This is a genomic window from Acidovorax sp. 59, assembly GCF_002754175.1.
Classification (GTDB): Bacteria; Pseudomonadota; Gammaproteobacteria; order Burkholderiales; family Burkholderiaceae_C; genus Acidovorax; species Acidovorax delafieldii.
Genome location: NZ_PEET01000001.1, coordinates 3,016,366 through 3,073,601 on the forward strand (window position 1 = coordinate 3,016,366; position 57,236 = coordinate 3,073,601).

At 63.3% G+C, this 57,236-nt stretch carries 49 protein-coding genes (1 of these 49 running past the window's edge); 20 read left to right on the forward strand and 29 right to left on the reverse strand.

Annotation, left to right across the window (positions count from 1 at the left end; translation table 11 throughout):
• The first annotated feature begins 17 nt into the window (after window positions 1–17).
• A complete protein-coding gene (locus CLU87_RS13715) occupies window positions 18–551 on the forward strand; it encodes a hypothetical protein (RefSeq protein ID WP_099730783.1) in 534 nt (177 codons plus the stop codon).
• A 16-nt stretch (window positions 552–567) separates the two neighbouring features.
• Here the strand turns inward: CLU87_RS13715 and CLU87_RS13720 are convergent, their stop codons facing one another.
• The 3 genes from CLU87_RS13720 to CLU87_RS13730 all read right to left on the reverse strand — a co-directional run bounded on the left by CLU87_RS13720 (window position 568) and on the right by CLU87_RS13730 (window position 3,203).
• Window positions 568–1,734, reverse strand: coding sequence for a class I SAM-dependent methyltransferase (locus CLU87_RS13720; protein ID WP_099730784.1), 1,167 nt, complete (start codon window positions 1,732–1,734; stop codon window positions 568–570).
• A 174-nt stretch (window positions 1,735–1,908) separates the two neighbouring features.
• Entirely contained in the window at window positions 1,909–2,430 is a 522-nt protein-coding gene (locus tag CLU87_RS13725) for a GNAT family N-acetyltransferase (RefSeq protein ID WP_056065189.1), read from the reverse strand.
• 167 nt (window positions 2,431–2,597) lie between these two features.
• Window positions 2,598–3,203 carry a hypothetical protein gene (locus CLU87_RS13730; RefSeq protein ID WP_099730785.1) on the reverse strand — a complete coding sequence of 202 codons (606 nt, stop codon included), beginning with the start codon at window positions 3,201–3,203 and terminating at the stop codon, window positions 2,598–2,600.
• A 163-nt stretch (window positions 3,204–3,366) separates the two neighbouring features.
• Between CLU87_RS13730 and CLU87_RS13735 the strand changes: the two genes are divergently transcribed.
• Complete coding sequence (locus tag CLU87_RS13735; RefSeq protein WP_099730786.1) at window positions 3,367–4,002, forward strand: response regulator transcription factor; 636 nt, start codon at window positions 3,367–3,369, stop codon at window positions 4,000–4,002.
• A complete protein-coding gene (locus CLU87_RS13740) occupies window positions 3,989–5,887 on the forward strand; it encodes a hybrid sensor histidine kinase/response regulator (protein WP_099730787.1) in 1,899 nt (632 codons plus the stop codon). Before CLU87_RS13735 ends, CLU87_RS13740 begins: the two co-directional genes overlap by 14 nt.
• Here CLU87_RS13740 and CLU87_RS13745 read toward each other — a convergent pair.
• From CLU87_RS13745 to pilV, 9 genes are all read right to left on the reverse strand, one after another.
• A complete protein-coding gene (locus CLU87_RS13745) occupies window positions 5,859–7,298 on the reverse strand; it encodes a coniferyl aldehyde dehydrogenase (protein ID WP_099730788.1) in 1,440 nt (479 codons plus the stop codon). The genes CLU87_RS13740 and CLU87_RS13745 overlap by 29 nt on opposite strands.
• A gap of 147 nt (window positions 7,299–7,445) precedes the next feature.
• Window positions 7,446–7,799 carry a hypothetical protein gene (locus tag CLU87_RS13750; protein ID WP_099730789.1) on the reverse strand — a complete coding sequence of 118 codons (354 nt, stop codon included), beginning with the start codon at window positions 7,797–7,799 and terminating at the stop codon, window positions 7,446–7,448.
• A gap of 75 nt (window positions 7,800–7,874) precedes the next feature.
• Window positions 7,875–10,481 carry an ATP-dependent chaperone ClpB gene (clpB, locus tag CLU87_RS13755; protein ID WP_099730790.1) on the reverse strand — a complete coding sequence of 869 codons (2,607 nt, stop codon included), beginning with the start codon at window positions 10,479–10,481 and terminating at the stop codon, window positions 7,875–7,877.
• A gap of 237 nt (window positions 10,482–10,718) precedes the next feature.
• The gene (locus CLU87_RS13760) at window positions 10,719–11,282 is read right to left on the reverse strand and encodes a GspH/FimT family pseudopilin (RefSeq protein WP_233193784.1); all 564 of its coding nucleotides are present in this window, start codon (window positions 11,280–11,282) and stop codon (window positions 10,719–10,721) included.
• Window positions 11,283–11,284: 2 nt separating this feature from the next.
• Window positions 11,285–11,800 (reverse strand): type IV pilin protein, encoded by a 516-nt coding sequence (locus CLU87_RS13765; RefSeq protein ID WP_099730792.1) that lies wholly within the window; start codon window positions 11,798–11,800, stop codon window positions 11,285–11,287.
• Complete coding sequence (locus tag CLU87_RS13770) at window positions 11,797–15,993, reverse strand: pilus assembly protein (RefSeq protein ID WP_099732181.1); 4,197 nt, start codon at window positions 15,991–15,993, stop codon at window positions 11,797–11,799. The genes CLU87_RS13765 and CLU87_RS13770 overlap by 4 nt, the downstream gene beginning before the upstream one ends.
• 14 nt (window positions 15,994–16,007) lie before the next feature.
• Window positions 16,008–16,652: a PilX N-terminal domain-containing pilus assembly protein gene (locus CLU87_RS13775; protein ID WP_099730793.1), complete on the reverse strand. Its 645-nt coding sequence runs from the start codon at window positions 16,650–16,652 to the stop codon at window positions 16,008–16,010.
• A gap of 1 nt (window position 16,653) precedes the next feature.
• The gene (locus CLU87_RS13780; protein ID WP_099730794.1) at window positions 16,654–17,703 is read right to left on the reverse strand and encodes a PilW family protein; all 1,050 of its coding nucleotides are present in this window, start codon (window positions 17,701–17,703) and stop codon (window positions 16,654–16,656) included.
• Window positions 17,700–18,350: a type IV pilus modification protein PilV gene (gene pilV / locus CLU87_RS13785; RefSeq protein ID WP_099730795.1), complete on the reverse strand. Its 651-nt coding sequence runs from the start codon at window positions 18,348–18,350 to the stop codon at window positions 17,700–17,702. The genes CLU87_RS13780 and pilV overlap by 4 nt, the downstream gene beginning before the upstream one ends.
• 235 nt (window positions 18,351–18,585) lie before the next feature.
• Between pilV and CLU87_RS13790 the strand changes: the two genes are divergently transcribed.
• Window positions 18,586–18,966 (forward strand): hypothetical protein, encoded by a 381-nt coding sequence (locus CLU87_RS13790; protein WP_099732182.1) that lies wholly within the window; start codon window positions 18,586–18,588, stop codon window positions 18,964–18,966.
• A 78-nt stretch (window positions 18,967–19,044) separates the two neighbouring features.
• On the opposite strand, the gene CLU87_RS13795 is transcribed toward CLU87_RS13790, so the two are convergent.
• From CLU87_RS13795 to CLU87_RS13835, 9 genes are all read right to left on the reverse strand, one after another.
• Window positions 19,045–20,163 carry an acyltransferase gene (locus CLU87_RS13795; protein ID WP_099730796.1) on the reverse strand — a complete coding sequence of 373 codons (1,119 nt, stop codon included), beginning with the start codon at window positions 20,161–20,163 and terminating at the stop codon, window positions 19,045–19,047.
• Between the two features lie 240 nt (window positions 20,164–20,403).
• Window positions 20,404–21,534 (reverse strand): ABC transporter substrate-binding protein, encoded by a 1,131-nt coding sequence (locus CLU87_RS13800; protein ID WP_099730797.1) that lies wholly within the window; start codon window positions 21,532–21,534, stop codon window positions 20,404–20,406.
• Window positions 21,535–21,816: 282 nt separating this feature from the next.
• Window positions 21,817–22,770: a nitronate monooxygenase family protein gene (locus CLU87_RS13805; RefSeq protein WP_099730798.1), complete on the reverse strand. Its 954-nt coding sequence runs from the start codon at window positions 22,768–22,770 to the stop codon at window positions 21,817–21,819.
• Between the two features lie 134 nt (window positions 22,771–22,904).
• The gene (locus CLU87_RS13810; RefSeq protein ID WP_099730799.1) at window positions 22,905–24,695 is read right to left on the reverse strand and encodes an acyl-CoA dehydrogenase; all 1,791 of its coding nucleotides are present in this window, start codon (window positions 24,693–24,695) and stop codon (window positions 22,905–22,907) included.
• Between the two features lie 76 nt (window positions 24,696–24,771).
• Window positions 24,772–25,704 carry an electron transfer flavoprotein subunit alpha/FixB family protein gene (locus CLU87_RS13815; RefSeq protein WP_099730800.1) on the reverse strand — a complete coding sequence of 311 codons (933 nt, stop codon included), beginning with the start codon at window positions 25,702–25,704 and terminating at the stop codon, window positions 24,772–24,774.
• The gene (locus tag CLU87_RS13820; RefSeq protein ID WP_099730801.1) at window positions 25,705–26,454 is read right to left on the reverse strand and encodes an electron transfer flavoprotein subunit beta/FixA family protein; all 750 of its coding nucleotides are present in this window, start codon (window positions 26,452–26,454) and stop codon (window positions 25,705–25,707) included. It lies immediately after the preceding gene.
• A gap of 225 nt (window positions 26,455–26,679) precedes the next feature.
• Window positions 26,680–28,008, reverse strand: a complete 1,329-nt coding sequence (locus CLU87_RS13825; RefSeq protein WP_056058390.1) for a mechanosensitive ion channel family protein — start codon at window positions 28,006–28,008, stop codon at window positions 26,680–26,682.
• 11 nt (window positions 28,009–28,019) lie between these two features.
• Window positions 28,020–28,811: an enoyl-CoA hydratase gene (locus tag CLU87_RS13830; RefSeq protein WP_099730802.1), complete on the reverse strand. Its 792-nt coding sequence runs from the start codon at window positions 28,809–28,811 to the stop codon at window positions 28,020–28,022.
• Window positions 28,812–28,952: 141 nt separating this feature from the next.
• Window positions 28,953–29,858, reverse strand: a complete 906-nt coding sequence (locus CLU87_RS13835; protein ID WP_056058384.1) for a histone deacetylase family protein — start codon at window positions 29,856–29,858, stop codon at window positions 28,953–28,955.
• A 101-nt stretch (window positions 29,859–29,959) separates the two neighbouring features.
• Between CLU87_RS13835 and CLU87_RS13840 the strand changes: the two genes are divergently transcribed.
• From CLU87_RS13840 to CLU87_RS13865, 6 genes are all read left to right on the forward strand, one after another.
• Window positions 29,960–30,880 (forward strand): MoxR family ATPase, encoded by a 921-nt coding sequence (locus tag CLU87_RS13840; RefSeq protein ID WP_056058381.1) that lies wholly within the window; start codon window positions 29,960–29,962, stop codon window positions 30,878–30,880.
• A 3-nt stretch (window positions 30,881–30,883) separates the two neighbouring features.
• The gene (locus CLU87_RS13845; protein ID WP_056058379.1) at window positions 30,884–31,927 is read left to right on the forward strand and encodes a DUF58 domain-containing protein; all 1,044 of its coding nucleotides are present in this window, start codon (window positions 30,884–30,886) and stop codon (window positions 31,925–31,927) included.
• 125 nt (window positions 31,928–32,052) lie between these two features.
• Complete coding sequence (locus tag CLU87_RS13850) at window positions 32,053–34,092, forward strand: DUF3488 and transglutaminase-like domain-containing protein (RefSeq protein ID WP_099730803.1); 2,040 nt, start codon at window positions 32,053–32,055, stop codon at window positions 34,090–34,092.
• A 140-nt stretch (window positions 34,093–34,232) separates the two neighbouring features.
• Entirely contained in the window at window positions 34,233–35,345 is a 1,113-nt protein-coding gene (gene mltB, locus CLU87_RS13855) for a lytic murein transglycosylase B (RefSeq protein ID WP_099730804.1), read from the forward strand.
• Between the two features lie 175 nt (window positions 35,346–35,520).
• Entirely contained in the window at window positions 35,521–36,513 is a 993-nt protein-coding gene (locus CLU87_RS13860) for an ABC transporter ATP-binding protein (RefSeq protein ID WP_099730805.1), read from the forward strand.
• 5 nt (window positions 36,514–36,518) lie between these two features.
• Window positions 36,519–37,280 carry an ABC transporter permease gene (locus CLU87_RS13865; protein ID WP_056744038.1) on the forward strand — a complete coding sequence of 254 codons (762 nt, stop codon included), beginning with the start codon at window positions 36,519–36,521 and terminating at the stop codon, window positions 37,278–37,280.
• A gap of 60 nt (window positions 37,281–37,340) precedes the next feature.
• Here CLU87_RS13865 and CLU87_RS13870 read toward each other — a convergent pair whose 3' ends face one another.
• Window positions 37,341–38,684 carry a branched-chain amino acid ABC transporter substrate-binding protein gene (locus CLU87_RS13870; protein ID WP_099730806.1) on the reverse strand — a complete coding sequence of 448 codons (1,344 nt, stop codon included), beginning with the start codon at window positions 38,682–38,684 and terminating at the stop codon, window positions 37,341–37,343.
• A 92-nt stretch (window positions 38,685–38,776) separates the two neighbouring features.
• On the opposite strand from CLU87_RS13870, the gene CLU87_RS13875 reads away from it, so the two are divergent.
• Window positions 38,777–39,166 (forward strand): Hsp20/alpha crystallin family protein, encoded by a 390-nt coding sequence (locus CLU87_RS13875; RefSeq protein ID WP_099730807.1) that lies wholly within the window; start codon window positions 38,777–38,779, stop codon window positions 39,164–39,166.
• Between the two features lie 156 nt (window positions 39,167–39,322).
• On the opposite strand, the gene CLU87_RS13880 is transcribed toward CLU87_RS13875, so the two are convergent.
• From CLU87_RS13880 to CLU87_RS13900, 5 genes are all read right to left on the reverse strand, one after another.
• Window positions 39,323–40,528: an ABC transporter permease gene (locus CLU87_RS13880; RefSeq protein WP_099730808.1), complete on the reverse strand. Its 1,206-nt coding sequence runs from the start codon at window positions 40,526–40,528 to the stop codon at window positions 39,323–39,325.
• The gene (locus CLU87_RS13885; RefSeq protein WP_099730809.1) at window positions 40,528–41,304 is read right to left on the reverse strand and encodes an ABC transporter ATP-binding protein; all 777 of its coding nucleotides are present in this window, start codon (window positions 41,302–41,304) and stop codon (window positions 40,528–40,530) included. Before CLU87_RS13885 ends, CLU87_RS13880 begins: the two co-directional genes overlap by 1 nt.
• Window positions 41,301–42,689 (reverse strand): efflux RND transporter periplasmic adaptor subunit, encoded by a 1,389-nt coding sequence (locus tag CLU87_RS13890; RefSeq protein WP_099730810.1) that lies wholly within the window; start codon window positions 42,687–42,689, stop codon window positions 41,301–41,303. The genes CLU87_RS13885 and CLU87_RS13890 overlap by 4 nt, the downstream gene beginning before the upstream one ends.
• Before the next feature lie 67 nt (window positions 42,690–42,756).
• Window positions 42,757–44,115: an efflux transporter outer membrane subunit gene (locus tag CLU87_RS13895; RefSeq protein ID WP_099732183.1), complete on the reverse strand. Its 1,359-nt coding sequence runs from the start codon at window positions 44,113–44,115 to the stop codon at window positions 42,757–42,759.
• Between the two features lie 296 nt (window positions 44,116–44,411).
• Window positions 44,412–45,407 (reverse strand): helix-turn-helix domain-containing protein, encoded by a 996-nt coding sequence (locus CLU87_RS13900; protein ID WP_099730811.1) that lies wholly within the window; start codon window positions 45,405–45,407, stop codon window positions 44,412–44,414.
• 219 nt (window positions 45,408–45,626) lie between these two features.
• Here CLU87_RS13900 and CLU87_RS13905 point away from each other — a divergent pair, with 219 nt between their 5' ends.
• From CLU87_RS13905 to CLU87_RS13930, 6 genes are read left to right on the forward strand one after another with little or no spacing between them, the layout of a single operon-like run.
• Entirely contained in the window at window positions 45,627–46,835 is a 1,209-nt protein-coding gene (locus tag CLU87_RS13905; RefSeq protein WP_099730812.1) for an amino acid ABC transporter substrate-binding protein, read from the forward strand.
• 4 nt (window positions 46,836–46,839) lie between these two features.
• Entirely contained in the window at window positions 46,840–47,718 is an 879-nt protein-coding gene (locus CLU87_RS13910) for a branched-chain amino acid ABC transporter permease (RefSeq protein ID WP_099730813.1), read from the forward strand.
• Window positions 47,715–48,647, forward strand: a complete 933-nt coding sequence (locus CLU87_RS13915) for a branched-chain amino acid ABC transporter permease (protein WP_099730814.1) — start codon at window positions 47,715–47,717, stop codon at window positions 48,645–48,647. The genes CLU87_RS13910 and CLU87_RS13915 overlap by 4 nt, the downstream gene beginning before the upstream one ends.
• Entirely contained in the window at window positions 48,640–49,401 is a 762-nt protein-coding gene (locus CLU87_RS13920; RefSeq protein WP_099730815.1) for an ABC transporter ATP-binding protein, read from the forward strand. Before CLU87_RS13915 ends, CLU87_RS13920 begins: the two co-directional genes overlap by 8 nt.
• Window positions 49,398–50,108: an ABC transporter ATP-binding protein gene (locus CLU87_RS13925; RefSeq protein WP_099730816.1), complete on the forward strand. Its 711-nt coding sequence runs from the start codon at window positions 49,398–49,400 to the stop codon at window positions 50,106–50,108. Before CLU87_RS13920 ends, CLU87_RS13925 begins: the two co-directional genes overlap by 4 nt.
• A gap of 49 nt (window positions 50,109–50,157) precedes the next feature.
• Window positions 50,158–51,609 (forward strand): aldehyde dehydrogenase, encoded by a 1,452-nt coding sequence (locus CLU87_RS13930; RefSeq protein ID WP_099730817.1) that lies wholly within the window; start codon window positions 50,158–50,160, stop codon window positions 51,607–51,609.
• A gap of 63 nt (window positions 51,610–51,672) precedes the next feature.
• Here CLU87_RS13930 and tsaD read toward each other — a convergent pair whose 3' ends face one another.
• Window positions 51,673–52,713, reverse strand: a complete 1,041-nt coding sequence (gene tsaD, locus CLU87_RS13935; RefSeq protein WP_099730818.1) for a tRNA (adenosine(37)-N6)-threonylcarbamoyltransferase complex transferase subunit TsaD — start codon at window positions 52,711–52,713, stop codon at window positions 51,673–51,675.
• Between the two features lie 44 nt (window positions 52,714–52,757).
• Entirely contained in the window at window positions 52,758–53,918 is a 1,161-nt protein-coding gene (locus CLU87_RS13940; protein WP_099730819.1) for a branched-chain amino acid ABC transporter substrate-binding protein, read from the reverse strand.
• Between the two features lie 257 nt (window positions 53,919–54,175).
• Between CLU87_RS13940 and CLU87_RS13945 the strand changes: the two genes are divergently transcribed.
• The 3 genes from CLU87_RS13945 to ntrB form a co-directional block, all read left to right on the forward strand.
• Window positions 54,176–54,802 (forward strand): ANTAR domain-containing response regulator, encoded by a 627-nt coding sequence (locus tag CLU87_RS13945; RefSeq protein WP_099730820.1) that lies wholly within the window; start codon window positions 54,176–54,178, stop codon window positions 54,800–54,802.
• Window positions 54,803–55,320: 518 nt separating this feature from the next.
• The gene (locus tag CLU87_RS13950) at window positions 55,321–56,565 is read left to right on the forward strand and encodes a CmpA/NrtA family ABC transporter substrate-binding protein (protein WP_056743994.1); all 1,245 of its coding nucleotides are present in this window, start codon (window positions 55,321–55,323) and stop codon (window positions 56,563–56,565) included.
• A gap of 63 nt (window positions 56,566–56,628) precedes the next feature.
• Window positions 56,629–57,236, forward strand: the 5' portion of a protein-coding gene (gene ntrB / locus CLU87_RS13955; RefSeq protein ID WP_099730821.1) for a nitrate ABC transporter permease. Its footprint extends 355 nt past the window's final position; only the first 608 of its 963 coding nucleotides appear in the window; its start codon is at window positions 56,629–56,631; its stop codon lies off the right edge, out of view.

Sequence of the window (57,236 nt, forward strand, 5' to 3'; positions counted from 1 at the left end):
CGCCACGGAGACACCCCATGCTGCTGCAAAAAACCGACAAAGCCCGCCTGGAACTCTCGCCTGGTGTGCGCACCCTGAGCCTGCGCGAACGCTCCCTGCTCCTGCTGGCCGACGGCAAACCGCTGTCAGACCTGCAAGCCATGTACAACGGCATTGGCGCGCAGATTGTCGAGAACCTGATGCGCCAGGGCTACCTGACCGGTCCGGCAGACCTGCCGCCCACGCCGGAGCCCACCGCCCCCTCCATCGAGCGCCCGGCACCGGGTGAGTCCCTGCGGTCGCTGGCCGGTGCGCGCATGTACCTGTTTGACACCTGCGAGCGCCTGTTTGCGCGCCGCGACCCCGTGCTGGCACAGCATTTCCGCGAGGCGCTGCGCGCCGCCAAGGACCGCACCAGCATGCTGGACGTGGGCGAAGCCATGTTTGAAGAAGTGGCACTCGCTGCAGGCGCCGAGCGTGCCGCCAGCCTGCGTGAGCGGCTGGACCAGCTACTGCCAGCCAGCCCGGTGGCTGCAAACTTTGCCACTACGCAGCCTGCGCTGCTGGATTGAGCCGGTCTGTGCGGGTTCAGGCCGCAGCCAACCGCCACAGAGACGTGACCTCGGCCGCACGCGCAGCGTGCAGCGCATCCTGCGCGTCGGCAGCCTTGGCATGCACCGGCTTCACATCGTGGCGGCCACGCACCACCAGGCCCGCCTCGGCAATCCAGGCCAGCAGATGTTCGCGCGGGCGCAGGCCCAGGTGTTCGGCCAGGTCCGACAGGATCAGCCAGCCCTCGCCGCCGGGCTCCAGGTGTGCCGCCAAACCTGCCAGAAAGCCCTTGAGCATGCGGCTGCCTTCGTCGTACACGGCGTGTTCGATGGGCGAGTTGGCGCGCGCCGGCACCCAGGGGGGGTTGCACACCACCAGCGGCGCCCGGCCCGGTGGAAACAGGTCCGCTTGCTGCAACTCGACACGGTCGAGCAGCTGCAGGCGCTGCAGGTTCTCGCGCGCACAGGCCAGTGCCCTGGGGTCCTGGTCGGTGGCCACCAAGCGCTGCACGCCACGGCGCGCGAGCACGGCCGACAACACCCCCGTGCCCACGCCAATATCAAACGCCAGGGCCTTGCTGGGCAAAGGTGCTGCTGCCACCAGCCCCACGTATTCGCCACGCACCGGCGAGAACACACCATAGTGCGGGTGAATGCGGTTGAGCGGCGGGGCACCCAGCGCAGGGATTTCGACCCCTTTCTTGCGCCATTCATGCGCGCCCACCAGCCCCAGCAGCTCGCGCAGCGTGGCCACCGAGCGCTCGCCGGTCGCAGGCCCCCAGGCCTCTGTGCAGGCCTGGCGCCAGTCGGGCGCGCGACGCAGCGCAATGCTGTAGTCCCCCTCCAGCGGAATCAGCACCGACGCCAGCACCCGCGCGCGCTGCGCTTGTGCCTGGCGGTGCAGGTGAAACGCTTCGGCCGCCGTGGCCGCCGCCAGTTTCTGAGACGCCTTTGCAGCCGCCTTGCGGGGCTTTTTGTCGGCCCGGCGCATCAGCGCTTGCAGCAGGTGCCGCGCGTTCTGGAAATCACCCTGCCACAGCAACCCCGTCCCCTCACAGGCCATGCGGTAAGCCGTGTCGGCGGCCAGCGTGTCGTCAGCCCCCTCTACCCGGCGCGGTGCTGAGGCGCCACTCTCGGAGCGCCACAGGGCTTGCTGGGGCTGGCCTTGGTGGGTCCAGTGGATGGTGGAAGGATTTGTTGGCATCAGAGTCTGACAGTGCCGCGCACAGTCCGTAGTATGGGAAACAGGCGCGCGGCAGGCCGGGCATGCCGAGCAAGGGCCGCCCCGCAGCGAAGGCATCGTCCCCCTGCCCGCGCAGCGCAGCGAAGCCAGAGCGGAGGGAACGAGCGCAGCGACGCAGGGGGGTGTCGTCGCACTTTATGCGTTGATCGGGCGCTTCAGGCGCACTTCTTCGATCTTCACGCCGCCGATCACGGCGGTCTTGGCAGTGGACAGCTCGCGCTTGAAGCCGGCCAGCTCATGAAAGCGCAGCGCGCGTTCATTGCGCAGCGGCACCCAGGCGGTGACGTTGGTGCAGCCTTCTTCTTGCAGGCCATCACGAGCAGCGTCCCACAGGGCCAGGCCTACGCCCTGGTTCCAATGGGTGGGAGCCGCGTAGATGGCCCAGATTTCACCAGTGGTGGGGCGGGACTTTTCATCGCGCGAGCGGTCGTAGCCGACAAAGCCGACGATCTTCTCGCCATCGACCGCCACCTGGACCTGGGGCTCGCAATATTCAATGGCCTCGCGCCAGTAGGCCTGGCGCTTTTCGACCGACATGGATTTCAACTGCTCGTCTGGCACCAGTCCTTTGTAAGCCTCTTGGGCAGAGACAGTGTGGATCTGGGCGATGGCTTTGGCATCGCGAAGCGTAGCGGGACGAACCTGGATACTTGACATGAAAAAACCGAACGAAAACGGGGAATGAAAAAACAAAAGGACCGGCATTGTCGCCGCAAACGGTTTTTCCACCCTGACAGGCGGGTAGCGCAGCCCTGTCGGTCACGCCTCCCTGCCTCGCTTTTCGCCCCCCACGCCCCGCATGCGCAGGGGCCCGCAGCCGACCCTCAGGCCATGACCATGGCGCCCGACAAGGCGCTCCCCGCAGCCGCAGTGGCCGCTGCCGCTGCGCGCTGCACCATCGCGCGCTTGTTGCGGGGGCGGGGCACATGCACTGCCGGTGGGGCGCCGTTGATGGCCGCGAGGCTGAGCACCAGGGTGACGGTGCGCGAACCGCCATCGCGGTCTTCGCTGGCATACGCACGGTAGCTGCCGTTGCCCTGGCCATGGCTGCGCTGCACCGTATGGAACGCCACCCGCGCCCCCGTCACCCGGTGGCCGCCAAAGGGCAGCACCCGGAGGCGCGCGTCGCGGTCCAGTGCCAGGCCCAGGTTGCCCGGCCGGTTGATCAGGTCGGTGCGGATGCCACGCCAGGTCTGCCCAGCGTCGGCCGAGAACTGCCAGGTGCCAGCCTGGGCGTCCAGGTGCTCGATCACCACGCCGGCTGCCGCCAGCATGTCGGGGCAGTGCTCCTGCACGATGAGCGCCACGCTGTTGCCCCCCAGGCCCGTGCCCGCATGGGCTGCGCCAGGGTTGGCCGCGGGTCGTCGTTCGCTGTGGTGCAGGCCTGCTTCGGAGGTGCTGGCGCCATGGGTGTGTGCATTGATCGTCATGGGAACCCTTTGAAAACGGAGAGTGGTTACGAAGGTTTGCGCATTGGTGCGCACCCAAAGTGCTTTTCAATGCTTGACGGAAAGTCTAGAAAGTGCACATCCGTGCGTCCATCGCACAAATGGACTAGCCCGCAACACCCGGTTGTGCGCAATACTTGCCTGTATGACTGCCCGTCTTTTGCTTGTGGATGACCACACCCTGTTCCGCACGGGGCTACGCCTGATCGTGCAGGACCACCCCAGCGTGGGCAGCATTGCCGAGGCCGGATCGATCGCCGATGCCTGCGCGCTGCAGCAGGCGGAGATCGACCTGGTCCTGCTGGACATCCAGTTGCCCGGCATGAGCGGGCTGGACGGCCTGCGACTGTTGCGACAGGCGTGCCCCCGGGCGCGCATCGTTCTGGTGTCGGCCAGCGTGGCACCCGATGCCATCCACGAAGCGCGCGCGCGCGGGGCCGATGGCTTTTTGCCCAAGTCCGCCAGCGCCGAGGACATCCTGGAGGCCATCAGCTGCGCACTGTCAGGCCAGCCGTGTTTTCCGATCAACAGCGGCAACAGCGCCACGGTGCGGGGGCCCGACACGCCATCCCTCACGGCACGGCAGCTGGATGTGCTGTCGCTGCTGTGCACGGGCAGGCCCAACAAGGTGATCGCCCGCGACCTGGGGCTGAGCGAGAACACGGTGCGTGTGCATGTGGCGGCCATCTTTGCGCAGCTGGGCGTCAACAGCCGCAGCGCTGCGCTGCTGGCGGCCCAGCGCCTGGGCCTGTCCACCCCGCAGCTTCATGACCCCCTCTGAAACCAGTCCGCTGCCCCTCGAACCGGTGATACCACCCACACGCTGGGGCTGGCCGGTGTGGGAGCGCGACGAGGTCCTGCGCGAACAGGTAGCCCTGCTGCGACAGAACTTTCCGATGACGCTGCTGGCATCGCTGGCCACGGCCCTGGGCACGCTCTGGGTCATGGCCCGCGTGGCAGACACGCAGGCCATCACCGTATGGCTGGTCTCGCACACGCTGGTGGTGGCCGGGGTGTACCTCACGCTGCGCAGCATTGCACCGTTTGTGGACCCGGCGCCGCAGGCCGCGCGCAAGCTCATCGCCTGCATGGCGGCCATGGGCCTGAGCTGGGGCAGCCTGGGCTATGTGGTGCTGTACTGGGGCAACTCCGACAGCGTCATCTACGCCATCGGCATCATCAGCACCGTCTCGTCGGGAGCGCTCGGGCTCGGCGCGCCACTGTACCGGGCCTACGTCACCTACCTCACCAGCGCCATCGGCGGCGTGATGCTGTCAGTGGCGTTGGCGGGCGGGCCCGTGATGTGGCCTGCGCTGTTCCTGACCGGGGTGTATTACGCGCTGACCTGCCTGCAGGCACGCACGGCCGACCGTGCCACAAGGCGCAGCATTGCGCTCAAGCTGGAAAACGAACGCCTGGTCAGCCAGCTGCGGGCCGAGTCGCAGCGGGCCCTGGCGGCCCAAGAAGCCGCCGAGCAGGCCGACCGCGACAAATCCCGCTTTCTGGCGGCTGCCAGCCATGACCTGCGCCAGCCCTTGCATGCCATGGGTCTGTTTCTGGAATCGCTGCACCGCAGCCCGCTCAATGACCACCAGCGCACCGTACTGAAACATGCGCATGCCGCATCAGGCGCTGCGGCCGAGATGCTCACCACCCTGCTCGACTACTCCCGGCTGGAGGCCGGCGTGGTCAAGGTGCGGCCAGCCGCGTTTGCGGTGCAGCCCCTGCTCACTGCGCTGGAGCAGGAGTTTGGCGTGCAGGCCGACACGGCCGGCCTGGTGTACCGCACCCGCGAGACCTCTGCCGCCGCGTTTGCCGACCGCTCCCTGGTCGGCCTGGTGATGCACAACTTCATCTCCAACGCCTTGCGCTACACCGCCCAGGGCGGTGTACTGATTGCCTGCCGCACGCGCGGAAAGCGGCTGGCGCTGGAGGTGTGGGACACCGGGGCGGGTATCCCCGAGCACCAGTGGGAACACATCTTCAAGGAGTTCCACCAGCTCGGCAACCCGGAGCGCGACCGCCGCAAGGGCCTGGGCCTGGGCCTGGCCATCGTGCAGCGCCTGGCGCGTGAAATGCGGACCTCCGTGGAGTTGCGCTCGCAGCCTGGCAAGGGGTCTGTCTTCAGGCTGTGGCTTGACCGCTGGCAGGGAGCGCTGGAGGACGATGCCACCACACCCCAGGACGGCCGCAGCCTGGTAGGCCTGAAGGTGCTGGCCATCGACGATGACGAGGCCGTGCGCCTGGGCATGCAGTCATTGCTGCAAAGCTGGGGCTGCCAGTGCATGACGGCAGAATCCAGCGCAGACGCCCTGGAAGTCCTGGAGGACGTGACGCCCGACATCATCATCACCGACTTCCGTCTGCGCCATGAAGAAACCGGCAAACAGGTACTGCAGGCGCTGCGAGCCTACCTGGGAACCAACGTGCCCGCGATCATCATGACGGGTGACACCTCGCCCCAGCGCCTGCGCGACGCGCAGTCCACCTCCGCGTTGCTACTGCACAAGCCGGTGTCCACCGGCCAGCTGCGCGATGCGATGGTGCAGCTCATCACCCAACCGCCGCTGCCTGCTGCCAGGGTGGACGACGAACCGGAAGACGGTCAGACAGCACCCGGGCAACTCACACAAAGCACTACAACCAGCGGCGCAGCAGCCCCATGACCTGGTCGAACTTTGCCCCATAGGGCGGATAGAACAGCGAGCCCATGGCCCAGCGCGACTGCACCAGCACCGACTTCTGGTGGCAGAAGCGCAGAAATCCCTGCTCGCCGTGGTAAGCGCCCCAGCCACTGTCGCCCACACCGCCAAACGGCAGGTTGTCGTGCGCAATGTGCATCAGCGTGTCGTTCACCGTCACCCCGCCGCTGACGGTGCGGCGCAACACGTCGTCGCGCACGGCCTCGCTCTGGCCAAACCAATAAAGCGCCAACGGGCGGGGCCCGCTGTTGATGTGGGCAATGGCATCGTCCAGCCGCTCGTACAAGATCACGGGCAGGATGGGACCAAAAATTTCCTCCTGCATGAGCTGCATTTGCGAGGTGGCACCAAACACCAGCGTGGGCAGCATCTGGCGGCTTGCACCGTCGCCCAGCGTTCCCACGGTGGGCACCACAGGTTTGCCGTCGGTAGGGTCGATCGTGTGCACCTCTGCCCCTTGTGTTTGCGCCTGCTGCAGCATCGTGCGCAAACGGGCATGGTGGCGGGGCGTGATGATGGAGGCGTAGTCGGCGTTGCCCTCGATGGTGGGGAACAGGCGCGCCACTGCGGCCCGGTAAGCCTGCGCAAATTCGCCCTCACGGCCGCGCGGCAGCAGCACGTAGTCGGGGGCAATACAGGTTTGCCCCGCATTGAGCAGTTTGCCGTGCGCAATCTTGACGGCCGCGTCCGCCATGTCGCAATGGCCGTCGATGATGCAGGGCGACTTGCCGCCCAGCTCCAGCGTGGTCGGTGTCAGGTTCTGCGCTGCCGCCTGCGCCACCTTGCGGCCCACCGCCGTGGAGCCTGTGAACACCAGATGATCGAAAGGCAACGAGGCAAAGAATGCGGACAGGTTGGCGTCTCCCTGCACCACACAGAATTCGTCGGGGGCAAAGAACTGCGCCACCAGTAGCGCCAATTGGGCCGAGGTATGGGGCGTCAACTCGCTGGGCTTGAGCATCACGCGGTTGCCCGCAGCCAGCGCGGTGATGGCAGGTGCCAGGGCCAGTTGCACCGGGTAATTCCACGGTGCAATCACCCCCACCACCCCCATGGGCTGGCGCTGGATGAAGGCGTGGGCCGGCTGAAGGTGAATCGGCGTATGCACCTTTCGGGGCTTGACCCACTTTGCCAAGTGGCGCAGCGTGTGCGACAGCAAGGTGCGCAGCACCAAGAAGTCTGCCACCTCCGTGAGGCGGGGTGACCGCATGCCAAAGTCGGCCTGCACGGCCGCCGCCAGCACAGGCCCATTCTCATCGAGCAACTTGCGCAAGCGCAGCAAACGCTCTCGCCGCACGAGCAGCGGCACGTCCACGTGCGCACGGCTGGCCTGGAACTGAAGATCGAAATGTGCGCGGATATCGGCTGGTGTCATGGACGGATGATAGGAGACACCCCCGATGGGCGCGTCACAAAAAGGCAGGCGCCCTAGGGTTGACGCCCGTAGGCTTACGCTCGTACCACGGGGCTCTCATGCAATGGGGTTGGTGGCAGCCAAAGTGCAGCGGCCGCCACTGCCACGTCAACGCACTTCGCGTGCTTCTACGTCAGTGACCTGTGCCGCCCCCGGCAGGATGCCGCCACGGCGCGATGCGGCGGCGTCTTCACTGGCGCCTTCAGGCGCACTATTGCCTCGGCGGCCAGCAGACCACCGCTGCGTAGACCGAAAGACCGTGCTGAAGCCTGTGCGTGGGTCCACACCCATCACCCACGGCGTCACCGGTCGTCCTGTCAGGCGCGCCCAGCCTGCACGCAGCACCCACACCAGCGCAAGCAACATGGCTGCGACCAAAAGGCTGGCAAACAGGACCAAGCCCATGGCAATGACGACCAGACGCAACAGAAAGCTCACGACACCCGCAACAAAATCATTCAAACGACACCTCTCCTTCACAACTTGGGATGCAGATTGCGGTGCTGAATCACACCGCAACCGCTTCCCGAGCCCACATCACTCTTGCGGGGCGACTCCGAACTGGAACACGCCAGGCTCCAGAACAGGGTTGACGGTGACCGGAATCACACTCTTGGGTGGGAATCGCCCTTCCAGCAACAGCTTGGACAGCGGATTCTCTATGCGCTGCTGAATCGCCCGCTTGAGCGGCCGTGCGCCAAACACGGGGTCGAACCCCACCTTGGCCAATTCTGCCAAGGCAGCGTCGGACACCTGCAACTCCAAATCCATCTTCGCCAACCGGGATTGCAACAGCTGCAGCTGGATCTTGGCGATCGAGGCAATGTGCTGGGCATCCAGCGCATGGAACACCACGGTCTCATCAATGCGATTCAGGAACTCAGGCCGGAAGTGGTTCTTGAGTTCACCCCAGACGGCTTCCTTGATGTCTTCCGAATCCTGCCCCACCATGGCCTGGATCAGATGCGAGCCGATGTTGCTCGTCATCACGATCACCGTGCTCTTAAAGTCCACGGTGCGGCCCTGGCCGTCGGTTAGGCGGCCGTCGTCCAGCACCTGCAGCAACACGTTGAAGACGTCGGGGTGGGCCTTCTCCACCTCGTCGAGCAGCAGCACGCTGTAGGGCTTGCGGCGCACGGCCTCGGTCAGGTAGCCACCCTCCTCGTAGCCCACATAGCCGGGCGGCGCACCGATCAGACGGGCCACCGAGTGTTTCTCCATGAACTCGCTCATGTCGACGCGGATCAGGTGGTCTTCGCTATCAAACAGGAAGCCCGCGAGCGCCTTGCACAGCTCGGTCTTGCCCACGCCCGTGGGGCCGAGGAACAGGAACGATCCAGTGGGCCGATTGGGGTCACTCAGCCCCGAGCGCGAACGACGAATCGCATTGGCCACTGCGGCAATCGCCTCTTGCTGGCCCACCACACGCTCGTGCAGCTTGGACTCCATCTGCAGGAGCTTGTCTTTTTCGCCCTGCATCATCTTGGCCACGGGAATGCCCGTAGCGCGGCTCACCACTTCAGCGATTTCCTCAGCGCCCACCTGCGTGCGCAGCAGGCGGCGCGTGGCGGGCGCGCCGTCCTTGCCAGCCTCTTGCGCTTGGGCTTCCTTCAGCTGCTTTTCCAACTCAGGCAGCTTGCCGTATTGCAACTCGGCCACCTTGTTGAAGTCGCCTTTGCGAGTGAATTCCTCGATCTGAAACTTGAGCTTGTCGATGGCCTCGCGCACATGAGCGCTACCTTGCGCCTGGGCCTTTTCAGACTGCCAGATCTCGTCGTAGTCGGCGATTTCCTTTTGCAGCTTGGTGATCTCTTCCTCGATGAGCGCAAAGCGTTTTTGTGAGGACTCGTCCTTCTCGCGGCGCACCGCTTCGCGCTCGATCTGCAGCTGAATCAGGCGGCGGTCGAGCTTATCCATCACCTCAGGCTTGGAGTCCATCTCGATCTTGATCTTGGACGCGGCCTCATCGATCAAGTCGATCGCCTTGTCAGGCAGGAAGCGGTCCGTGATGTAGCGATTGCTCAGCTCGGCCGCAGCGACGATCGCTGGGTCGGTAATGTCCACGCCGTGATGGACCTCATACTTCTCCTGTAAGCCGCGGAGGATAGCAATGGTCGCCTCCACGGTGGGCTCGCCGACCAGGATCTTCTGGAAGCGCCGCTCCAGTGCTGCATCCTTTTCGATGTACTTGCGGTATTCGTCGAGTGTGGTGGCCCCCACGCAGTGCAGCTCACCACGCGCCAGCGCGGGCTTGAGCATGTTGCCCGCGTCCATCGCGCCCTCGCCCTTGCCCGCGCCTACCATGGTGTGCAGCTCGTCGATAAAGACGATGGTCTGGCCTTCGTCCTTGGCCAGTTCGTTGAGCACGCTTTTCAGGCGCTCTTCAAACTCGCCCCGGAACTTGGCACCCGCAAGCAGCGCGGCCATATCGAGGCTGAGCACGCGCTTGCCCTTGAGGCTCTCGGGTACTTCGCCCGCCACAATGCGCTGGGCCAGGCCTTCTACGATGGCGGTCTTGCCCACGCCGGGTTCGCCGATCAGCACGGGGTTGTTCTTGGTGCGGCGCTGCAACACCTGGATGGCACGGCGGATTTCGTCGTCGCGGCCAATCACGGGGTCCAGCTTGCCAAGGCGAGCGCGCTCGGTGAGATCCAGGCAGTACTTGGCCAGAGCACCACGCTGGCCTTCGGCCTCTGCGCTGTCCATCTTCTGACCGCCGCGCACGGCGTCGATGGCGGCCTCCAGGCTCTTGCGCGTGAGGCCGTTGTCCTTGGCGATCTTGGCGGCTTCGCCCTTGCTGTCGATCACGGCGAGCAAAAACAGCTCGCTGGCGATGAACTGGTCACCGCGCTTGATCGCCTCTTTCTCGGTGGCCTGGAGCACACGCCCCAACTCAGGGCCGCCTTGTACCTGGTCGTTGCCTTGCACCTGGGGCAGGCGCTTAACCGCCGCCTCGGCCCCCGCCAGCAGGCCGGGCACATTGGCGCCCGCACGCTGCAGCAACGCCTTCGGGCCGTCGTCCTGTTGCAGCATGGCCTGCAGCACATGTACTGGCTCGATGTAGGCGTGGTCATTGCCTAGTGCAATGCTCTGTGCATCGCTCAGGGCTTCCTGGAATTTGGTGGTGAATTTGTCGAGACGCATGGTCTATGTCCTCCGAATTGCACTGAACTTGAGGCGGGGCTACCCGATTTCAAGCAGTGATTGCGAGAGAACGTCGACCTGTATCCAGGGAAAAGTTGGTGATCCTACATGTTTGAGGGTACCCACAACTCATAACCGGGACCAGTCGAATATTCGATCAGAGATACCTAAAATTTAGCAAATCAGTTTACCGAATGAGTCACTTGCACTTGCCTCACCCCACTTTCCACGAATTTTTTATTGAGTTGCTGAACTAGTACAGCTTGAATCAGTGCTTGGTTTGCATGTCCGCACTCTGCCAGTCCGTGCTACAACAATACGCCTAGTCTCCTCAAGGGCACTTGAGCTCGACGTGTCTGTTCTAGCTATGGTCAAGCTCAAGGCCACTGGTGCGGCACTGTTATCTACAGAGAAACCCGAGTTATCAAATTTAATGTAAGGTGCAGAACCAGCAGCAGTATTATTACCTGTGATATTGAAGTAGCTCTTGGGAGCATCTTGAGCTTGAATCGCCGTGTCAGTGCCTTGTGTATATGAGCCGTCGCGATTCATGTCAACATACACTATCCACCCACTGTTCCAGCCAGAACCTTGGGGAATGACAAAGGCATTTCTTCCAGTTTTCATAGCCTCACCTTTTGCTGTATTCACTGCCGCCAAAAGTGAGTTCGCTAACGACGTAAGTTCTGAATTGCGTTGATATTGCACAAAGCTCGGCACAGCAAGGCCTGCCAAGATAGCAGCTATAGCTATAGTGACAATCAACTCAATAAGCGTGAATCCGCCATTACGAATTTTCATTATCATGGCCAGCAAAGCTTAGGATCCGTCGAAGCCGCAGTTCCAGTACAAGTTTTGGCACCAGTAGTAGTCATCTGCAAAGAACCAACTTTTGGATCGGCCTTGACGGGGGTTGCTACGACTCTGACGCAGTCTCCAATTGACAAAGTTCCTGCACCAGCAGGGCACGCATCTGCACTTAATATGTAATGGGAGTTGGCCAAGGTATCGCCCGAGAATGTCTTGAATGGAACTGAGGCTGCAGTAACGCCTCCGCAGGCAGCGCCAGGTGAAGTCGCAGTAGCGGCACCCGTAGATGAATTTGTCGTAAATCCAAGATAGCAATTCTGTTGCGTTATGTAACGCTCTTGCTGTTGAAGCAGTTGTGCGACTGCAGCCCTACCTTGGGCTCTACGCCCCTTAAGAATCGAGTCCGTGTAAGCGGGATAAGCGACGGCAGCTAAAATTCCAATAATTGCCACAACAATCATGAGTTCAATTAGCGTGAACCCCGTTGAATATTTTTCATCATTACTCATGGCGCACTCTTCATATCCTGATAATTAAAAATTTGCCGCCAATTCAAACGTCCAATTGTTTCTTTAGTCGTGACAGGCGGAGCACTGGTGTCGATACCACTCTGCGTTTGCGTGAAACGGCGAAGCGTGGTCGTACGCAAGCGTCTTCCGGTACTGTCAGAAGGCGTCACAACCATTTCCGAATCATTCGATAACAGGACCGGGGGTCCAAGTAAGCCGAGGCTTGAAGGCACATAAGACGCAGAGCCGTTATTAATACTCAAAAAGTATTGATTACCACTACCGAGAGTATTAGAACATGATCCCGCTCCAGCAGCAGTCGAGCCAGGAATTTTGGAATTTACCGCAGCATTTAAAGTACCCAGGTCAAGTGCGGCTTGATCAATTCTTTCCCCTGAAACAGGCAAATCAAAATACCAGCCAGCACGGCTTGTGGTGTCAGAATTCGCGGACGGCCTACCCCATTTGAAAGCGCTTACGGTAATTACTTTGGTGGTTGTATTAACAACACCTCCCTGTAGTCGTCCTCGGCCCGTAATCACGCTCAAGCTCGCAGGTGAATTATCAGCAGCAGTCGATCCATTATCATAAACTGCGTATAAAGTTTGAGCAGTCGTCGAAATATTATCTCCAGACTCAAGATACTTCCCAGTTCCAAAAACTATGTAAAACGACTCAACCCCACCCACTATAGGCCCCGCAAATGCAGTCGGTGCTGCAAAAATAGGTTGAACCTTCGGCGACGCATCGCCCGTGCGCGCAAGGTATAACGGATAAGGAATGGGACTCCCCGCGCTACCTTTATCAAAATAAGACAACTTATCCATACTCCAATCAGCTGGAACCTTGCCGGAAAATTTAAGTCTCCAAAGAGCTCCATGGAGATCGCCCATGTAAATATCAGTCATCTCGCCCTGAGTCCCATACAAAGCGCTGAAGTTAGCCAAACCTGTAGCATTTGAATCAGCGACCGACGAATCCGTAGGCACAGATATCTTGAAATAATTTGCACCTAATGACCAGGCAACACCAGCAGGCTTATCCAATGCCAACAAGAATAGTGCAGGACGGCCTGTAGCGCTAAATCGATTATCAGCATCAGGGACATAGTTGTTTACCCCGCTTCCGACAGCGGCGAACCAGCGATAGGTTACCGTAGCACTCGTTCCACTAGTTTTTATTTTCAATATCTTCGGAGCACCGACAACCTGACCCATGTCCGCATCATCTGCGCGAGTAAACTCCCACATTACATTGGAGGCGCCGAAATTGACAGGATCGGATATATCCAGTGCAAATACTCCGGAGCCCCCACCACCGGTGCCAGATACGAGCACTGTCTTCCAATCAGTACTCGCACCGGTACTAGCCACCTGCGCCTCTGAAATCACTGATGGTGCATCAACATAATTCTGATGATTGTTCGAAAATGCAGGATCGGCCAATGCTGGCAAATTACGACCCACCCAACTCGGAATATACGCAAACAATTCGTCGCCCGTTGCCGCATTGAATGCATGGAGCATACCGTCATTGCCCCCCGCAAAAACAGCAGCAGGACGGGAATCGTAAGCAGCACGAAATGCTGCATATCCTGTACCCGTGTGAGCTTTAGAAGGCGCACCAGAATATGAGATATTAGAATTGACGATATCACCCAGCAATGAACTCCTAACCCTAAATGGAGCACCTTCCTTGGTCCGATCGCCGCGCAGATAAGCAAGTCGATCTGCACCCAACCCATCAGGGGCCGCCGCCGGACTCGGCTTATTCAACATATCCTGCAGCGCCCCATCGATTGCCGTCCAAGTAAAAGTCGTGGCGGTAGTGCTAGACGTTGCTCCTGAACGGCCCACGAAAATTTTACGATTACTAGCAGGTGAAATCCTGTTGTCCAGGCGCTGCGCAGCACTCCACAGCTGGGTTGAGACGGTGAGGTTATTGCTGGCGTCTTGCGTGATGGGCTCAGCAACGACATCGCCGCTCCAATTGCTAGTGTCAAACTTTGCGGAATAGGATACCGAATTGGAGGTAACCTTGGCTCCGGTACTCAAACCACCACCAGCCACGCTACGCGAACTAGTGGATGCGCGACTGAAAATTTCATCAAAAGCAGATAGTACGCCTCGTGCATTGCTCTGCAAATAATAAGTGCTGGCTTCGCCAATACCCCCTGCAGCACCGTTGGGCCCTAGCCGAATTGGATCACGCCAGACATCGTTGTCGTTAGTTCCATCTTGCCTTTTAAATGGATTACCAAAAGTATTAAATGGTTTTTTCCCTGGATTACTTGGATCGGACTGAAAGCCACCATATTTAGCCACCATGAACAGCTCATTCAAATTCCTTCGAGTATTATCATTAAGCTGATCACCAAACTCGTTAACATCAAATGAAAATGTTTTTACTCGTAATCCTGGCCGTTGTTTCCCCCCGCTCCCAGCCTCTCCCGTCCAGTTGCTACCACGAATATCATGCGTGTGCGCCCAGTATGCTAATCCGATCATCTTGTCTGATGGCATGCTGCTGTTTGTAGCATTTGGATTTCCCGTATTGCGACTCACGCCCTGACCATCTAGGTAGCTTACTACAGTACCTTTCTCAAAATTGTTTACGATACTAAGCCAAGAAGCGATATCCGGAACATTGTTTGCAGCACTTAAACTCGGATATCGAGCCGATCCGCTGCTGTCGATATTCACATCCCCAATGACCACGATGTTACTTTTTAAGCAGGAGTAGTCGGCGCTCGGAGTGCGCCCCCCACCATAAGGATCGCTCCAACTAGTGTAGACCGGGAACCCGTCTTTCATTGCCGTGGTAATGGATCCGATTGCCGCAGGGCTAGGCTGCAGGCCCTGCAAGTAACGCAATGTTTCATAATAAAGTTCACCAAGGGGGTCGTAATATTTGTAAAGCCCCTGAGTAGCCCCAGTTCTTCCGAATTTATTAAGATAATTGATAACACCACTATTTCCGAATTCTACGTCCGAATCAGGATTCTTAATAAATTCGCCGGTATTCAAATTCCACTCAGCGTTAGGATTACCACCACTGGCCGTGTTATCCTGCCCATTAATATTATATGTTTTTGAGCCCACATATTTCATTGGTGCCCGAAGGACACCGCCAAATGTAGCGCCAGCAGCGCTGTTATTCTTACTCTGCGGCATATAACCGAATGCCGCAAGACGCAGCTGATCGCTATACTTTTGTATGGCCCCTACAGGCTTGTAGTTTCCAGCAGGATATTGCTTGCACAGCTTATAATCCCTGCTATCAAGCAAGTCCCCTGCGCCATTTTTATCGCACACTTGTACACGCGCGAAAAAATAACCATCGGTGTTTAATATGCTGGATCCGCTAGAGCCCAACGTATAGCTGCTTGCACTGGCCTTAGTAGTCCCTTGCTTAGAACCAGCACGAAAGTATATTTTATTGCTATCGTTTGCGATGGCAATATTATTTGTTCCAGCCGCACTACGCATTGACTGGGGGATAGCGCCCCAAAAATCATTAGCCCCACTTTTACCAGCTCGCGTCAAATTCTTAGACGGAAAATTGGTGCCATTCCAGAAATTGGTTGAAACTGAGGCATCAGGCAGAACTGCACGCTGTAAAATAGTAAGCGAGGATGTATCGATATAACGATCTCCGCCTGAAAGCGCCAAACGCAGCATATCAACAGCAGAACTAGAAGCCCAGTTCAAAAAATTACCACTGAAGTTTTCACCGGCACATTTTCTATTGGTTGCTGCACCACTGCGGTCAAAACGCTTGTAATCAGATAGTGTCAAGCCTGATGGACGAGTTTCGGTAGGCGCATTATTGTAGGCGTAACATGATTCCGCATCATAATATCCGAGATATTCATTCTCATAACTGTACGCGCTGTCATCAGAGGATCCGGGAGTCTGAACGTATTGGGCTCCGACAGTAGGGAATTCTACTGAAAGCGCCAACGCAATCGTTGGCTTATCGACCACTAAAGCAGCGTAGAGGGGCTCGGCTGCAAGCACAACAGGGGGTATTGCAGGGGGCGCCCCAGCACCTGTTGCAACAAAAGAGATTGCAATAGAGACCGGCACCAGAACCCACAACGCATATGAAACGCGCTTTTGAGCCAGCTCATTCCAAAGCTTTTTAGCCAATAAGCCATTGCTGCCCGTGAGACTTTGAGAGAGTTTTGGCATATCAATTTCTTCGCTCAATTTCTATAGATTATTTGAAGCACGCCCTGTGTTTCTGCATTAGGACCAAACCCCATTGAGGTAATCCGGTATACGTAGGAGGGGCCCGATCCAGCTGAAGGATCTGTGGTCCTATAGGATTTGACTCCATAACGATCCAAAATAGGCTCAATGACGTACCGTGGTGGCCGGGCGGGCTGCGTGCCCTTAACACCAGATGGGAAATCTCGTCCAGTGTAAGTGCCTAACTCGACAGCCTTTGCACCCGAGCCTGAAGTTGTAAAATCAACTATCAACCAAGCTGGCTTTCCTGTCTCTTTCAGAGAACACAGCCCGATGCTCTGCCCAGAGTCTCCACAATTGTCAATAAACTTTGCAAGATCCACATCACCGCGCTTAAAAATTGTATTTCTTTTGTTCGCAGAGGAAGCAGGAAGCCCTTCAATATCAAATTCAGCATCGATTAGTCCGGCCTCCGCACCCTGCCATGCCACTTGCATATCTCTTTCATTTCGGGTGCCTCGCTCCGCCATCATTGCTATCTGTATTCCACCTACACCAAGCACGGAGGCTACAATCAGGATCAGCATCACAACGATCAAGGACAAACCCCTCTCGTGTGCAAAATCTCGACACCTCGCTGCTGAATGAATTGCCATCATATTAATACTCACCCTGAAAGTTGCGCAAATGAATGGTGAAGGTGAGCGTCTGCCGTAATCGACCATCGACCGCAGGTGTGTATTCAGTCCCAGGGTCTACAGTATTATTAGCAAAACCAGACCCTAATGCTCCACCTGTGGCTCCTTTGGTTACACCTAATGGGTAAAAGGTCTGCGTCACCCGGTCAATCGCGGACCCAGGCGCGCCTCGGAGTACCACACCGATTCGAATGCTACGAACCCGTTGCCAGTTAGCAAATGTAGCAGCATCATTACCAGAAACTGTTAGCTGATCAGCTCTCAAATATCGTTCAGGAATGGAGTCTGCCGAAGAAGACGGAATGGGAACTGTAGTATTTCCTGGACCAATACCATCAACCCCGTAGAGAATTTGAAAATTCTCCACACCAGAAATAATCGGCTGTACGTCATAGGGAGCAGCCCCAGTATCCGATCGAGAGCAAAGGAGGGCCGGCTCCCCGTCTACGCCAGTGCCAACATGCAGAATACTCACTAACTTGTCGTCGAGCCCTGTAGGGACCGCCGGTGAAGCAACACCAGCACAGTCAATCATCGTCCCGTCAGAGGTAGTAGCATCTGGATTCGCTGAGCTTGTCTGGTGACGAAGAACAAGAATATCGCTTCCATAGCCCAACTGCCCTGAGGTGCGGGTGGTGCCAGCATCCCACGTAGTAGTAGATGTGCGAGAAGCGTTGTTTAGTCCAAAAACGTTTGGCGGGGGAGTGCTAGTCCCATATGCCTGATTGGCTTTTTGGGTCGTATCCGTTGCAAATCTTGGATCTCTGTAACCTGTCTGCACGCCAAGTCGCTGGGTCAAGCTTTGCAAATATCTGCCGTTGTCCCGCAATTGCGAAGAAGCGTCTACTGCAGTAAACCCTTGGCGGGAAATCAGCAAAGAAGCAGCAGCAGCGAGCGCAACCAAGAGCCCCAGACTCATTGCCACCATAAGTTCAATTAGCGTGACGCCACATTGACCATGAGCCTTAGACTGCGGCGTATACAGTGGATGGAACTGCATGGACTTCTTCATAGTGCGTTTCCACTCGTCACAGGAAATACGACATAAGGGCGACTACCGCTGTCGCTCGCCCTCTCAAGCGCAGCACTACCAGTTTGACTCTTGTCCGTTGATGAGCGCGTCCAGCCGATTTTGATGAACACGATTTCATCAGCACCAGTCGCATTACACGTCCATTGGGGGAGGCCATTGGCGTCGAATGGAGCTCCATCGAAACAGACAGTGACTCTTGCGTCCGGTAGTTCAGCAGCTACACGAGCTAACCAATCCGTCATTTCTGCACTCGCTACATCCAGTGTGGAAGTGCAACCTGTGGATGCATTGGCAACTCTCATGCAAAAGCTTGGCGTCGCCATGGTCATTGAAGTTACCAAGTAAGGATTGGCAGCTGCCGTGGTTTTCACAGCAATCTCTTTATTTCCACGCATCATTTCAGCAAGCTCACGCGCAAACACCACAGCCTGGGATTGGAGTTTCGCATCACGATTGGCCTGAATGGCAAACGCCTGCATGCCTACCGTGCCTAACATACCAAAGGCGAGAATCACAATTGCAACCAAGACCTCCACAAGCGTGAAGCCCCGCTCGATGCTGCGAACATCCGCATCTTGACCGAATACTTGGACGCAATTGAGCGCAAATGTAGATCGATGTTTCATAACCCTATCTTACGGAGCCCCCAAAGTTTGGAGTAGTCAGGAACGCACCGTTTGGGCCCTCGAATTGACCGCTAAGCGCCAAAGAGCGTTGCGCGCTCTGTTTAGCGCACTTTGCAGCGACCGGTTGCGCAGAACTGCGCGCACCGCAACGCATCGGTGCTTACAGCCCCAAATTGTCTAGTTCGGATCAGCGCGTTTGCTACCGCTCGCTGCAGCGGAGACAATGTCGCCCACGATGGCCTCTCCGCAACGCCCTGAAAGCCTGAACACAGCTGGCGAATTTGACCCTGACTCAACCTTGGCATTCCAGCGCCGCATGGAGCGAGCGCCGGAGTGGTTTTGTTCTTTTCTAGCGGGCAACAGTAGAGAAAAGAGCCGCTTGCGCCGCGAGATGGCCACCATGAAAGGCTCGGTGGTCTGGCTGGTGCAGCAGCGCCGCCAGGGCACCTGGAGTGCCGAGGAACGTGCCCACCTGCGGGATGTGATGCGGTCTGCCTCTTCGGTCAGCCCTTATCTTTTTATTTGGGTGATCCCCGGCTCGATGCTGCTGCTGCCCTTCATGGCGTGGTTTCTGGACAAGCAACGCAAACGGCGGGAACGCAAGCTTTTGCGATAGCACTGCACTGGGCTGAAGGATATAGCGCGCTCAAAAAAACAGCCCAGTCGGCCTGCCCCTGCGGTCTCAGCCTAGGGGCTATGCCCAGTTGCTGGTAATGACCACCAGCATACCCGCCCCCACCAGCCCCAGCTGCCAGCGCAAGGCCGTTGACCACGATGGCACATGACGCTCCACTCGCAGATACAACAGACGCCCAGCTGCCAGCGACAGCCCAAACGCCAGGAGCATGCCCACGGCGTTCAGCGCTGGTGATGTAGGCCAGAGGTGGCTGACCACCGCGTTCACGAGCAAGCACACGGCAAAGTGCACCAGAAACACCGAGTACGACATCTGGCCGAGCTTTACGAGCGGCGACACACCGGGAAAGCTGCGCATGCGCGCAGAGCGCATCGCCACCACCAGGCACAAGGCCGTGACCGCAGCCACGGCAATGCGTGCCCGGAAATCCACCGCCAGCGCTGCCCCCACCAGCAGCGCCATGAGGCAGACCCATGCCTGCGCCTGCGGCGCCCGCACCGCCCAGTAGGCCAGCATGCCCAGGCCGTAGGCACCAAAAAAGTACAGCGCCCACATGTCCAACCCCGCGATGCGGTTGAAAACCCATAGCGAGGCAGCAGCCACCAACAGCACCAGCCCCTGCGACAAGGCCGCTGCATGGTGCTGTACCCAGCGCACAGGCAGCGCGCGTACACCGGCCAGCATCAGCACAGTCAGCGCAAAGAGTTGAAAGTCGATGGCCACGTACCACACGCCAGCCGACAAAGCACCTTCACCCACGATGTCCTGCAGCAGCAAAGCGTTCGCCAACAGTTGTGACAAGGTGGGTTGGTCGGGCACAGAGTGGTGCTCCATCCAAGGCCGCACGAGGGCGGCGACCACCACCGCCAGCATCAACGCCACGGCATAAGGCACCACAAGCCGCACGAAGCGTTTGGCAATGGCGGTGCCCGCATGATCGAAACGAGCGAAGCCCTGGGGCGCAAGGCTCGCAGCAGCCAGGTACCCACCCAACACCAGAAACACCTGCACCGCCATGCGCCCATAGTCATATAGCCACGCTATGAGTGATGGAGCCAAGGGATGGGCGATGTCGGACATCGGGCCATAAAAGGCCAAGTGGTGCCACACGATGGTGGCGCAAGCCATGCCCTTGATCATGTCGATCGAGGGTGTGCGGGATGTGGACGAGGACATAGGGCGAGGTGTTGAATCCCTGCGGGCAGTGCGCCGCTGGATATCCGGATTCCCTCCGCGCTCATTCGCCTTTTGCGCAAAGCAGCAAGACGAACTGGACCGAGGATGGAACAACAAAACCCGCTATTGTCCTCCGTTAGAGGATTTTTTGCACAGCTGCACTATCTCCCGCTGGTCTGCCATCACCTGCAGCGGGCTCGATGAACGAGAGTCCGCCCATCGCGCGAAGCGTGGAGACCCTCAGTAACGCAGACTGCCTTCCGCGTCCACGATAGCCAGCTCCACATAGGTCGATCCATTGTGGTTGCGCGGCGAATACTTCACGCTGAAACGACCAAAAGCAATTTCACCAGCTTCTTCCATCGTTTTGGAGAACGACTCGGTAGTCAGGTTGCGCCCCGCGCGGCGTAGCCCTTCCACCAGCAAGCGTGCGTGGACAAAACCTTCAAACTGTGAAGCCGAGGGCTGAGCGCCGGGCGACTTGGCACGCAGCAGGCTCAGATATTCGGCCACCACCGGGATGGTGGTGTTGCGCAGCGAAGGCATGATCTGCGCCAGGATGATGCCCCGCGCCTTGTCCCTGAGTTCGCGCTGGATCACGTCCATGCTGGCCACCGAGAACCCGTAGTAGGCAGGCCGCGCTGCCGTGGCCTGCACGGCCTTGATGTAGCTGGTGAAGGTGGTGCCGCCCGTGGCCACGATCACAGCCTGGGGCTGGACTTTCTCGGTCGCTTGCGCGGCTGCGGCAAAGTCGGGCTGCTTTGGGTCTACCTTGATCTCGGCCAGGAAGGGAAGCTTCTCCTCTTCCGATGCTTTCTTGAGCTCGCCCGCCAGTGTCTTGCCCAGGCCATCGTCCTGAAAGAACACGGCTACACGGGTGATGCCTTGCTGGCGCAACTGCGACACGATCTTGCTGGCCTCGTTCGCATAACCCGCACGCACATGGAACACATGGGGATTGAACGCCTCACGAAACACCGAGGCGCCCGTGACGGGGCCAAACAACAGGGTGCGTTGCTCCTTGATCAGCGGCAGGATCGCAGCCGTCTGCGCCGTGCCGGTGCTGTGGAAGATCATGAACACTTTGTCGTTTTCCAGCAGCTGGCGGGTGTTCTCGACGGCCTTTTGCGGGTCGAAAGCATCGTCGAGCGTGGTGTACCGGATCATGCGGCCATGCACCCCGCCCTGCGCGTTCACCGCGTCGAACAGCAGTCGCGAGCCCTCCCCGTACTGTGCCGTCTGCTGCCCCAGCGGCCCCGACAGCACCACCGAGGCACCCAGCCGGATTTCATCGGCCGTCACGCCTTCATTGCGGGCATGAACCAGGGTGGCGGCGCATACGGCCAGCAGGCACACAAAAGCACGGAACATCGGGCATCTCCCTCGCAACATGGTGACAGGGCCGGCGAACGTGGCACCGGCATTCATTGATTATTTTTCATCACCATTATCGGTAGGGGACTTCTCCTCCTCACGCGGGTTTCCCCTCGGGTGCGTCACCGCAAAGACACCGCTAGAACACATCCCACAAAGACATTCGCCCGCTATGTGTGGATACACATGGCGGGCGAAACAAACGGCGGGGTGAGGGAAGAGGGACGGCCGAATGCCCCCAGAGACACAAAGCCACCGCCCCTCACACAGAGCGCAGATTCAGAGCTTGAGACGGGCGCGGGCCGCCTCGTATTCACCGCGCAGCTTGGCGACCAGTTCGGCGGTGCTGGTCACGGCGTTGATGGAGCCGATGCCCTGGCCGCAGCCCCAGATATCTTTCCATGCCTTCTTGGCGTCGCCGCCAAAGTTCATCTTGCTGGGGTCGGACTCGGGCAGGTTGTCCGGGTCCATGCCGGCCGCACGGATCGAGGGCGCCAGGTAGTTGCCATGCACGCCCGTGAACAGGTTGCTATAGACGATGTCGTCCGAATTGCCGTCCACGATGGCTTGCTTGTAGGCCTCGCTGGCGCGGGCCTCATGGGTGGCGATGAAGGCCGAACCGATGTAGCCAAAGTCTGCCCCCATGGCCTGTGCAGCCAGCACCGCGCCGCCACTGGCAATAGAGCCGCTGAGCGCCAGCGGGCCGTCGAACCACTGGCGGATTTCCTGGATCAGCGCAAACGGGCTCTTGGTGCCAGCATGACCACCAGCACCGGCCGCCACGGCGATCAGGCCGTCAGCGCCCTTCTCAATCGCCTTGTGCGCGAACTTGTTGTTGATGATGTCGTGCAGCACCACGCCGCCCCAGGCATGCACGGCCTGGTTCACGTCCTCGCGCGCACCCAGGCTGGTGATGATGATCGGCACCTTGTACTTGGCGCACACCTGCATGTCGTGCTCCAGCCGGTCGTTGCTCTTGTGCACGATCTGGTTGATGGCAAACGGCGCAGCAGGCTTGTCGGGGTTCGCCTTGTTGTAGGCCGCCAAGGTCTCGGTGATCTCGGCCAGCCACTCGTCCAGCAGTTCGGCAGGGCGGGCATTGAGCGCGGGCATGGAGCCCACCACACCGGCCTTGCACTGCTCGATCACGAGCTTGGGGTTGCTGATGATGAACAGCGGCGAACCGATGACGGGCAGCGACAGGTTTTGCAACACGGGAGGCAGTTTGGACATGGCAACAACTTCCAGAACAAGAATAGGGATGGAATAGGCCGGATGCGCTAGTGAATCATGCGTCCGTAGCTATCATTTTTATATCAAGGCCCCTGCCCCGCAGGTGGCCTGTCTCCTCACGGCACGCCAGTCCTTCAGAAGGCTTCCAGCGCCAGCTCGGTCACGCTGGCCGCGCCTTCCACAATGCTGTCGCGCAGGCCCGGAGCCTTCACCAGGATGTGGTCGGCATAGAACTGGGCCGTGGTTATTTTTGCGCGCATGAAGGCTTCGTCCTGTCCCTTGTGCAACAGGTCTTGGGCCACCAGCAGGCTGCGTGCCAGCTGCCAGCCCGCCACCACATTGCCCGCCAGCATCAGGTAGGGCACGCTGCCCGCAAACACGGCGTTGGGCTGGGCCTTGGTGCCACCGGCTACAAAGTCGATCACGTCGAGCAGCGCCTTGCGCGCCGCCGTCAGGCGTTTGGCCACGGCCAGCGCAGCAGGCGTGCCGCTGGCCAGCAGGTCGGCCTCGGTCTTCTCGATCTGCGCGGCGATGCCCTTGGCCACCTGGCCGCCATCGCGCGCCGTCTTGCGGCCCACCAAATCATTGGCCTGGATGGCGGTGGTGCCTTCGTAGATGGTCAGGATCTTGGCGTCGCGGTAGTACTGGGCCGCGCCGGTTTCTTCGATGAAGCCCATGCCACCATGCACCTGCACGCCCAGGCTGGTCACTTCCAGGCTCGTCTCGGTGCTGTAGCCCTTGACCAGGGGCACCATGAATTCATAGAACGCCTGGTTCTGCTTGCGCGTGTCGGCATCGGGGTGGTGGTGTGCGGCATCAAACGCCGCAGCCGCCACCGTGGCCATGGCGCGGCAACCCTCGACGGTGGCGCGCATGGTCATGAGCATGCGCTTGACGTCAGGGTGGTGAATGATGGCGGCGCTGGCGTTGATGCTGCCGTCCACGGGGCGGCTCTGCACGCGGTCTTTCGCGTACTGCACAGCCTTTTGGTAGGCGCGCTCGGAGATCGCGATGCCCTGCATGCCCACGGCGTAGCGGGCCGCATTCATCATGATGAACATGTATTCGAGGCCCCGGTTCTCCTGGCCCACCAGGTAGCCCACCGCGCCGCCGTGGTCGCCAAACTGCAGCACGGCCGTGGGCGATGCCTTGATGCCCAGCTTGTGCTCGATGCTCACGCAATGCGCGTCATTCCGCGCGCCCAGGCTTCCGTCCTTGTTGACCATGAACTTGGGCACCACGAACAGGCTGATGCCCTTGACGCCCTCCGGCGCGCCCTGCACGCGGGCCAGCACCAGGTGGATGATGTTTTCGGCCATGTCGTGCTCACCGTAGGTGATGAAGATCTTGGTGCCGAAAATCTTGTAGGTGCCGTCGGGCTGGGGTTCTGCACGCGTGCGCACCAGGGCCAGGTCCGAGCCCGCCTGGGGTTCGGTCAGGTTCATGGTGCCAGTCCACTCGCCGGTCACCAGCTTTTCGAGGTAGGTGGCCTTGAGTTCATCGCTGCCTGCTGTCAGCAGCGCCTCGATGGCGCCGTCGGTCAGCAGCGGGCACAGCGCAAAGCTCATGTTGGCGCTGTTGGTCATCTCGATGCAGGCCGCGCCGATGGTCTTGGGCAGGCCCTGGCCGCCAAAGTCGGCGGGGTGCTGCAGGCCTTGCCAGCCGCCTTCGCCATATTGGCGGAAGGCTTCCTTGAAGCCGGGGGTGGTGGTGACCACGCCGTCTTTCCAGCTCGACGGGTTCTTGTCGCCTTCCCAGTTGAGCGGCGACAGCACCCCTTCGTTGAACTTGGCACACTCTTCCAGCACGGCGGCGGCCGTGTCCAGCCCGGCATCTTCAAAACCGGGGATTTGCGCGATCTGTTCAATGTTGGCCAGGTGCTCGATGGCGAACAGCATGTCCTTGACGGGGGCGGTGTAGCTCATGGGTGTCTCCGGGAAAGCGAAATTTCGTCAAAAAAAAGGCATCGCGAGCGATGCCTTTGTGTGCACAGGGGCGTTCTTACAGGGCCTTGACCAGTTCAGGCACAGCCGTGAACAGATCCGCTTCCAGCCCGTAGTCGGCCACGCTGAAGATCGGCGCCTCAGGGTCCTTGTTGATCGCCACGATCACCTTGGAGTCCTTCATGCCCGCCAAGTGCTGGATAGCACCCGAGATACCGGCGGCCACATACAGCTGCGGTGCCACGATCTTGCCCGTCTGGCCCACTTGCCAGTCGTTCGGTGCGTAGCCTGCGTCCACCGCTGCGCGGCTGGCACCCAGGGCGGCGCCCAGCTTGTCGGCCAGGGGCGTCATGACTTCGTCGAACTTTTCCTTGCTGCCCAGCGCACGACCACCGGAGACGATGATCTTGGCAGCGGTCAGCTCGGGGCGGTCGCTCTTGGCGATTTCGCTGCCCACGAAGCTGCTCTTGCCTGCGTCGGCCGTGGCGGCGGCGATTTCAACTTGTGCGCTGCCACCGGTGGCGGCTGCGGCGTCAAAGCCGGTGGTGCGCACGGTGATGATCTTGACGGCATCTTGGCTTTGCACGGTGGCAATGGCGTTGCCGGCGTAGATGGGGCGCTCAAACGTATCGGCTGCGATCACCTTGGTGATGTCGCTGATCTGGGCCACATCGAGCTTGGCCGCCACGCGGGGGGCCACGTTCTTGCCGCCAGCAGTCGCCGGGAACAGGATGTGGCTGTAGTTGGATGCGATGGCGAGCACTTGCGCGGCCACGTTTTCTGCCAGGCCGTGTTCCAGGCCAGGGGCGTCGGCGTGGATGACCTTGGCAACACCGGCTATTTTGGAGGCGGCCTGTGCAGCAGCTCCGGCGTTGTGGCCGGCCACCAGCACGTGCACGTCGCCGCCGCAGGCCACTGCGGCCGTGACGGTGTTCAGCGTGGCGCCCTTGATGGACGCGTTGTCGTGTTCAGCAATAACGAGTACCGACATTTAGATCACCTTCGCTTCGTTCTTGAGTTTTTCGACCAGGGCGGCCACGTCGGCCACCTTGATGCCAGCGCCGCGCTTGGCGGGCTCGGTCACCTTGAGGGTCTTCAGGCGCGGGGCCACGTCCACACCGAGGTCTTCGGGCTTGACGGTATCGAGCTGCTTTTTCTTGGCCTTCATGATGTTGGGCAAGGTGACGTAGCGGGGCTCGTTCAGGCGCAGGTCGGTGGTGATGACGGCGGGCAGCGTCAGGGCCAGGGTTTCCAGGCCGCCGTCCACTTCGCGGGTCACGCTGACCTTGTCTGCAGCCAGTTCAACCTTGCTGGCGAACGTGGCCTGGGGCAGGTCGGCCAGGGCCGCCAGCATCTGGCCGGTCTGGTTGGCGTCGTCGTCGATGGCTTGTTTGCCCAGGATGATGAGCGAGGGTTGCTCTTTGTCCACCAGGGCCTTCAAGATCTTGGCGACGGCCAGGGGCTGCAGTTCGACGTCGGTTTCCACCAGGATGGCGCGGTCGGCACCAATGGCCATGGCCGTGCGCAGGGTTTCCTGGCACTGGGCCACGCCGCAGGAGACTGCGATGACTTCGGTCACCAGGCCTTTTTCTTTCAGGCGCACGGCCTCTTCAACGGCGATTTCGTCAAAGGGGTTCATGCTCATCTTCACGTTGGCGATGTCCACACCCGTGTTGTCCGACTTCACGCGGACCTTCACGTTGTAGTCCACCACGCGCTTGACAGGGACCAAGACCTTCATTGCTGCGGCTCCTAGAGAGTTGGTTGAATTGACGTTTACGTAAACTAGAACATTCTATGTCGCACTGCAGCGAAAGCGCTACGGAGCCACCACACAGACTGCACAATCACAAAAAAGAACGATCGTGCTTTTTGTGAATTATAGGCGAGTGAACCCGGACAGTGTCTAGAGTTTGCTGTCGCCTGCGCTACCGGGCACCCGCCGAGGTATCGCCCTGCAACCGGATCAGCCCGCCGAAGCCGGTGCTGGCGCGGGAGCCCCGCCCGGCGACATCGCTGCAGGGACTGCGCCATCGACCTGCACATGCATGACCCGCTGGGGGTAAGGGATTTCGATCTGGTGGGCCCGCAGCGCACTCAGGATGGCCCGGTTGATGTCCGAGCGCAGTCCCAGGGATCCGTTTTCAGGGTCTGCAATCCAGAAGCCCACGGTGAACTCCAGCCCATCGGCCCCGAAGGCCGACAGCGCGGCGCTGGGGGCGGGGTCGCGCAGCACGCGCGGGCTGACCAGGGCGGCATCGGTGAGCAACTGGGCCACCTGGTCCACATCGCTCTCATAGGCCACGCTGACCACGGTGGACATCCACACGCGCGGGTCTGACAGCGACAGGTTTTCCACCCGCTGGGTGATTAAGAGTTCGTTGGGCACGATGGATTCGCGCCCCGAGGGCGAGCGTATGACGGTGTAGCGGGCATTGATTTGCGTGATGCGCCCCTCGAACGTATCGAGCTTGACGTTGTCGCCGATGCGCATGCTGCGCTCGGCCAGGATCACAAAACCGCTCACATAGTTGGCGGCCAGCTTCTGCAGGCCAAAGCCAATGCCCACGCCGACCGCACCGCCCAGCACCGACAGCGCAGTCAGGTCGATGCCCACCGACGACAAGGCCACCAGCAAGCCCACAAACACCAGCAGCGCCCGCACCGCGTTGCTCACCGCCTTGCGCAGCGACAGCTCGGCGCCCGTGGCCGAGCGCAGCAGCCGCGACTCGATGGCCGCCGAGATCCACAGGGCAATCAGCAGCACTGCCGCTGCGGTGACCGCCCCTTCGATGATGGTGCGCACCGACAGCGTCGCCCCGCCCACTTTCCAGTGGATCTGGTCCAGCTCGTCCAGCACCAGCGGCAGCAGCCCGGTGACCCACAGCACCATGCCCAGCCACGCCATCCAGGAGATGGAGCGCTCGATGGGCCGCACCCAGGCAGCGTCCGGGTAGGCCACCTGCAGCACCTTCACGCCAATGCGAATGACCACCAGCGCCACCAGCACCGGGATCGCAATCTTGAAAGCCGCCAGCGCCACCCAGTGGTGCAGCAGGGTGCGCGCGATGTAGGCCAGACTCAGCAGCACCAGCGGAAACAGCGCGCCATCCACGATCCGCACACCAAACAGGATGGAGCGCGGGTCGCCCCGGCGCAGGCCGCGCTGCAGCAGCGCCACCAGCCCCCAGGCCAGGCCCACGCAGACTGCCAAAACAGCCAGCTCCACCAGCACCGTGGGGCTGAGAAAGGCCTGCACCCACAGGCCCACGTCGTCGAGCATCGGCTTGTCCATCGTGCGGCGCCTCAACGCTTCCAGGCGGGCTGGCGTTTTTCGGCAAACGCACGGGCGCCCTCCTGGGCGGCCGAGTCCATCATGTTGGTGGCCATGGTCTGGCCTGCCAGCTGGTAGGCGGCATCAATGCCCAGCTCGCGCTGCTGGTACACCAGCGCCTTGCCCATGGCCACGGCCACACGGGGCGTTTGCAGGATGGATTGCACCAGTTGCTCGACCTCGGCATCCAGCGCATCGGCGGGCACCACCCGGTTCACCAGCCCTTGCGCGAGTGCAGTGGGCGCATCCATGAAGTCGCCGGTGAGCAGCATTTCCATCGCCCGCTTGGCGGGCACATTGCGCACCAGCGGCACGCTCGGCGTTGCGCAGAACAGGCCGTAGTGGATGCCACTGGTGGCAAAACTCGCGCTGTCGGCCGCTACTGCCAGGTCACACTGCGCCACCAGCTGGCAGCCTGCGGCCGTCGCCATGCCCTGAACCCTGGCGATCACGGGTACTGGCAGCTTGTGGATGGTCAGCATCATGCGGCTGCATTGCGCAAACAGCTTTTGGTAGTACGCCAGGTCCGGGTTCGCCGCCATGTCCTTGAGGTTGTGCCCGGCACAGAAGGCCTTGCCTGCTGCGGCCAGCACCACCACGCGCACAGATTCGTCGCGGCCCGCTTCGTCCAGCGCCTGTTGCAGGGCTGTCAGCATTTCAGAGCCCAACGCATTGAAGCGTGCAGGGTCGTTCAAAGTGAGGGTGATCACACCGCGCGTATCACGGGTGATCAGCAGCAGCTCGTCAGAATTTGGAATCGTCATGTTGTTTCTCCTGTGCACAGCAATGCGAGGGGCGTTTGAAACAGGCGCGCATGAGGCCAGTGCCACCGTGGAGCTGGCTCCGCCAGGCCACGGGTGGCGCCCCCCTCAGGGGGGGAGACGCCGCAGGCGGCTCAGGGGGAGTCAAAGATCGGCCAGGACCCGCAAATGCGCCTCCACACTGCGCGCCAGCGGCCCCATCACGTAGCCACCCTCCAGGCACGACACGATGCGGCCCTTCGAGTAGCGCCGGGCCACGTCCTTCACGCGCTGGGTTATCCAGGTGTAGTCCTGCTCGGTCAGGCCCAACTGGCCCATGTCGTCCTCGCGGTGGCCGTCAAAGCCCGCGCTCACAAAAATCATCTCGGGCTTGAAGGCCTCCAGCCGGGGCATCCACATCATCTCGATGATCTCGCGGATGTCCATGCCGCGTGTGTACGCGGGCACCGGCACGTTGACCATGTTGGGGGCGGGATCGTGGTCGCCGCTGTAGGGGTAGAACGGATGCTGGAAGATGCTGACCATCAGCGCCCGCGGGTCATTGGCCAGGATGTCCTCGGTGCCGTTGCCGTGGTGCACATCAAAGTCCACCACCGCCACACGCTGCAGGTTGTAGCGCTGCAGCGCATATTTCACCGCCACCGCCACGTTGTTGAAAAAGCAAAAGCCCATCGCTTTGTCGCGGCACGCATGGTGTCCCGGGGGGCGCACGGAGCAAAACGCATTTTCGACCTCGCCCGCCATCACCGCGTCGGTGGCGGCCAGCGCAGCACCCGCAGCACGCAGCGACGCCTTCCAGGTGTGGGCGTTGATGGAGGTGTCGGTGTCAATCTGCGCATAGCTGGGGCCGCCGGCCATCAGCTCTTCGTTGAGCCGGTCAGACATCCCGCGCAAGGCGGCGATGTGCATGCGGCCATGGGCCAGTTCGATGTCGGCCAGCGAGGCTTCCGGGGCTTCGTAGCGCTCCAGCGCATCCCCTACGCCGGTGACCAGTAAACGGTCTTCAATCGCATCCAGCCGCTCGGGGCATTCGGGGTGGCCCGGGCCCATCTCGTGCTTCCAACAATCCCGATGGGTGAAATAGCCCGTCTTGCTCACAGTCTTGTCCCCGCGTCTCGCATTTTTTGCCGTTTTTCGGATAACGTCGTGCCATGAATGCACAGCACAAGATCAAATCGCTTCTGGATCAGCTTAACACGGTGATCGTGGGCAAAAAGGCCCAGGTTCAGGACTGCGTGGCCTGCCTGCTGGCGGGGGGGCATCTGCTCATTGAAGACGTGCCGGGTGTGGGCAAGACCACATTGGCGCACGCGTTGTCCCACACCTTTGGGCTGCAGTTTTCGCGCGTCCAGTTCACTGCCGACCTCATGCCCAGCGACCTGACCGGCGTGTCGGTATACGAACGTGGCAAAGAAGCCTTTGTGTTCCACCCCGGCCCGGTGTTTGCCCAGGTGCTGCTGGCCGACGAAATCAACCGCGCCAGCCCCAAGACGCAAAGCGCCCTGCTGGAAGCCATGGAAGAAAAGCAGGTGTCGGTCGAGGGCGAAACCCGCGCCCTGCCCCACCCCTTCTTCGTGATCGCCACCCAGAACCCACACGACCAGCTGGGCACCTTTGCGCTGCCCGAGTCGCAACTTGACCGCTTCTTGATGCGCATCTCCATCGGCTACCCCGACCGCGCCGCCGAGCGCCTGCTGCTGTCGGGCGCCGACCGGCGCGACATGGTGAGCAGCCTGCTGCCCCTGCTGTCCGCCGACGAACTGGCCGAGCTGCAGCGCCAGGTGCAGGCCGTGCACACCGCAGACCCCCTGCTCAACTACGTGCAGGACCTGATCGCCGCCACCCGCTCGGGCCGCTGGTTCTTGCAGGGCCTGTCGCCCCGCGCGGGCATTGCCATGCTGCGCGCCGCCAAGGCCCAGGCGCTCATCAGCGGGCGCGACTATGTGGCGCCGGACGATGTGCAGGCCGTGCTGCCGCAAACCATTGCCCACCGCCTGGTGCCCGTGGGCGACGCCGGGCGCGGCGCGGTCGAGCAGGTCCGCGCCATGGTCGACGCCGTGCCGCTGCCCTGATCGATGGAATCCGCCGCCCACCCTTCCCTCACGACGACCACGGGCTGGCGCGGCCTGGCCGCGCGGCTCAGCCCCGTGGCGCGCCTTCGCAGGCGCTTCCAGCGCTGGTGGCAGGCACGCCTGCCGCTGTCCGACACGCTGCAGCTCACCCAGCGCAATGTCTACATCCTGCCCACCAGCTCGGGCTGGATGCTGGCGCTCACGCTCGTGGTGCTGCTGGTGGCCTCCATCAACTACCAGCTCAACCTGGGCTACCTGCTGACCTTTTTGCTGGCTGGCAGCGCGGTGGTGGGCATGCACATCTGCCACGCCAACCTGCGCGGGCTGACGCTGCACCTGAAGGCACCCGAGCCACATTTTCTGGGCACCAGCACGGCGTTTGAGATCCAGCTGTCCAGTGATCGCAAGTCGCCGCGTTATGGCATTGCCCTGGCCGTGCACGGCACCGGCAAGGCCGAACACCACTGGGCCTGGACCGACGTGCCCGCCCAGGGTCAGGCCAGCGTGCAGGTGGCCTTCCAGCCCGGGCGCCGGGGGCTGCACCGTGTGCCCACCCTGACGGCCGAAACGCGGTTTCCGCTGGGCACCTTCCGCGTGTGGACCTACTGGCGGCCCGCTGCCGAGGTGCTGGTGTACCCCGCGCCGGAGGTGCCGCCACAACCCCTGCCGCCGGGCGAGCCCCGCGCAGGGGGCACGGGCAACGCGCCGTCGCAGGGCATTGGCGAATTCGACGGCGTGCGGGCCTACCGGCGGGGCGACCCGCTCAAACTGGTGGTCTGGAAGAAAGCGGCGAAGTCGTTGGCCACCGGCACCGATGACCTGGTGAGCCGTGACGCGCAACAGGCCCAGCGGCACGAGCTGTGGCTGGACCTGGCCCACGCCGCCTTGCCCAACCATGAGGCACGCGTGTCGCGCCTGACGGCCTGGGTGCTGCAAGCCGACCGCCTGGGCCTGGACTATGGCCTGCGCCTGCCCGGCACCGAGATCGCGCCCGACACGGGGGCCGCCCACCGCCGCCGCTGCCTGGAGGCGTTGGCCCTGTGTTGACCTGCCACTGCCCATTCCTGCCGAGTTTGGCCCCTATCGGCTCCAAGCGCATATTCTTATTGCCCGAATAGCTATCAAATAAATAGCGTCATGAAATCCATTCACCCCCGTTCCACCGCACAGCCATGACCCTGCGTCAGACGCTCAACGCACTGCCGCGCGATGCGCGCGACACGCTGTTCCTGCTCGTCGTGATTGCGTGGGTCATCGCCCCGCAGGTCAACGTGTTGCCTGTATGGGCGAGCCTGCTGGCGGCCGGACTGATGCTGTGGCGCGGCTGGCTGGCCTTCAAGGGCCGCCCGCTGCCGACGCGCTGGGTGCTGGCCGTTCCGCTGGTGATCGCGGTGGCGGGCACGCTGTACACCCACCGCACCATCCTGGGCCGTGATGCAGGGGTTACGCTGATCGTGATGCTGCTGGCGCTCAAGATGCTGGAACTGCGCGCGCGGCGCGACGCGCTGGTGGTCTTCTTCCTGGGCTTCTTCACGATGCTCAGCAACTTCTTCTTCTCGCAGTCGCTGTTCACGGCCGCTGCCATGCTGGTGGCGCTGCTGGGGCTGCTCACGGCCCTGGTCAACGCCCACATGCCTGTGGGGCGGCCACCGCTGTCGCAGGCACTGCGCACAGCAGGCACCATGGCGCTGCTGGGCGCGCCCATCATGGCGGCGCTGTTCATGCTGTTCCCGCGCATGGCGCCGCTGTGGGGCATGCCCAGCGACACCATGAGCGGGCGCAGCGGCCTGTCCGGCGTGATGAAGGTGGGCAACATTGCCGAGCTGGCGCTGGATGACACGGTGGCCATGCGCGTGCGGTTTGACACCCCTGACGGCGCCGCGCCACCGCAGAGCGACCTGTACTTCCGCGGCCCCGTGTTCGGCACCTTCGACGGCGTCGAATGGCACCCGGTGTCGCCCCGCCCCGGCGATTATTCGCAGGCACGTGCCAGCACCGTAGCCAACCTGCGCGTGCAAGGCCAGCCTGTGCGCTACGAAGTGACGCTGGAGCCCCACCAGCGCCCCTGGCTGCTGCTGCTGGACGCTGCGGTGGACAAGCCCGCCGTCGCGGGCATGGACACCTTCATGACGCAGGACCTGCAGTGGCTGACCACCCGCGCAGTGACCGATGTGGTGCGCTACAAGGCAGAGAGCTACACGCAGTTTGCCCATGGCCCCAGCGCCCCCAACGCCGCCCTGCGCACCTATACCGAGCTGCCCACCGGCTTCAATCCCCGCACGCTGGCGCTGGCCCAGCAACTGCGCAACGACCCAAAGCTCAACCCCAACCCCGCGCAAGACAACGCCGAGGCCCTTGTCAATGCCGCCTTGAACCTCCTGCGCACCGGCGGATATGTGTACACGCTGGAGCCCGGCGTGTACGGCCAGCACACGGCCGATGAGTTCTGGTTTGACCGCAAGGAAGGGTTTTGTGAACACATCTCCTCGGCCTTTGTGGTGCTGATGCGTGCGCTCGACATCCCGGCCCGCATCGTTACCGGTTACCAGGGCGGCGACCGCAACCCCGTGGACAAGCTCTGGACCGTGCGCCAGAGCGACGCCCATGCCTGGGCCGAAGTCTGGCTCTCCGGCCGGGGCTGGGTGCGGGTGGACCCCACCGGTGCCGTGTCACCCGGCCGCACCGGGGCCTTTCAGCGGCTGCGCGCCCCCCAGGGGGCGTTTGCCACCGCCATGGGCACGGTCATCAGCCCGGGGCTGGCGCAGAACCTGCGCGCCGTGTGGGAGGCCGTCAACAACAGCTGGAACCAGTGGGTGCTCAACTACACACAAAGCCGCCAGCTGGACCTGCTCAAGTCCCTGGGCTTTGAGTCGCCCAGCTGGCAGGACCTGACCATGGTGCTGGGCATCCTGATCATCGTTGCCGCCCTTGGGGGCATGGGCTGGAGCCTGTGGGAGCGCAGCCAGCACGACCCCTGGCTGCGCCTGCTGGCACGCGCCCGCCAGCGCCTGGCCCGCGCCGGGCTGGTGGTGCCCGACACCTTGCCGCCCCGGGCCATGGCCGAGCGGGTGCAGGCACAATTCGGCGCACCCGCTGCGGCGGTGGCCGACTGGCTGCTGCGGCTGGAGCGCGTGCGCTACGCCCCCCACCCTGAGGCCGCCCTGGGCGATTTGCGGCGGGAGTTCCGCAGCCTCGCCTGGCCGAAACAGTGAATCACCCCCCTGAGCGGCTGCGCCGCTTCCCCCCAGGGGGACGATGCCCTCGCTGCGGGGCGCCCTTGCTTGGCATCCCTGGTCTTGGAGCGCGCCGGTATCAGACGCTGCAGGGAGCCACAACATGACGAACCATTGACATGAAGAAGACAGCACCATGGACCACGGCAGCTATATTTTTGATAGCTGCCTGTGCATTACCCGCTAGCGCAAAGCCCGAAAATCAACCCAAACCGGCGGCCCAGAAGGCACATGCCAAAGCCGGCCAGGCCCACCAGGGGCGGGCCAGTGCCAAGGCCCCGGTGCTCTACGCATCGCGCCCTGAGGCCATGGACTTTGCCGACGACCTGGCCACACGGCGGGACCTGGACCGCGAGTGGGTGCGCCAGGCCATCGGGCAGGCGCATTTCTTGCCACAGGTGCCCCGCCTCATGCTGCCGCCCGCCAAGGGCACGGCCAAGAACTGGCGCGTGTATCGCAGCCGTTTCATCGACCCCATCCGCATCCGTGCAGGCGTGCGGTTCTGGCAGGAGAACCAGGCCATGCTGGAGCGTGCCGAGCGCGAGTTTGGTGTGCCCGCAGAGATCATCGTGGGCATCATCGGAGTGGAGACCATCTACGGCCAGCAGATGGGCACCTTCCGCGTGATGGACGCGCTGGCCACCCTGGCGTTCGACTTCCCCACTGCACACCCGCGCGCCAAGGAGCGCACCGAATTCTTCCGCCGCGAGCTGGAGCAGTTCCTGAGCCTCGCCAACCGCAGCAACACCGACCCGTTTGAGCCACGCGGCAGCTATGCCGGCGCCATGGGCCTGGGCCAGTTCATGCCATCGAGCTGGGTGCGCTACGCGGTGGACTTTGATGGCGACGGCCGCGTGGACCTGTTCAAGAGCCCGGCCGACGCCATCGGCTCGGTGGCCAACTACTTCCGCGGCCACGGCTGGACGCCCGGCATGCCCACGCATTTTGGCGTGCAGTTCGACAACGCGCGGCTGCAACTGGACGACCTGCTCGCCCCTGACATCCTGCCCACCTTCAGCGCGGCCAGCATGCTGGCCAAGGGCGCTGTGCTCGATGCCCCGGGTGCCCAGCACACGGGCCCGCTGGCGCTGGTGGAACTGCAAAACGGCAACGATGCACCCAGCTACGTGGCAGGCACCGAAAACTTCTACGCTATTACGCGCTACAACTGGTCGAGCTACTACGCCATGGCGGTGATCGAGCTGGGGCGCGAGGTGGCGGCAGCGCGCTGATGGCGCCTACCGCGCTGCGAACCACGCACCAATCGGCTGAACCCGGAGGTTTCTGCGGGCACGGAGCCCCTGCCCTGCACGCTTGCGCAAGTCAGTCCACAATGCCCGGCTTCGACCGCTTGCACAGCGGCCCGGCCAAGGCGGCGCGCCCTGGTCCTCCAAGAGAACCTTCCCCATGCCTGCATCACCTTCTCCAGCACCCGACACGGACGCCATCGTCCGCGTACGCGGCCTGAGCAAAACCTACGCCGGCGGCTTTCAGGCACTCAAGAACATCGACCTGGACATCCGGCGCGGCGAGATCTTTGCCCTGCTGGGGCCCAATGGCGCGGGCAAGACCACGCTGATCAGCGTGATTTGCGGCATGAGCAATGCCACGGCGGGGTCCGTCACGGCCGATGGGCACGACACGGTGCGCGACTACCGCGCAGCCCGCGCTGCCATTGGCCTGGTGCCCCAGGAGCTGCACACCGACTCGTTCGAGACGGTGTGGGCCACGGTGAACTTCAGCCGGGGCCTGTTTGGCAAGGCCCCCAACCCCGCATACATCGAGAAGATCCTCAAGGACCTGTCGCTGTGGGACAAGAAGGACAACAAGATCCTCGCGCTGTCGGGCGGCATGAAACGCCGCGTGCTGATCGCCAAGGCACTGTCGCACGAGCCCAAGATCCTGTTCCTGGACGAGCCCAGCGCCGGCGTGGACGTGGAGCTGCGCCACGACATGTGGCGCCTGGTGCGGGCGCTGCGCGACGCGGGCACCACCATCATCCTGACCACCCACTACCTGGAAGAAGCCGAGGACATGGCCGACCGCATCGGCGTGATCCGCAAGGGCGAGTTGATCGTGGTGGAAGACAAGGCCGTGCTGATGCGCAAGCTGGGCAAGAAAGCGCTGGCCATCACGCTGCAGCAGCCCATGGCGCAAGTGCCCGCACCGCTCGCCCGCTGGCCTCTGGCCCTGAGCCAGGGCGGCACCGTGCTGACGTACACCTTCGACACGCAGCAGGAAGACACCGGCATCGCCGCCCTGCTGCGCGCCCTGACCGAGCACGGCATCGACTTCAAGGACCTGCACTCCAGCGAAAGCTCGCTCGAAGACATCTTCGTCAGCCTGGTGCACCAGGACAAGGTCCCCACCCCTTCGCCCCAGAAAGCGATCCCAGCATGACCGGTGTGAACCTGCATGGCGTGCGCGCCATCTACCGCTTCGAAATGAACCGCGCCTTCCGCACCTGGATGCAGAGCCTCATTGCGCCCGTGCTCACCACCGCGCTGTACTTCATCGTCTTCGGCTCCGCCATAGGCTCGCGCATGGGCGACATCGGCGGGGTGAGCTATGGCGCCTACATCATCCCCGGCCTGCTCATGCTGTCGCTGCTCTCCGAGAGCATCTCCAACTCGGCCTTTGGTATCTACATGCCCAAATGGTCGGGCACCATCTACGAGCTGCTGAGCGCGCCGGTCAACTGGGTGGAGGTGCTGCTGGGCTACGTGGGCGCGGCGGCCAGCAAGTCGCTGCTGGTGTCGGTGCTCATCCTGTCCACCGCCCGGGTGTTTGTTCCGTACGAAGTGGCGCACCCCGTCTGGATGGTGGGCTTTCTGGTGCTTACAGCCGTCACGTTCTGCCTGTTCGGCTTCCTCATTGGCCTGTGGGCGGACAGCTTTCAAAAGCTGCAGGTCATCCCGCTGCTGGTGATCACGCCGCTCACCTTTCTGGGCGGGGCTTTTTACAGCATCAGCATGCTGCCGCCGTTCTGGCAGACCGTTTCGTTGTTCAACCCGGTGGTCTATCTCATCAGCGGGCTGCGGTGGGCGTTCTATGGCCATGCCGACGTGCACATCGCAGTGAGCACCAGCATGACCTTGGTGTTCATGGCCCTGTGCCTCGCCGTGGTGCGGTGGGTGTTCAAGACGGGCCACCGCATCCGGCGCTGAGCGCGATCACCCCGGCCGCCCCGGCCGCCCGGGGCGGACCCACGCATCAGTAACGCTGCATCAATAGCGCTGCATCTGGCAGCTGTGCGGTTGCTGCGCCTTGGCCGCCGCGATCTGCCGCACCACGCGGAAGCCGTAGCCCGAGCCTTCCACGTCGAACTTCACGCCGGGGGCGCCTTTCTTGTCCATCACGCCCACCGCCAGGGCCTGCTGGAACTGGTGGTCGGCCGCACGCATGGTGCCGCCCTGGCCGGCCAATTGCACGTTGGCAGACTCCATCTGGCGCGCGACGGCCACCACGTCGGTGCTGCCTGCACGCTCGATGGACTGGGCGAGGGCCTCCACCATCAGCTGCATGCGCATGTGCACGTAGTCGTCCTGCGGCTTGGGAAAGCGTGTGCGGAAGGATTGGTAGAACGCCTCGCTCTGCGCGCCCGGCACGTTGGGCAGCCAGTCGGCCACGGCCACCACCTTGCCGATGCCCGCGTCGCCAATCGCGGCGGGAGCGCCCAGCGCGTTGCCGTAGAAGGTGTAGAAGCTGCCCTCGTAGCCTACGTCCCGCGCGGCCTTGACCAGCAGCGTGAGGTCATTGCCCCAGTTGCCGGTGACCACGGCCTGCGCGCCGCTGGTCTTGATCTTGACGGCATAGGGCGCAAAGTCCTTCACGCGGCCGATGGGGTGCAGCTCTTCGCCCACCACGGCCACATCGGGGCGCTGGGCAGCCAGCTGCTTCTTGGCCTCGCGCAGCACGGCCTGGCCAAAACTGTAGTCCTGGCCGATGAGGTAGACGCTCTTCAAGGCCTTGTCCTCGCGCATCACCTCCATCAGCGCGGCCATGCGCATGTCGGCATGGGCATCAAAACGGAAGTGCCAGAAGCTGCACTTCTCGTTCGTGAGGATGGGGTCCACCGCCGAGTAGTTGAGGAACAGCACACGCTTGTTCGGCTCGCGCTCGTTGTGCTTGTTGATGGCCTCGATCAGCACGGCGGCCGTGGACGACGAATTGCCCTGCAGGATGACCTGCGCACCATCGTCAATCGCAGCGCGCAGCGCAGACAGGGCTTCTTCGTTCTGGCCCTTGCTGTCGTAGCGCTCCAGCACCAGCGGGCGGGGGCCGCCGCTGCTGGCAGGCAGCTGCACGCCGCCGCGTGCGTTCACGCGCTCCATGGCCCAGTAGATGTTGCGGTACACAGCCTCGCCCGTGTTGGCAAAAGGGCCCGACAGGCTTTCGATGAGCGCCAGCTTGACCGGCCTGGCCTGGGCCACGGCTGCCGAGGGCGGGGTCTGCGCTTGCGCGGCAGGCGCCAACGCCACGGCGCCTGCAAGGGCCACTGCGGCTGCCCAAACGGTGTGACGTAATGCCGCAGCGCCTGATTTCAAGCCCACAGATTGCAATTTATTCATGGCATTTTTCCCTTGAAATGCGGCGTGGCCGCACACACCTCTCTGCCATGCGGCGACCACGTCGAGAGCCGCGCAGTGTATAGGAGTACCCCATGATCTTCGCCCCCGTGATCCGCCGCGCCGCTTATGCCCAAGCCCCCCGTTCCGCCGACCTGGCGCTGCAACGTTTTCTGATGGGCGCGCTGGCACAGCCTGCCGCAGCACCCGCTGCGGGCTGCACCGTGACGCAGGACGAAAAGGCCACCACCTTGCAGCTGGACGTCCCCGGCCTCGCCCGCGAACAGCTCTCGATCAGCATTGAAGGCCAAGTGGTGCAGGTGCAAAGCGTGGAAGGCGCACCGCGCAAGGTGCAGCGTGCGTGGGAGCTGCCCACCGAGATCGATGCCAGCGCCAGCACCGCCAAGCTGGAAAACGGCGTGTTGACCCTGACACTGGTCCGCCTGGAGCCCGTGAGCAAGGCCACCACGCTGACCATTCACTGAAGCCAGCCGCTCCCAAGGCGATGGCGCATGACGGCCATCGCTATATTTTCAATAGCAATCAAGGCATGATGCACTAGCGCTTCATGCCTTTTTTGCTTGTTTTTTCTTCCAGGGCACCCGGTCAGGCGCCCTTCGGCAGCCAGCCCACGGCCCTGCTCACTCGTGCCGTAGCGCATCGATGGGGTCCATGCGCGCCGCGCGCCGCGCCGGGAAGTAGCCAAACACCACACCGATCCCGGCCGAAAACACAAACGACAGCAGGTTCACGCCAGGGTTGAACAGGTAGGGCACGCCCATCAGCCCCGACAGTGCGAGCGACGCGCCCGTGGCCAGCACGATGCCGATGAGCCCGCCCAGCGCGGCCAGCACCACGGCCTCGATCAGGAACTGCAGCAGCACCTCGCGTTCCAGTGCGCCGATGGCCAGGCGCAGGCCGATCTCGCGCGTGCGCTCGGTCACGCTCACCAGCATGATGTTCATGATGCCGATGCCGCCCACCAGCAGGCTCACGGCGGCCACGGCGCCCAGCAGCGTGGTCAGCACCTTGGTGGTGCCCGAGAGCGTGTCGGCCAGCTGCTTGGTGTCGAGCACGTTGAAGTTGTCTTCGTCCGAGTCCGACAGCTTGCGCAGCTCGCGCAGCAGTTGGGTGAGGCTGGCCTTCACGCGCTCGGGGTCGCTGCCGTCCTTCATGGACACCAGCAGCGTGTTCACCCGCGTGTTGCCCGTCACGCGGCGCTGCAGCGTGCGCAGCGGCACCAGCACGGTGTCGTCCTGGTCGTTGCCAAACGCACCCTGCCCTTTGGACGCCAGCACGCCCACCACCTCGCACGAAAACGCCTTCACGCGCAGCTGGCCGCCCACAGCATCGGCCGTGCCAAACAGCTCGCGCCGCACGGTCTCGCCGATCAGGCACACGGCGGCACCCGCGCGCAATTCGGCGTCGGTAAAGACGCGGCCCGTGCGCACGGTCCAGTTGCCGGTCTCCAGCCAGGCGTTGGTGCTGCCGATCACGCTGGTCGTCCAGTTGCGCCCGCCCACCACGGCGGTGGCGGCGGCGCGCGCCTCGGGTGCCACGGCCAGGATGCCGCCGATCTGCTGCGCGATCATGTCGGCATCGGTGTCCTTGAAGGCCGGAGCGCCCGAGCCACCGCCCGGCCCCATGCGCTGGCCGGGGCGCACCTGCAGCAGGTTGGTGCCCAGACCCGAGATCTGGTTCTGGATGGCCAGCGTGGCGCCATTGCCCAGCGTGACCATGGTGATCACCGCGCTCACGCCGATCACGATGCCCAGGATGGTGAGGAACGAGCGCATGAGATTGCGCCGGATGGAGCGCAGCGCTAGCAGCAGGGTGTTGAGCAACATCAGTGGCCTCCCGCATCCGAACCGGCCACCGCTGGCAGGGCCAATGCCGCATCAGCGTCCAGGCCCTTGGCGTGCGGGTTGGCCGCGTCGCTGTCCACCACGCCATCGACAAACCGCACGATGCGCCGCGCGTACTGCGCCATGTCGGGCTCGTGCGTGACCATCAGCACGGTGATGCCGTGGTCGGCGTTCAGGCGCCAGAGCAGTTCCATGATCTCGTAGCTGCGCTGGGTGTCGAGGTTGCCGGTGGGCTCGTCGGCCAGCAGCACATCGGGCTCGGTGACGATGGCGCGCGCAATAGCCACGCGCTGCTGCTGCCCGCCCGACAGCTCGGCGGGCGTGTGGTGTTCCCAACCCTTGAGGCCCACCGCTTCCAGCGCACGCGCGGCCGCCGCATGGCGCGCGGTGGCCGACTCACCCCGGTATAGCAGAGGCAGCTCCACGTTCTCTTGCGCCGAGGTGCGCGCCAGCAGGTTGAAGCCCTGGAACACAAAGCCAAAGTAGCGCCGCCGCAGCCGTGCCCGCTCGTCGCGCGAGAGCGACTCCACATGCACGCCCTTGAACAGGTATTCGCCCGTGGTGGGCCGGTCCAGGCAGCCCAGCGTGTTCATGGCCGTGGACTTGCCCGAGCCGCTGGGGCCCATGATGGCCACAAAGTCGCCCTGCGCAATGTCGAGATGAACGCCCTTGAGCGCCTGAAAGGCCAGCGCCCCTTCACCATAGACCTTGGTCACGCCACGCAGGCGGATGATGGGGGTGTCGCCCGCCACGCTCATGGCTTGGCTCCCGCCGCGCGCTGGTCGGTGATCACGGCCATGCCGGGCGTGAGGCCCTCGCCCGTGACCTCGGTATGGCGGCCATCGCTGATGCCCACCTGCACATCGATGGGCTTGGCGGCACCGTCCTGCAGCACCCACACCTGCCGCGCCTTGCCCGCGCCATCGCCCGCCTCGCCCCCCGCACCCGGTTTGCGTGGGCCCGAGCCAGACCGTGGCATGCGCGGCATGAGCTGCGACATGATGCCGCCACCACTGCCGCTGCCCGACGCGCCGGGCTTGGCGCCACCCGCCCCGGGTTTCGCATCGGCCCCTGCGGCCTGCGCAGGCGTGAAGCGCAGCGCCGTGTTGGGCACCAGCAGCACGTCCTTGCGTTCAGTGGAAGTGATGGTGGCAGCGGCCGTCATGCCGGGGCGCAGGCTCATGTCGCTGTTGTTCACCTCCAGCCAGGTGATGTAGGTGACCACGTTGTCCGTCTTGGTGGAACCAAACGACACGCGCGTGACCTGGGCCGGGTAGCGGCGCGAGGGATAGGCACTGACCGTGAAGCTCGCGTCCTGACCCACCTTGACCGAACCCACATCGGCTTCGTCCACACTCACGTCCAGCCGCAGCCGCGTGAGGTCTTCGGCCACGGTGAACAGCGTCACGGCCTGCAGCGATGCGGCCACCGCGTTGCCAGGCTCCACCGTGCGGGTCAGCACCACGCCGTCGATGGGCGAGCGGATGGAGGCCTTGGACAGGTTGGTCTCGTCGGTGGACAGCGCGGCGCGTGCGTCCTCGACCGTGGCGCGGGCGCTGGTTTCATCGGCGCGGGCGCGGTCCAGCGTGGCGCGGCCTGCGTCCAGCTCGGAGGCCGAGGGCACCTTGCCGCCGGACAGGCGGGCCACTTCTTCGAGCCGGCCAAAGTTGGCAATGGCCTCCTTGGTGGTGGCCACGGCCTGGGCCAGGCGGGCCTGCGCCGACGCCAGCGAGGCCCGCGAGCGCAGCACCTGCGATTCGAGCTTGGCGGTGTCCAGCTCCACCAGCAGCTGCCCTTTCTTGACCTTGTCGTTCACATCCACCAGCACCTTGCGCACGGTGCCCGACAGCTCGCTGCCAATGGTGACCGAGCGCGTGGGCTGCAGCGTGCCGTTGGCCGACACGGTGAGTGTGAGATTGCCCCGGCGCAGCTCTTCGGTGACATAGGTGGGTGCAGTGCTGGCGCTCTGGCGCGATTGCCAGGCGTACAAGCCACCGCCCACCACCACGAGCGCGGCCACCCCCAGCCACACGGTAGTGCGCTGCCACCAGCGGCGCGGACGGTCAGCCCCCAGCAAGGCGCTCAGGTCGGAGGGGGCGGCTTTGGCGGTTGCAGAAGAAGCGGAGGTGTCAGTGTTTGGCATGGGACATGAATCAGAAAATGGGGCTGGCAGGCAATGGAGTGGGCGTGTGGAAGGGCTTGTCAGCTGTTCATTCGGCTAACGCCCAGCCGCCGCCCAGCGCCTTATAGAGGCGCACATGGTCTGCTGCGACCGCAGCGGTGGTTGTGGCCACGCTCTCTTGCGTGGACAGCAGCGTGCGTTGCGTCTCCAGCACCGCCTGAAAGTCAATCAATCCGCTGCTATAGCGCTGCTGCGCCAGCAGCGCGGCGTTGCGGGCGGCGTCCGCGGCGGCCGTCAGTCGCTCCAGCTTGTCCCGGTCGCCACGCAAGGCCACCAGCGCGTTCTCCACATCCTGCAGGGCCGTGAGCACGGTGGCTTCGTAGGCCACGCGGGCCTGCTCCAGCGCGGCAGACTGCACGCGCACCTGGGCGCGGGCGGCGCCGCCATCCAGCAGCGGGATGGACACGCTGCCCAGCAAGGCGCTGGTTACCGCACTGCCCCCCGACAACGCGCCCAGCGTGAGGGCACGCAGGCCCAGCGAGCCACCGAGGGAGAAGCTGGGGTAGCGCGCCGCATCGGCCTGCGACACGCGCGCCAGGGCGGCAGCAATGCGCTGCTCGGCCGCACGCACATCGGGGCGTTGGCGCAGCGTCTCGGCCGGGATTGCCAGCGCCAGTTCTGCGGTGGGCTGCGGCACGGGCGCGCTGGCGGCCAGCGTGGCATCCAGGGCACCTGGCACCTGGCCTGTCAGCACGGCTAGGCTGTAGCGCGACTGCGCCAGGCTGGCTTCCAGGCTGGGAATCTGCGCGGCGGTCTGCTCGGCCGCTGCACGGGCCTGCTCGGTGACGAGCGAGGTGGTGAGCCCGGCCTGCAGGCGCCACTGGGTGAGCTGCAGGGTCTCTTGCTGGCTGGCCAGGTTGCTGCGCGCAATGGCCAGGCGCTGCTGCAGCCCGCGCAGCTCGATGTAGTTAACGGCCACCTCGGCGGCCAGCGACACCTGCACGTCGGTCAGGCTGGCCTCTGCCGCGCGGGCGTCGGCCTCGCTGGCGCTCACGCCGCTGCGCAGGCGGCCAAACACATCGGGCTCCCAGCTCGCATCAAAACCGGCCTGGAAGGTGTTGCCCGTGCTGTTGCTGGCCCGGCTGCGCTGCGCCGAAGCCGACGCACCTACGCTGGGCAGCAGGCCGGCCGATTGCACATCCACCTGGGCGCGTGCCTGCTGCAACGACGCCTGGGCGGTGCGCACGCTGGTGTTGGCGCGCAGGGCTTGTTCTACCAGCGTGGTGAGCGAAGGGTCGTCAAAACGCTGCCACCACTGGGCCAGGGATGTAGCCGTAGCCCCTTGCGCTGTGCCGTTGCCCCCCGCAGACCAGGCCGGGGGAACGGCCACTGCGGGCAATGCGCGATCCGTGGGTGCCAGGCTGGCACACCCGGCGGTGGCTAGCACGCACAAAAACAAAGCCGTTTGCCTCCACGGCACAGCACGCAAAGGTTGCGCTGCGCGGGCAGTGGGTGTGCCGGTAGAGGCAAGTGGGAGAAAACGCATGGGCAATGGCTACGCAGGGGAAAACTCCATTGTGAGCAGCGATTGCGCCAACAACGTACCCACTGGGTCAAGCCCGCGTAAAGAATTGATGCAAGGCAAAGGTCACGCAGCCACCGTGCCGATGTGGCATGTGGCTAAAACACGCAAGCATGCGGCGCCGCACAGACGGCCCCACACGCAAGTGGCCGGGGTGCCGCTCAGTGCGCGAGCCGCGATTCTTCCCGCAACAGCACCACCGGCGCCAACGCGCGAGCCCGGTACTCGCTGGGGCTGCACCCCACATGCGAGCGGAACGCGCGGCTGAAATGCGCGCTGTTGTTGAAGCCCCAGGACAACGCAATGTCAGTGACCGAGCGCTGCGCATGCGCCGGGTGGCGCAGGTCGCGCAGACAGGCCTCCAGCCGCCGGCGCTGGATCATGGCGGCCAGGGTTTCCTCGTCATTGGCCACCGCGTTGTACAGGTGCCGCTTGCTGCAGTTGAGCGCCTGGGCCATGCGGTCGATGGTGAGGTCGGGGTCGCCCAGGTGCCGGTCGATGTATTGGCTGATGCGGTCACGCAGGGCCTCACGCTGCGACAGCAGGCTTTGCTGCCCGTTGCGCTCCAGCAGCGACAGCTGCACCAGGTGCGTGATCACATCGGCCACGCCATCGGCGGCGGCGTCGGACATGGTGGGCAGCTCGGCAAACGCGGCGCGCATGGTGTCCCATGCCAGCCGCGACACGCCGCTGGTGCCCGAGAACCGCTGCACCATCAGATCATCGAGCTTGAGCTTGCGCTCGGGCAGTTGTTCCTTCGGGATCATCAGCACCATCTGGCGCACGGCCTCGGGGTTGCTCACGGCATAGGCGCGCGTGGTGTCGTACACGCTCCACTCACCCGGCGACAACCATACCTGGCGACCGTTCTGCTCGAAGCACGCGCGCCCTTCGAGCTGGGCCACCACCTTGATGTAGGCCCGGTCGCTGCCCCGAATGAGGCTGGGGGTGCGCACCACGCGGTGGCGGCTCACGTCCAGCTGGCACAGGTTCACATAGCCCGCCTGGCCCGAGGTGATGTGGCCTGCAAAGGCATCGTCACCAAACGCGTCGGACTCCAGCCCGCCAATCAGGCGCCACACCGCATCGCCCCACAGGTGCAGGCGGTCGCGCGCAGGCACGGCGTCGGTGGATACCTCGGTCAGGGGATGGGCCATGGTGTCTCCAGTGCGGGTTGCGCAAGCCTGATGGTTATGCGGCTGAATTATCGGACGCCCCGTTACCCCGTGCCACCGAGGGAAATCCGGGTAAACCCGCTGCCGTCTGCACGCTGAGGCAAGCGTTTTGTGCACGCTGAGCGCAGCGCGCAGGGGCTGGTCTCCCTACGATTCCCGGCACGGCGTGCAACACGCAGGCCCCATCCGAGGAGACACACAATGACATCACACCAACCCTCCAAGCGCCAGTGGATCAAGGGCGCCGCCGCCACGGTCGGCACCCTGGCCGTGGCACCCCAGCTGTGGGCCCAGGGCAACAGCGCGGCATCCGTGCGCATCGGTTATGCCATTGCCCGCACGGGCCCCTGGGCGGCCGGTGCCCAGGTCAGCCAGGAGCCCAACTACCTGCTGTGGGCCGAGCAAGTGAACGCAGCGGGCGGCCTGAGCGTGAAGGGCACCAAGCGCCCCATCGAACTCATAGGCTACGACGACCGCAGCGAGACCGAAACCTGCGTGCGCACCTACGAGAAGCTCATGGGCAGCGACAAGGTGGACCTGATCCTGCCGCCCTGGGGCTCGGGTGCCAACTTCGCCATCGCGCCGCTGGCCAACCGCTTCGGCTACCCGCTGCTGGCACCCACGGCGCTGTCGCGCAAGCTCATCGACATGAACCTGCCCTACTTCTTCTCGCTGCTGCAGCAGCCCGACAAGATGATGGGTGCGCTGGTGGACATGCTGGTGGCCAACAACGTCAAGACCATTGCCATCGTCTACATGGACGACCTGTTTGGCCTGGAGAACTTCGCCGCGCTGAACAACGCGCTCAAGAAGACCAGCATCCAGGTGCTGGAGCGCAAGAGCTACCCGCTGGGCGTGAAGGACCTGGCGCCCGTGCTGCGCGGCATCAAGGACCAGAACCCCGACGCCTTCATCGGCATCACCTACCCGCCCGACACCATCCTGGCCAGCCGCCAGGCGCGCGAGGTGGGCCTGAACCCCAAGTTCTTTTACGCATCGGTGGGCACGGCCTTCCAGCTGTACAAGAACGTGATGCAGGCCAACACCGAAGGCGTGATCGGCATGGGCTCGTGGAGCGTGAAAACCAGCCCCGAGGCCAAGGCGTACTTCGACGCGCACGTGAAGAAGTTCAACAAGGAGCCCGACCGCTGGGCCAGCGGCCATGCCTGGGCAAGCCTGCAGATCCTGCAGCAGGCCGTGGAGAAGGCGGGCCTGGACCGCAAGGCCCTGCGCGAGCACATCGCCAAGAACGAGTTCCAGACCATCCTGGGCGGCATCCGCTTCCAGGGCAGCGAGAACGCGTCCATCCCCGGCACCGTGAGCCAGTGGCAGGGAAACGACTTCGAAGTCGTGTGGCCCAAGGACCGCGCCACCGCGCAGTTGAACACCGCGAAACCAGCCTGGAAATAACAAAGTGTCTCTGACTTCCTGGGCCGAACTGGTCGCCAGTGGCCTCATTACCGGCGGCATCTATGCGCTGGTGGCCATGGGCCTGAACCTGCAGTACGGGCTAATGCGCATCATGAACATCTCGCATGGCGAGTTCCTGATGCTGGGCGCCTTCCTCACCTGGTCCGCGCACACCCTGTGGGGCATCTCGCCGCTGCTGCTCATGCCGCTGGCTTTCATCGCATTGTTTGTTTTGGGGGTGGTGGTGCACGCGCTGTGCTTCAAGCGCCTGGCAGCGCGCGCGCCCAATGTGGACGTGTTCGAGGCGCGCAGCCTGATGGTGGGCTTTGGCCTGATGTTCCTGGTGCAGAACACTGCCCTGCTGATCTGGGGCGGTGACCTGCGTGGCTATGAATACCTGGCCGACCCGGTGCAGATTGCGGGCATGCGTTTCACTGAAAACAAGCTGGTGCTGTTTGGCGTGGCACTGGCGCTGTCGGCCGCGCTGATCGCGCTGCTCAAGCTCACGCTGCTGGGCAAGGCCGTGCGGGCACTGATGCAGTCGCCCACGGGCGCGCAGTTGGTGGGCATCAACACCCGGCGACTGCATCCCATGATGTTTGGCATCGGCCTGGGCCTGTCGGGCGTGGCGGGAGCGCTGCTGTCGATGACGTATGAGATTTCCCCGTCGATGGGGGAGCCCTACACCGTGACGGCGCTCATCGTCATCACGCTGGGCGGCTTTGGCAGCCTGGCGGGCAGTCTGGCCGGCGGCTTGCTGCTCGGCGTGGTCGAGGCGCTGGGCATGCACTTCAGCAGCCCGTCTCTCAAGATGCTGCTGAGCTATGCAGTGTTCATCGGCGTGCTCATCTGGCGCCCCAACGGACTGTTCTCCAAAAAATGACTTCCCTTCATTCCAACAAGCCTTGGCTGGCCTTGGCAGCGGGGGTGGCGGTGGTCGCCACCCTGCCCTGGCTGGTGTCCGAGTTCGCCACCTCGGTGCTGCTCAGCTGCCTGATGTACATCGCGCTGGCCACCAGCTGGTCGCTGTTCTGCGGTGCCACCCGCTACCTCTCACTCGCCACGTCGGCCTTCTTCGGCATTGGTGCGTACACCAGCGCCACGCTGCTGGGCGTACTGCCCTGGCCGCTGGTGATTCTGAGCGGCGCACTGATCGCCACCATCGTGGCCGTGGTGATGGGGGCTGCCGTGCTGCACCTGCGCGGCACCTACTTTGCGGTGCTCACCTTCGGCATGACGGAGTTGATCCGCCATGCCGTCACCTTTGTCGAAAAGCAGGTCTCTGGCACCGTGGGCCGCGTGCTCACGGTGGTGCCCAGCAACGAGACGGTGTACCTCACGGTGCTGCTGATTGCCGCAGCGGCTATTGCCACGGCCATTGCCATCCAGCGCAGCCGGTTTGGCCTCGCACTGGCAGGCATCGGCGCCGACGAGCAGCGCGCCCAGACGCTGGGCGTGGACACGCGCCTGGCCAAGATCGCGGGCTTTGGCATCACCGCCGCCTTTGCAGGCGCCGTGGGCGCGGCCATGGCCGTGCGCTGGACCTACATCGAGCCTGCAGCCGTGTTCAGCCCCTTCATCGGCTTCCAGACCGTGCTGATAGCACTGATTGGCGGCGCGACCAGCATTGGCGGCCCCATCCTGGCAGCCATCGTGTTCAGCCTGCTGGCCGAGACGCTGCGCCTCCAGCTGCCCTACGGCTACATGATGGTGCTGGGGCTGCTGCTGATTTTGTGCGTGATGTACCTGCCCAATGGCCTGGCCACGCTGTGGCAACGGCGCAAGCCTGCTGCGGAGGCGCACCATGGCTGAAGCCCTTTTGACCATTGACAGCGTGACCGTGCGCTTTGGCGGCCTGACTGCCGTGGATGGCGTGAGCGCCACGCTGCACACGGGCGAGCTGATCGGCATCATCGGCCCCAACGGTGCGGGCAAGACCACGTTCTTCAACGCCATCTCGGGCGTGCAACCGCCTACCTCGGGCACGCTGCACTGGGGCGCCGACAACCTGACCGGCAAGGGCCCGCACCACTATGCAGCCCACGGTATTGCCCGCACCTTCCAGACGCCGCGCGTGTTCCCCGACATGACGGTGCGCGACAACGTGCGCTTTGGCATGCAGTTCGCAGGCCGCCACCGCCAGGGGCCCGAGGGCCTGCGCAGCGAGGGCGAGATCCTGGCCATGCTGGGCCTGGCGCACCTGGCCGACCGCCCCGCAGCCGACGTGACGCCGTCGCAGCAGCGCCTGTTGGAGATTGGCATGGCCCTGGGCACACGCCCGCGCCTGCTGCTGCTCGACGAGGTGGCTGCGGGCCTGACAGAGGCCGAGGTGGACGCCATGGCCCAGCGCATCCGCCGCCTGCGCGACGACTGGGGTCTGACGGTGGTGTGGATCGAGCACGCGGTGACCACGCTGCTGAAGTACGTAGAGCGCGTGCTGGTGCTGCACCAGGGCCGCAAGATTGCCGACGGCACGCCCGCCGAGGTGGTGCGCGACCCGCAGGTGATCGAGGCCTATCTGGGTGACGAAATGGCCAGCGGCAAAGAACAAGGAGCCACGGCATGAGCGGCGCACACCTCTCCGTGCAGAACCTGACCACGGGCTACCACGGCTTTCAGGTGCTACAGGACCTGGCACTGGAAGCCGCGCCCGGCATCACCGTCATCGTCGGCCCCAACGGCGCGGGCAAGACCACGCTGCTCAAGGCCCTGGCGGGCCTGCTGCCGCGCCAAGGCACGGTGACGCTCGACGGGCAGGCCGTGCCTGCGATGAACGCCACCGCCTGTGTGCAACGCGGCCTGGCGTTGGTCGCCGAAGGTCGCCAGCTGTTTCCGCAAATGACGGTGACCGAGAACCTGGAGCTGGGCGGCTGGCTGGTGCCGTCGCGGGTACGCGCCGAGCGGTTGCACCAAGCGTTTGAAGACTTCCCCCGCCTCAAAGAACGCGCCACACAGCTAGCCGGCACCATGAGCGGCGGCGAGCAGCAGATGGTGGCCGTGGCCCGCGCCATGATGAGCGGCCCGCGCCTGTTGATGCTGGACGAGCCCTCGCTCGGTCTGGCCCCCCGCATGGTCGATGAACTGCTGACCATCGTGCAGCGCATTGCCGCACAGGGCGTCACCGTGCTCATGGTGGAGCAGAACGTGCGCAAGGCGCTGCAGATCGCGCAGCGCGGCTATTTGCTGGAGCGAGGACGCATCGTGGCGTCTGGCGCAGCCTCTGACTTGCTGCAGTCCGACGTGGTGCGCCAAGCCTACCTGGGCGTGACCTGAATACCTCTTTCCCCCTTTTTTATCTGTTCTTTTTCAGGAGCTTTCATCCATGACTGCCATTGCCATGTTGATCAACGGCGAGCGCGTGCAAGCCACCGGCGGCGCCACGTTTGAGCGTCGCAACCCGCTGGACGGATCGGTCGCCACCACGGCACCCGCTGCCAGCGTGGCCGACGCCAAGGCCGCTGCCGACGCAGCCGCCAAGGCCTTCCCGGCCTGGTCGGCCCTGGGCCCCAACGCGCGCCGCGCGCTGCTGCTCAAGGCAGCACATGCGCTGGAGGCCCGCACGGCTGACTTTGCGGTGGCCATGGCGGCCGAGACCGGCGCCTCGGGCATGTGGGCGGGCTTTAACGTGCACCTGGCTGCCGGCCTGCTGCAGGAAGCCGCCGCCCTGACCACGCAGATTGCAGGCGAAGTGATTCCGTCCGACGTGCCCGGCAGCCTGGCCATGGGCGTGCGCCAGGCAGCGGGCGTGGTGCTGGGCATTGCACCGTGGAACGCACCCGTCATCCTGGGCGTGCGCGCCATCGCCACGCCGCTGGCGTGCGGCAACACGGTGATCCTGAAGGGGTCGGAGCTGTGCCCCGCCACACACGGCCTCATCATCGAGGCGCTGCAGGAGGCCGGTTTGCCCCCCGGTGTGGTGAACTTCGTGACCAATGCACCCGTCGATGCGGGCGCCGTGGTCGAGGCCATCGTGGCCCACCCGGCAGTGCGCCGCATCAACTTCACCGGCTCCACCAAGGTGGGCCGCATCATTGCGCAGACCTGCGCCAAGTACCTCAAGCCCGTGGTGCTGGAACTGGGCGGCAAGGCCCCGCTGCTGGTGCTGGATGACGCCGATATCGACGCCGCCGTGGCGGGCACCGTGTTTGGCGCGTTCGCCAACTCGGGCCAGATCTGCATGTCCACCGAACGCATCATCGTGGACAACGCCGTGGCCGACGAGTTCGTGGCGAAGCTCGGCGCGCGTGCCCAATCCCTGCCCCTGGGCGACCCACGCAAGGGCCCAGTGGTGCTGGGATCGGTGGTGGACATGGCCACCGTGCACCGCTGCAACGCCCTCATCGACGACGCACTGGCCAAGGGCGCCAAGCTGATTTGCGGCGGCAAGAGCGACAGCACGTTGATGCAGGCCACCGTGCTCGACCATGTGACGGCAGAGATGGACATCTACCGCGAAGAATCGTTCGGCCCTGTCAAGCCCGTGGTGCGCGTGAATGGCGTGGAAGAAGCCATTGCCTGCGCCAATGACAACGAGTTCGGCCTGTCATCCGCCGTGTTCAGCCGCGATGTAGCCAAGGCGTGGAATGTGGCCGCACGCATCGAGTCGGGCATTTGCCATGTGAACGGCCCCACGGTGCATGACGAAGGCCAGATGCCTTTTGGCGGCGTGAAAAGTTCGGGCTATGGCCGCTTTGGCGGCATGGCCGGTGTACGTGAATTCACCGAACTGCGCTGGATCACGGTGCAGACCACGCCACGCCACTATCCGTTCTGAGCATCAAAAAAGATAGCACCTAGCGCATGATTTACCTGCGCCAGGTGCCACTTTTCTTCAAAATCACACGGTGATGGCATCCAACGGCCAGCGCGGCTTCACGTCAAAGGCGTAGTCGGTGTTGGCCTGCTGCTGCCCTACCTGCAGCCGCATGGCCGCTGCCATGGCAATCATGGCGCCGTTGTCGGTGCACAGGTGCAGCTCAGGGTAGTGCACGCGCACCTTGGCCGCAGCGCAGGCCGCATTGAGTTGCGCACGCAGGTGCCGGTTGGCCCCTACACCACCGGCGACCACCACACGTTTCAGGCCGGTCTGCTTGAGCGCGGCCAGCGTCTTCTTCACCAGCACTTCGACAATCGCAGCCTCGGTGCTCGCCGCCAGGTCGGCCTTGCGTGCTTCCAGCTCATCGCCCAACTTCTTGGCCTGCGTGAGCACGGCCGTCTTGAGCCCGGCAAAAGAGAAGTCGAGATTGCCGCTGTGCAGCAGCGGGCGTGGCAGCTTGAAGGCCGTGGCATCGCCCTGCTCAGCCAAGCGCGACAGCGCAGGGCCACCGGGGTAGCCCAGGCCCATGAGTTTGGCGGACTTGTCGAACGCCTCGCCAGCCGCATCGTCAATGGTCTCACCCAGGATCTCGTAGCGACCCACGCCATCCACCCGCATCAGCTGCGTGTGGCCGCCCGAGACGAGCAGGGCCACAAAAGGGAACTCTGGCGGGTCGGCGCTGAGGAAGGGTGACAGCAGGTGCCCCTCCAGGTGGTGCACGCCCAGCACCGGCTTGTTGAGCGCTGCGCCCAGCGCGCAGGCCACGCCCGCGCCTACCAGTAGCGCACCCGCCAAGCCCGGGCCGCGCGTGTAGGCCACCACGTCCACATCGGCCAGCGACTGGCCGGACTCGGTCAGCACCTGCGTGGCCAGTGGCAACACGCGGCGGATGTGGTCACGGCTGGCCAGCTCGGGCACCACACCACCATAGGCCTGGTGCATCTCGATCTGGCTGTGCAGCGCGTGCGACAGCAGCGTAGGCACGGCATTGCCCGTGGAACGGACCAATGCCACGCCCGTCTCGTCGCACGAAGATTCAATACCCAGGATCAGCAAGCTCATGCCCCGAGTGTAAAACCCGGGGCCGATCCGTCCCGGAGGGCTGTTTACCAGCGGTCCGACCGCATGCGCAACTCCCAGTTGCCGCTGCGCAGCTCATACACACCCACGGCACCGTAGCGCTGCTCGCCCTTCTCATCCCAGGTCATGGTGCCAATCACTGGGGCATAGCCGTTGATGCTGTGCAGGGCCTTGGTGATTTCCTTGGGGTCGGCGGACTTGGCTTTCTGGATGGCCGCCGAAAGCACATACGTGCTGTCGTAGCTGTAGTGGCCACCGTAGGCCGGAGGCTTCTTGAAGGCGGCGATGTACTTTTCAAGGAAGGGCTTGCCGGTGGTGAACTCCTTGGCTTCCAGCACTGGCGAGGTGGCGTACAGCCCCTGCACGATGCCCGCGCCCTTGGTCATGTCGGTGGTCTTGATGGTGTCGCCACCCAGCAGGCTGACCTTGGTGTGGTCTACCTTCTTGAGCGCTTCGAGCAGCGCCAGGGCCTGGAAGTCGTTGAGGGTAGAGACAATCACCTCCACGTTGGCGGCCTTGAGCTCACCGGCCAGCTGGTCGAAGGCCACGGTCTTGTCGTCGAACGACTTGCGCACCACCACTTCCTTTTTCTCGGCCTTGAGCTGTTCGGCAGCGCCATCGGCGAGGCCCTTGCCGTACGGGGTGCCGTCGTCCAGCGCGGCGTAGCGGTTGGCGCCCAGCTGCGTGGCCGCAAAGGAGCCGATGGCGCGCGCCTGCAAGGTGTCATTGGCCACCATGCGGAACGTGGTGGGGAACCCGAGCTGCGTGAACTTGGGATTGGTGGAGATGGCGATCTGTGGAATGTCTTTGGCAGCGTAGATGGGTGCGGTCTCGATGCTCACGCCCGAGTTGAGGTGGCCCACGACGGCTACCACGCCCGCATCCACCAGCTGCTGGGCGACCGCCTTGCCGGTGGTGGCGTCGGCCTTGTCATCCACGGACACCACCTCCAAGGTCACGCGCTTGCCGTCCACGGTGTAGCCGGACTTGTTGAGTTCCTCCACCGCCAGCTTCACGCCATTGAGCAGATCCTGCCCCAGGGCGCCCAGCGGGCCGCTCAAGGGCTGTGCAACACCAATTTTGATGGTGTCCGGCACCTTGCCGCATCCGGTCAGGAGTGCAGCAGTCGCCACTGCGGTCAAGGCCAGGCTGGCCGAGAAGCGGCGCCGGTTCATGTGCTTGTTCATGCAAAAAACTCCATTTCAGTGTGTCTGTGTGACCAGATGTATATGCGACGCTCCGCTGGGTGAGCTACCGGGTATGCCCTCCCACGGTGTCAGTATTAGCAACTTTCAGGCCCCACAACGGGGGCCAGGGCACCCAGGCGTGGCGGGCCTGGGGCCGGTATGGGCCCTGCGTGAAAGCCCATCGCAACGGCGCTCTGGGGCCGTGCACCACCCCGGCGCACCAATTTGTGGCGTAAAAATTGCTTATGCTTACGGGTATGAATGAGGCTTTGCGCATCGTGGTGGTTGCCCCGGATCTGGCAGTCGCCGACCCTGACGACGAACACGCCATGGAGCAGGCGGAACGGTCGCGGGCGCTGCGCATCGGGCTGCTGGAGAACAACTTCAACCTGGTGGCCACGCTGCCCGCCGACGTGTTTCTGAGCGAGCGCATTGCCCAGCTGCAGCCTGACCTGATCATCGTGGACGCCGAGAGCGAAGCCCGCGACGCGCTGGAGCATGTGGTGATGGCCACACGCGACGAACGCCGCCCCATCGTGATGTTCACAAACGATGAAGACACCTCGCACGTGAAGGACGCGGTGGCGGCCGGTGTGTCTGCCTACATCGTGGCGGGCTTGGCACCGCAGCGCATCCGCCCCATTCTGGACGTGGCCATGGCCCGCTTCCAGCACGAACAGGCCTTGCGCGCCGAGCTGGCCGACGCCAAGACCGAGCTCAAAGACCGCAAGACCATCGACCGCGCCAAGGGCCTGTTGATGCAGCGCCAGGGCCTGACCGAACAGGCCGCCTACGAAAAGCTGCGCAAGACCGCCATGGACAAGGGCCTGAAGCTCGTGGACGTGGCTCAGCGCATGCTGGACGTGATGGATCTGCTGGGGTAAAACCAGAGAACAACCCCCTGAGCGGCTGCGCCGCTTCCCCCTTCTCTCGAATGATTGCGTCATTCGGGAAGGGGGACGATGCCCTCGCTGCGGTGCGGCCCTTGCTTGGCATCCCTCGCCTGGGCCGCGCCCAATTCCAAGGCCCCTCCCAAATGGTGCGCCGCACAAAGGCAGTGCGACCACACTGATCACAACAAGAACACCCCTGCTGCAAGCCCCGCAGGCGTGTAGCGCTTATTGATCAAGCGCTGACAGCTATCTATTCCATAGCAACCAACGCTCCAACATGGCGCAGCGCACGCTGGCACGCGCTTTGCATTGCACAGTGCAAGACCAATGCAGGTCTGACCACTGACAGCACTGACCCAACGGCGGGCCGGTGCTGGCAAGGAGCCCCGGACCCGTTCCAGGCTCCACCCAGGACAAAGGCGTCCCCACCCGCTCCCGGCGTTGCTTTGATGCAGCCAGGCGCGGTGTGAGGACGCCTTTTTTGTTTTTCACGCCACCAGGGATGCCCCATGACCGATCTGTTGAAAACCAGCCTCAACCGCCGCACCGTGCTGCAGGCCGCCACCGTGGGCGCTGTGGGTGTAAGCCCCGCGCTGCGCGCGCTCGTCCACGCAGCGGGCTCCGACGCCCCCGAGAAGAAGGAAGTCAAGATCGGCTTCATCCCGCTGACCGACTGCGCCAGCGTGGTCATGGCTTCGGTGCTGGGCTTCGACAAGAAATACGGCGTGACCATCGTCCCCAACAAGGAAGCCAGCTGGGCCGGCGTGCGCGACAAGCTGGTCAACGGCGAACTGGACTTTGCCCATGTGCTCTACGGCCTGGTCTATGGAGTGCACCTGGGCACCGCCGGTCCCAAGAAGGACATGGCCGTGCTCATGAACCTGAACAACAACGGTCAGGCCATCACCCTCTCCAAGGCCCTGGCCGACAAGGGTGCGGTGGATGGCCCGTCCCTGGCCAAGCTCATGGCCAGCGAGAAGCGTGAATACACATTTGCGGGCACCTTCCCCACAGGCACCCACGCGATGTGGATGCACTACTGGCTGGCAGCGGCGGGCATCAACCCGCTGTCGGGTGCCAAGCTCATCACCGTGCCCCCGCCGCAGATGGTGGCCAACATGCGCGTGGGCAACATGGACGGCTTTTGTGTGGGCGAGCCCTGGAACCACCGCGCCATCATGGATGGCATTGGCATCACGGCCAACACCACGCAGGACATCTGGAAGGACCACCCCGAGAAGGTGCTGGGCACCACGGCCGAGTTCGTCAAGAAGTACCCCAACACCACGCGCGCCGTGATGATGGCCGTGCTCGAAGCCAGCCAGTGGATCGACGCCAGCCTGTCCAACAAAATGAAGATGGCCGAGACCGTGGCCGGCAAGGCGTATGTGAACACGGGCGTGGATGCCATCAACCAGCGCATCCTGGGCCGCTACCAGAACGGTCTGGGCAAGACCTGGGACGACCCCAACCACATGAAGTTCTTCAACGACGGCGCGGTGAACTTCCCCTACCTGTCGGACGGCATGTGGTTCCTGACCCAGCACAAGCGCTGGGGCTTGCTGAAGAGCCACCCCGACTACCTGGCCGTGGCCAAGGAGGTCAATCAGGTGGACCTCTACAAGTCAGTGGCCAGCGCCATGAAGATCAGCGTGCCCAAGGATGTGCTGCGCACCAGCAAATTCATCGACGGCGTGGTGTGGGACGGCAAGGACCCCGCCAAGTACGCCGACGGCTTCAAGATCAAGGCCTGACGGCAAGCCTGCCCCAGCGCCCGCCCGGCCACCCCGCAAGCAAGCCCTGCACAGGAGAAAACCATGGTCAGTGCCGTCTTTCACTCCCCGTTGGATGCAGCCCCCGTGGCCGCACAGAATGCTATGAATACTGTAGCTGCAAGCGCATCATCCACTAGCGCAAGAAGCCAAAAGGCTGCGATATCTGCCCCCAAGGCACCTGCAACGCCCTCCAGCGTGGCCACTGGCCGCGACTGGTCCGCCCTCTCGCGCAGCTTCTGGCTGGCCGTGCTGCCGCCGCTGTGTGGCCTGGGCCTGCTCATCGGCCTGTGGGCGGTGGTCTCCACCACCACGGGCGGCAGCATCCCCAGCCCCAAGGACACCTGGCTGCAGGCGCTGGAAGTGTTCAGCAACCCCTTCTACCGTAACGGCCCCAACGACCAGGGCGTGGGCTGGAATGTGCTGATGAGCCTGCAGCGCGTGGCCATCGGCTTCGGCATGGCGGCGCTGGTGGGCATTCCGGCGGGGTTTGTGATCGGACGCTTCAACTTCCTGTCGCGCATGTTCAATCCGCTCATCAGCCTGCTGCGCCCCGTGTCGCCGCTGGCGTGGCTGCCGATCGGTCTGCTGGTCTTCAAGGGCGCCAACCCGGCGGCCATCTGGACCATCTTCATCTGCTCCATCTGGCCCAT

Excerpts from the sequence above, each read along its gene's own strand:
- CLU87_RS13715 (WP_099730783.1), top strand. The coding sequence starts at position 18 with ATGCTGCTGCAAAAAACCGACAAAGCCCGCCTGGAACTCTCGCCTGGT.
- CLU87_RS13720 (WP_099730784.1), bottom strand. The coding sequence starts at position 1,734 with ATGCCAACAAATCCTTCCACCATCCACTGGACCCACCAAGGCCAGCCC.
- CLU87_RS13725 (WP_056065189.1), bottom strand. The coding sequence starts at position 2,430 with ATGTCAAGTATCCAGGTTCGTCCCGCTACGCTTCGCGATGCCAAAGCC.
- CLU87_RS13730 (WP_099730785.1), bottom strand. The coding sequence starts at position 3,203 with ATGACGATCAATGCACACACCCATGGCGCCAGCACCTCCGAAGCAGGC.
- CLU87_RS13735 (WP_099730786.1), top strand. The coding sequence starts at position 3,367 with ATGACTGCCCGTCTTTTGCTTGTGGATGACCACACCCTGTTCCGCACG.
- CLU87_RS13740 (WP_099730787.1), top strand. The coding sequence starts at position 3,989 with ATGACCCCCTCTGAAACCAGTCCGCTGCCCCTCGAACCGGTGATACCA.
- CLU87_RS13745 (WP_099730788.1), bottom strand. The coding sequence starts at position 7,298 with ATGACACCAGCCGATATCCGCGCACATTTCGATCTTCAGTTCCAGGCC.
- clpB (WP_099730790.1), bottom strand. The coding sequence starts at position 10,481 with ATGCGTCTCGACAAATTCACCACCAAATTCCAGGAAGCCCTGAGCGAT.
- CLU87_RS13760 (WP_233193784.1), bottom strand. The coding sequence starts at position 11,282 with ATGAAAATTCGTAATGGCGGATTCACGCTTATTGAGTTGATTGTCACT.
- CLU87_RS13765 (WP_099730792.1), bottom strand. The coding sequence starts at position 11,800 with ATGAGTAATGATGAAAAATATTCAACGGGGTTCACGCTAATTGAACTC.
- CLU87_RS13770 (WP_099732181.1), bottom strand. The coding sequence starts at position 15,993 with ATGCCAAAACTCTCTCAAAGTCTCACGGGCAGCAATGGCTTATTGGCT.
- CLU87_RS13775 (WP_099730793.1), bottom strand. The coding sequence starts at position 16,652 with ATGATGGCAATTCATTCAGCAGCGAGGTGTCGAGATTTTGCACACGAG.
- CLU87_RS13780 (WP_099730794.1), bottom strand. The coding sequence starts at position 17,703 with ATGAAGAAGTCCATGCAGTTCCATCCACTGTATACGCCGCAGTCTAAG.
- pilV (WP_099730795.1), bottom strand. The coding sequence starts at position 18,350 with ATGAAACATCGATCTACATTTGCGCTCAATTGCGTCCAAGTATTCGGT.
- CLU87_RS13790 (WP_099732182.1), top strand. The coding sequence starts at position 18,586 with ATGGCCTCTCCGCAACGCCCTGAAAGCCTGAACACAGCTGGCGAATTT.
- CLU87_RS13795 (WP_099730796.1), bottom strand. The coding sequence starts at position 20,163 with ATGTCCTCGTCCACATCCCGCACACCCTCGATCGACATGATCAAGGGC.
- CLU87_RS13800 (WP_099730797.1), bottom strand. The coding sequence starts at position 21,534 with ATGTTCCGTGCTTTTGTGTGCCTGCTGGCCGTATGCGCCGCCACCCTG.
- CLU87_RS13805 (WP_099730798.1), bottom strand. The coding sequence starts at position 22,770 with ATGTCCAAACTGCCTCCCGTGTTGCAAAACCTGTCGCTGCCCGTCATC.
- CLU87_RS13810 (WP_099730799.1), bottom strand. The coding sequence starts at position 24,695 with ATGAGCTACACCGCCCCCGTCAAGGACATGCTGTTCGCCATCGAGCAC.
- CLU87_RS13815 (WP_099730800.1), bottom strand. The coding sequence starts at position 25,704 with ATGTCGGTACTCGTTATTGCTGAACACGACAACGCGTCCATCAAGGGC.
- CLU87_RS13820 (WP_099730801.1), bottom strand. The coding sequence starts at position 26,454 with ATGAAGGTCTTGGTCCCTGTCAAGCGCGTGGTGGACTACAACGTGAAG.
- CLU87_RS13825 (WP_056058390.1), bottom strand. The coding sequence starts at position 28,008 with ATGGACAAGCCGATGCTCGACGACGTGGGCCTGTGGGTGCAGGCCTTT.
- CLU87_RS13830 (WP_099730802.1), bottom strand. The coding sequence starts at position 28,811 with ATGACGATTCCAAATTCTGACGAGCTGCTGCTGATCACCCGTGATACG.
- CLU87_RS13835 (WP_056058384.1), bottom strand. The coding sequence starts at position 29,858 with ATGGGCCCGGGCCACCCCGAATGCCCCGAGCGGCTGGATGCGATTGAA.
- CLU87_RS13840 (WP_056058381.1), top strand. The coding sequence starts at position 29,960 with ATGAATGCACAGCACAAGATCAAATCGCTTCTGGATCAGCTTAACACG.
- CLU87_RS13845 (WP_056058379.1), top strand. The coding sequence starts at position 30,884 with ATGGAATCCGCCGCCCACCCTTCCCTCACGACGACCACGGGCTGGCGC.
- CLU87_RS13850 (WP_099730803.1), top strand. The coding sequence starts at position 32,053 with ATGACCCTGCGTCAGACGCTCAACGCACTGCCGCGCGATGCGCGCGAC.
- mltB (WP_099730804.1), top strand. The coding sequence starts at position 34,233 with ATGAAGAAGACAGCACCATGGACCACGGCAGCTATATTTTTGATAGCT.
- CLU87_RS13860 (WP_099730805.1), top strand. The coding sequence starts at position 35,521 with ATGCCTGCATCACCTTCTCCAGCACCCGACACGGACGCCATCGTCCGC.
- CLU87_RS13870 (WP_099730806.1), bottom strand. The coding sequence starts at position 38,684 with ATGAATAAATTGCAATCTGTGGGCTTGAAATCAGGCGCTGCGGCATTA.
- CLU87_RS13875 (WP_099730807.1), top strand. The coding sequence starts at position 38,777 with ATGATCTTCGCCCCCGTGATCCGCCGCGCCGCTTATGCCCAAGCCCCC.
- CLU87_RS13880 (WP_099730808.1), bottom strand. The coding sequence starts at position 40,528 with ATGTTGCTCAACACCCTGCTGCTAGCGCTGCGCTCCATCCGGCGCAAT.
- CLU87_RS13885 (WP_099730809.1), bottom strand. The coding sequence starts at position 41,304 with ATGAGCGTGGCGGGCGACACCCCCATCATCCGCCTGCGTGGCGTGACC.
- CLU87_RS13890 (WP_099730810.1), bottom strand. The coding sequence starts at position 42,689 with ATGCCAAACACTGACACCTCCGCTTCTTCTGCAACCGCCAAAGCCGCC.
- CLU87_RS13900 (WP_099730811.1), bottom strand. The coding sequence starts at position 45,407 with ATGGCCCATCCCCTGACCGAGGTATCCACCGACGCCGTGCCTGCGCGC.
- CLU87_RS13905 (WP_099730812.1), top strand. The coding sequence starts at position 45,627 with ATGACATCACACCAACCCTCCAAGCGCCAGTGGATCAAGGGCGCCGCC.
- CLU87_RS13915 (WP_099730814.1), top strand. The coding sequence starts at position 47,715 with ATGACTTCCCTTCATTCCAACAAGCCTTGGCTGGCCTTGGCAGCGGGG.
- CLU87_RS13920 (WP_099730815.1), top strand. The coding sequence starts at position 48,640 with ATGGCTGAAGCCCTTTTGACCATTGACAGCGTGACCGTGCGCTTTGGC.
- CLU87_RS13925 (WP_099730816.1), top strand. The coding sequence starts at position 49,398 with ATGAGCGGCGCACACCTCTCCGTGCAGAACCTGACCACGGGCTACCAC.
- CLU87_RS13930 (WP_099730817.1), top strand. The coding sequence starts at position 50,158 with ATGACTGCCATTGCCATGTTGATCAACGGCGAGCGCGTGCAAGCCACC.
- tsaD (WP_099730818.1), bottom strand. The coding sequence starts at position 52,713 with ATGAGCTTGCTGATCCTGGGTATTGAATCTTCGTGCGACGAGACGGGC.
- CLU87_RS13940 (WP_099730819.1), bottom strand. The coding sequence starts at position 53,918 with ATGAACAAGCACATGAACCGGCGCCGCTTCTCGGCCAGCCTGGCCTTG.
- CLU87_RS13945 (WP_099730820.1), top strand. The coding sequence starts at position 54,176 with ATGAATGAGGCTTTGCGCATCGTGGTGGTTGCCCCGGATCTGGCAGTC.
- CLU87_RS13950 (WP_056743994.1), top strand. The coding sequence starts at position 55,321 with ATGACCGATCTGTTGAAAACCAGCCTCAACCGCCGCACCGTGCTGCAG.